57 protein-coding genes and 1 riboswitch (2 of these 58 running past the window's edge) are annotated in these 55,438 nt (G+C 66.7%); of the genes, 31 read left to right on the top strand and 26 right to left on the bottom strand.

Annotated features, from left to right (window positions below):
• Positions 1–949 carry the 3' end of a hypothetical protein gene (locus tag ACED67_RS13170; protein WP_395542112.1) on the top strand. The gene continues 1,508 nt to the left of window position 1, outside the view, so 949 of the gene's 2,457 nt are visible here — the last part of the coding sequence; the start codon falls outside the window, past its left edge; it ends in the stop codon at positions 947–949.
• Between the two features lie 53 nt (positions 950–1,002).
• Here the strand turns inward: ACED67_RS13170 and ACED67_RS13165 are convergent, their stop codons facing one another.
• The 4 genes from ACED67_RS13165 to ACED67_RS13150 all read right to left on the bottom strand — a co-directional run bounded on the left by ACED67_RS13165 (position 1,003) and on the right by ACED67_RS13150 (position 4,914).
• Positions 1,003–1,251: a DUF2842 domain-containing protein gene (locus ACED67_RS13165; protein ID WP_395542111.1), complete on the bottom strand. Its 249-nt coding sequence runs from the start codon at positions 1,249–1,251 to the stop codon at positions 1,003–1,005.
• Between the two features lie 61 nt (positions 1,252–1,312).
• Entirely contained in the window at positions 1,313–2,605 is a 1,293-nt protein-coding gene (locus ACED67_RS13160; protein ID WP_395542110.1) for an adenylosuccinate synthase, read from the bottom strand.
• Between the two features lie 238 nt (positions 2,606–2,843).
• A complete protein-coding gene (locus ACED67_RS13155) occupies positions 2,844–4,223 on the bottom strand; it encodes an L-serine ammonia-lyase (RefSeq protein ID WP_395542109.1) in 1,380 nt (459 codons plus the stop codon).
• A gap of 91 nt (positions 4,224–4,314) precedes the next feature.
• Complete coding sequence (locus tag ACED67_RS13150) at positions 4,315–4,914, bottom strand: glutathione S-transferase family protein (RefSeq protein WP_395542108.1); 600 nt, start codon at positions 4,912–4,914, stop codon at positions 4,315–4,317.
• Positions 4,915–5,357: 443 nt separating this feature from the next.
• Here ACED67_RS13150 and rpiA point away from each other — a divergent pair, with 443 nt between their 5' ends.
• The 8 genes from rpiA to ACED67_RS13110 all read left to right on the top strand — a co-directional run bounded on the left by rpiA (position 5,358) and on the right by ACED67_RS13110 (position 13,491).
• Positions 5,358–6,143: a ribose-5-phosphate isomerase RpiA gene (gene rpiA, locus ACED67_RS13145; RefSeq protein WP_395542107.1), complete on the top strand. Its 786-nt coding sequence runs from the start codon at positions 5,358–5,360 to the stop codon at positions 6,141–6,143.
• Positions 6,144–6,186: 43 nt separating this feature from the next.
• A complete protein-coding gene (locus ACED67_RS13140) occupies positions 6,187–6,510 on the top strand; it encodes a low molecular weight protein tyrosine phosphatase family protein (RefSeq protein WP_395542106.1) in 324 nt (107 codons plus the stop codon).
• Between the two features lie 451 nt (positions 6,511–6,961).
• Complete coding sequence (locus tag ACED67_RS13135; protein WP_395542105.1) at positions 6,962–7,825, top strand: hypothetical protein; 864 nt, start codon at positions 6,962–6,964, stop codon at positions 7,823–7,825.
• Positions 7,826–7,969: 144 nt separating this feature from the next.
• Positions 7,970–9,412 (top strand): FAD-dependent oxidoreductase, encoded by a 1,443-nt coding sequence (locus ACED67_RS13130; RefSeq protein ID WP_395542104.1) that lies wholly within the window; start codon positions 7,970–7,972, stop codon positions 9,410–9,412.
• 76 nt (positions 9,413–9,488) lie between these two features.
• Positions 9,489–10,709: an FtsH protease activity modulator HflK gene (gene hflK / locus ACED67_RS13125; protein WP_395542103.1), complete on the top strand. Its 1,221-nt coding sequence runs from the start codon at positions 9,489–9,491 to the stop codon at positions 10,707–10,709.
• Complete coding sequence (gene hflC / locus ACED67_RS13120; RefSeq protein ID WP_395542183.1) at positions 10,706–11,608, top strand: protease modulator HflC; 903 nt, start codon at positions 10,706–10,708, stop codon at positions 11,606–11,608. The genes hflK and hflC overlap by 4 nt, the downstream gene beginning before the upstream one ends.
• A complete protein-coding gene (locus tag ACED67_RS13115) occupies positions 11,605–11,799 on the top strand; it encodes a DUF2065 domain-containing protein (RefSeq protein ID WP_395542102.1) in 195 nt (64 codons plus the stop codon). Before hflC ends, ACED67_RS13115 begins: the two co-directional genes overlap by 4 nt.
• Before the next feature lie 270 nt (positions 11,800–12,069).
• On the top strand, positions 12,070–13,491 hold the full coding sequence (locus tag ACED67_RS13110) for a DegQ family serine endoprotease (protein ID WP_395542182.1): 1,422 nt from the start codon (positions 12,070–12,072) through the stop codon (positions 13,489–13,491).
• A gap of 53 nt (positions 13,492–13,544) precedes the next feature.
• Here the strand turns inward: ACED67_RS13110 and ACED67_RS13105 are convergent, their stop codons facing one another.
• Both ACED67_RS13105 and ACED67_RS13100 read right to left on the bottom strand, forming a co-directional pair.
• Positions 13,545–14,189 carry an HD domain-containing protein gene (locus ACED67_RS13105; RefSeq protein ID WP_395542101.1) on the bottom strand — a complete coding sequence of 215 codons (645 nt, stop codon included), beginning with the start codon at positions 14,187–14,189 and terminating at the stop codon, positions 13,545–13,547.
• A gap of 4 nt (positions 14,190–14,193) precedes the next feature.
• A complete protein-coding gene (locus ACED67_RS13100) occupies positions 14,194–14,745 on the bottom strand; it encodes a peptidoglycan-binding domain-containing protein (protein WP_395542100.1) in 552 nt (183 codons plus the stop codon).
• 191 nt (positions 14,746–14,936) lie between these two features.
• Here ACED67_RS13100 and ACED67_RS13095 point away from each other — a divergent pair, with 191 nt between their 5' ends.
• The gene (locus ACED67_RS13095; RefSeq protein ID WP_395542099.1) at positions 14,937–15,260 is read left to right on the top strand and encodes a 2Fe-2S iron-sulfur cluster-binding protein; all 324 of its coding nucleotides are present in this window, start codon (positions 14,937–14,939) and stop codon (positions 15,258–15,260) included.
• Here the strand turns inward: ACED67_RS13095 and ACED67_RS13090 are convergent.
• From ACED67_RS13090 to ACED67_RS13075, 4 genes are read right to left on the bottom strand one after another with little or no spacing between them, the layout of a single operon-like run.
• Positions 15,257–15,874, bottom strand: coding sequence for a class I SAM-dependent methyltransferase (locus ACED67_RS13090; protein ID WP_395542098.1), 618 nt, complete (start codon positions 15,872–15,874; stop codon positions 15,257–15,259). The two genes, ACED67_RS13095 and ACED67_RS13090, sit on opposite strands and share 4 nt — an antisense overlap.
• Before the next feature lie 48 nt (positions 15,875–15,922).
• Positions 15,923–16,345 carry a hypothetical protein gene (locus tag ACED67_RS13085; RefSeq protein ID WP_395542097.1) on the bottom strand — a complete coding sequence of 141 codons (423 nt, stop codon included), beginning with the start codon at positions 16,343–16,345 and terminating at the stop codon, positions 15,923–15,925.
• Positions 16,335–16,724, bottom strand: coding sequence for a bleomycin resistance protein (locus tag ACED67_RS13080; RefSeq protein WP_395542096.1), 390 nt, complete (start codon positions 16,722–16,724; stop codon positions 16,335–16,337). The genes ACED67_RS13085 and ACED67_RS13080 overlap by 11 nt, the downstream gene beginning before the upstream one ends.
• 9 nt (positions 16,725–16,733) lie before the next feature.
• On the bottom strand, positions 16,734–17,936 hold the full coding sequence (locus tag ACED67_RS13075) for a pyridoxal phosphate-dependent aminotransferase (RefSeq protein WP_395542095.1): 1,203 nt from the start codon (positions 17,934–17,936) through the stop codon (positions 16,734–16,736).
• Positions 17,937–18,057: 121 nt separating this feature from the next.
• On the opposite strand from ACED67_RS13075, the gene ACED67_RS13070 reads away from it, so the two are divergent.
• The 3 genes from ACED67_RS13070 (at position 18,058) to ACED67_RS13060 (ending at position 19,341) form a co-directional block, all read left to right on the top strand.
• Positions 18,058–18,453 carry a helix-turn-helix domain-containing protein gene (locus ACED67_RS13070; protein WP_395542094.1) on the top strand — a complete coding sequence of 132 codons (396 nt, stop codon included), beginning with the start codon at positions 18,058–18,060 and terminating at the stop codon, positions 18,451–18,453.
• Complete coding sequence (locus ACED67_RS13065) at positions 18,453–18,731, top strand: FAD assembly factor SdhE (RefSeq protein WP_395542181.1); 279 nt, start codon at positions 18,453–18,455, stop codon at positions 18,729–18,731. Before ACED67_RS13070 ends, ACED67_RS13065 begins: the two co-directional genes overlap by 1 nt.
• A 112-nt stretch (positions 18,732–18,843) precedes the next feature.
• Entirely contained in the window at positions 18,844–19,341 is a 498-nt protein-coding gene (locus tag ACED67_RS13060) for a MarR family winged helix-turn-helix transcriptional regulator (protein ID WP_395542093.1), read from the top strand.
• Positions 19,342–19,445: 104 nt separating this feature from the next.
• On the opposite strand, the gene ACED67_RS13055 is transcribed toward ACED67_RS13060, so the two are convergent.
• A complete protein-coding gene (locus ACED67_RS13055) occupies positions 19,446–19,889 on the bottom strand; it encodes a DUF1178 family protein (protein ID WP_395542092.1) in 444 nt (147 codons plus the stop codon).
• Between the two features lie 66 nt (positions 19,890–19,955).
• Positions 19,956–20,450, bottom strand: a complete 495-nt coding sequence (locus tag ACED67_RS13050) for an NUDIX hydrolase (protein WP_395542091.1) — start codon at positions 20,448–20,450, stop codon at positions 19,956–19,958.
• A gap of 162 nt (positions 20,451–20,612) precedes the next feature.
• On the opposite strand from ACED67_RS13050, the gene ACED67_RS13045 reads away from it, so the two are divergent.
• The 5 genes from ACED67_RS13045 to ACED67_RS13025 are packed head-to-tail and all read left to right on the top strand — an operon-like array spanning position 20,613 to position 24,592.
• A complete protein-coding gene (locus tag ACED67_RS13045) occupies positions 20,613–21,128 on the top strand; it encodes a glutathione peroxidase (RefSeq protein WP_395542090.1) in 516 nt (171 codons plus the stop codon).
• Complete coding sequence (locus ACED67_RS13040; RefSeq protein ID WP_395542089.1) at positions 21,125–22,276, top strand: arginase family protein; 1,152 nt, start codon at positions 21,125–21,127, stop codon at positions 22,274–22,276. The genes ACED67_RS13045 and ACED67_RS13040 overlap by 4 nt, the downstream gene beginning before the upstream one ends.
• The gene (gene thpR / locus ACED67_RS13035) at positions 22,273–22,815 is read left to right on the top strand and encodes an RNA 2',3'-cyclic phosphodiesterase (protein WP_395542088.1); all 543 of its coding nucleotides are present in this window, start codon (positions 22,273–22,275) and stop codon (positions 22,813–22,815) included. The genes ACED67_RS13040 and thpR overlap by 4 nt, the downstream gene beginning before the upstream one ends.
• A gap of 48 nt (positions 22,816–22,863) precedes the next feature.
• Entirely contained in the window at positions 22,864–23,904 is a 1,041-nt protein-coding gene (locus ACED67_RS13030) for an N-acetylneuraminate synthase family protein (protein WP_395542087.1), read from the top strand.
• Positions 23,905–23,914: 10 nt separating this feature from the next.
• Positions 23,915–24,592, top strand: coding sequence for a sulfotransferase family 2 domain-containing protein (locus ACED67_RS13025; RefSeq protein WP_395542086.1), 678 nt, complete (start codon positions 23,915–23,917; stop codon positions 24,590–24,592).
• Here the strand turns inward: ACED67_RS13025 and ACED67_RS13020 are convergent.
• On the bottom strand, positions 24,589–25,332 hold the full coding sequence (locus tag ACED67_RS13020) for a hypothetical protein (RefSeq protein ID WP_395542085.1): 744 nt from the start codon (positions 25,330–25,332) through the stop codon (positions 24,589–24,591). The two genes, ACED67_RS13025 and ACED67_RS13020, sit on opposite strands and share 4 nt — an antisense overlap.
• 102 nt (positions 25,333–25,434) lie before the next feature.
• Positions 25,435–27,087, bottom strand: a complete 1,653-nt coding sequence (locus ACED67_RS13015) for a sulfatase-like hydrolase/transferase (RefSeq protein ID WP_395542084.1) — start codon at positions 27,085–27,087, stop codon at positions 25,435–25,437.
• 161 nt (positions 27,088–27,248) lie between these two features.
• Between ACED67_RS13015 and ACED67_RS13010 the strand changes: the two genes are divergently transcribed.
• Genes ACED67_RS13010 through ACED67_RS12995 form a run of 4 tightly spaced genes read left to right on the top strand, consistent with a single transcriptional unit; the run spans position 27,249 to position 32,970 of the window.
• Positions 27,249–29,291 (top strand): acyltransferase family protein, encoded by a 2,043-nt coding sequence (locus ACED67_RS13010; protein WP_395542083.1) that lies wholly within the window; start codon positions 27,249–27,251, stop codon positions 29,289–29,291.
• Between the two features lie 42 nt (positions 29,292–29,333).
• Positions 29,334–30,455 carry a UDP-N-acetylglucosamine 2-epimerase gene (gene neuC / locus ACED67_RS13005; RefSeq protein WP_395542082.1) on the top strand — a complete coding sequence of 374 codons (1,122 nt, stop codon included), beginning with the start codon at positions 29,334–29,336 and terminating at the stop codon, positions 30,453–30,455.
• Entirely contained in the window at positions 30,455–31,693 is a 1,239-nt protein-coding gene (locus ACED67_RS13000; protein ID WP_395542081.1) for a 3-deoxy-D-manno-octulosonic acid transferase, read from the top strand. Before neuC ends, ACED67_RS13000 begins: the two co-directional genes overlap by 1 nt.
• 8 nt (positions 31,694–31,701) lie before the next feature.
• Positions 31,702–32,970 (top strand): 3-deoxy-D-manno-octulosonic acid transferase, encoded by a 1,269-nt coding sequence (locus tag ACED67_RS12995; protein WP_395542080.1) that lies wholly within the window; start codon positions 31,702–31,704, stop codon positions 32,968–32,970.
• Here ACED67_RS12995 and ACED67_RS12990 read toward each other — a convergent pair.
• The 9 genes from ACED67_RS12990 to ACED67_RS12950 form a co-directional block, all read right to left on the bottom strand.
• The gene (locus ACED67_RS12990; RefSeq protein WP_395542079.1) at positions 32,957–33,748 is read right to left on the bottom strand and encodes an SDR family NAD(P)-dependent oxidoreductase; all 792 of its coding nucleotides are present in this window, start codon (positions 33,746–33,748) and stop codon (positions 32,957–32,959) included. The genes ACED67_RS12995 and ACED67_RS12990 overlap by 14 nt on opposite strands.
• Entirely contained in the window at positions 33,741–34,436 is a 696-nt protein-coding gene (locus ACED67_RS12985) for an acylneuraminate cytidylyltransferase family protein (protein ID WP_395542078.1), read from the bottom strand. Before ACED67_RS12985 ends, ACED67_RS12990 begins: the two co-directional genes overlap by 8 nt.
• Positions 34,433–35,368, bottom strand: a complete 936-nt coding sequence (locus ACED67_RS12980; RefSeq protein ID WP_395542077.1) for a Gfo/Idh/MocA family protein — start codon at positions 35,366–35,368, stop codon at positions 34,433–34,435. The genes ACED67_RS12985 and ACED67_RS12980 overlap by 4 nt, the downstream gene beginning before the upstream one ends.
• A gap of 22 nt (positions 35,369–35,390) precedes the next feature.
• On the bottom strand, positions 35,391–36,827 hold the full coding sequence (locus ACED67_RS12975; protein ID WP_395542076.1) for an amidase: 1,437 nt from the start codon (positions 36,825–36,827) through the stop codon (positions 35,391–35,393).
• 110 nt (positions 36,828–36,937) lie between these two features.
• On the bottom strand, positions 36,938–37,963 hold the full coding sequence (locus tag ACED67_RS12970) for an ABC transporter substrate-binding protein (RefSeq protein WP_395542075.1): 1,026 nt from the start codon (positions 37,961–37,963) through the stop codon (positions 36,938–36,940).
• A 43-nt stretch (positions 37,964–38,006) separates the two neighbouring features.
• Positions 38,007–38,813, bottom strand: a complete 807-nt coding sequence (locus ACED67_RS12965; RefSeq protein WP_395542074.1) for an ABC transporter permease — start codon at positions 38,811–38,813, stop codon at positions 38,007–38,009.
• Entirely contained in the window at positions 38,806–39,720 is a 915-nt protein-coding gene (locus ACED67_RS12960; RefSeq protein ID WP_395542073.1) for an ABC transporter permease, read from the bottom strand. Before ACED67_RS12960 ends, ACED67_RS12965 begins: the two co-directional genes overlap by 8 nt.
• Before the next feature lie 2 nt (positions 39,721–39,722).
• Positions 39,723–40,787 carry an ABC transporter ATP-binding protein gene (locus ACED67_RS12955; protein ID WP_395542072.1) on the bottom strand — a complete coding sequence of 355 codons (1,065 nt, stop codon included), beginning with the start codon at positions 40,785–40,787 and terminating at the stop codon, positions 39,723–39,725.
• Positions 40,788–40,886: 99 nt separating this feature from the next.
• The gene (locus tag ACED67_RS12950; RefSeq protein ID WP_395542071.1) at positions 40,887–42,335 is read right to left on the bottom strand and encodes an amidase; all 1,449 of its coding nucleotides are present in this window, start codon (positions 42,333–42,335) and stop codon (positions 40,887–40,889) included.
• Between the two features lie 215 nt (positions 42,336–42,550).
• A riboswitch (cobalamin riboswitch) is annotated at positions 42,551–42,750 on the top strand.
• Positions 42,751–42,870: 120 nt separating this feature from the next.
• On the opposite strand from ACED67_RS12950, the gene ACED67_RS12945 reads away from it, so the two are divergent.
• Genes ACED67_RS12945 through ACED67_RS12920 form a run of 6 tightly spaced genes read left to right on the top strand, consistent with a single transcriptional unit; the run spans position 42,871 to position 48,752 of the window.
• Positions 42,871–44,754, top strand: a complete 1,884-nt coding sequence (locus tag ACED67_RS12945; RefSeq protein WP_395542070.1) for a TonB-dependent receptor plug domain-containing protein — start codon at positions 42,871–42,873, stop codon at positions 44,752–44,754.
• Positions 44,729–45,592, top strand: coding sequence for an ABC transporter substrate-binding protein (locus tag ACED67_RS12940; protein ID WP_395542069.1), 864 nt, complete (start codon positions 44,729–44,731; stop codon positions 45,590–45,592). The genes ACED67_RS12945 and ACED67_RS12940 overlap by 26 nt, the downstream gene beginning before the upstream one ends.
• Positions 45,589–46,569: a FecCD family ABC transporter permease gene (locus tag ACED67_RS12935; protein WP_395542068.1), complete on the top strand. Its 981-nt coding sequence runs from the start codon at positions 45,589–45,591 to the stop codon at positions 46,567–46,569. The genes ACED67_RS12940 and ACED67_RS12935 overlap by 4 nt, the downstream gene beginning before the upstream one ends.
• Entirely contained in the window at positions 46,566–47,309 is a 744-nt protein-coding gene (locus ACED67_RS12930; RefSeq protein ID WP_395542067.1) for an ABC transporter ATP-binding protein, read from the top strand. Before ACED67_RS12935 ends, ACED67_RS12930 begins: the two co-directional genes overlap by 4 nt.
• 10 nt (positions 47,310–47,319) lie before the next feature.
• Positions 47,320–47,973 carry an adenosylcobinamide amidohydrolase gene (locus tag ACED67_RS12925; RefSeq protein WP_395542066.1) on the top strand — a complete coding sequence of 218 codons (654 nt, stop codon included), beginning with the start codon at positions 47,320–47,322 and terminating at the stop codon, positions 47,971–47,973.
• On the top strand, positions 47,970–48,752 hold the full coding sequence (locus ACED67_RS12920; protein WP_395542065.1) for a cobalamin-binding protein: 783 nt from the start codon (positions 47,970–47,972) through the stop codon (positions 48,750–48,752). Before ACED67_RS12925 ends, ACED67_RS12920 begins: the two co-directional genes overlap by 4 nt.
• Here ACED67_RS12920 and ACED67_RS12915 read toward each other — a convergent pair.
• Complete coding sequence (locus tag ACED67_RS12915; protein WP_395542064.1) at positions 48,749–50,476, bottom strand: ATP-binding protein; 1,728 nt, start codon at positions 50,474–50,476, stop codon at positions 48,749–48,751. The two genes, ACED67_RS12920 and ACED67_RS12915, sit on opposite strands and share 4 nt — an antisense overlap.
• Positions 50,477–50,533: 57 nt before the next feature.
• On the bottom strand, positions 50,534–50,863 hold the full coding sequence (locus ACED67_RS12910; RefSeq protein WP_395542063.1) for a DUF6476 family protein: 330 nt from the start codon (positions 50,861–50,863) through the stop codon (positions 50,534–50,536).
• Between ACED67_RS12910 and ACED67_RS12905 the strand changes: the two genes are divergently transcribed.
• Both ACED67_RS12905 and ACED67_RS12900 read left to right on the top strand, forming a co-directional pair.
• Entirely contained in the window at positions 50,862–51,941 is a 1,080-nt protein-coding gene (locus ACED67_RS12905) for an RluA family pseudouridine synthase (RefSeq protein ID WP_395542062.1), read from the top strand. The two genes, ACED67_RS12910 and ACED67_RS12905, sit on opposite strands and share 2 nt — an antisense overlap.
• Before the next feature lie 453 nt (positions 51,942–52,394).
• Positions 52,395–54,443 (top strand): potassium transporter Kup, encoded by a 2,049-nt coding sequence (locus tag ACED67_RS12900; protein WP_395542061.1) that lies wholly within the window; start codon positions 52,395–52,397, stop codon positions 54,441–54,443.
• Positions 54,444–54,471: 28 nt separating this feature from the next.
• On the opposite strand, the gene ACED67_RS12895 is transcribed toward ACED67_RS12900, so the two are convergent.
• A complete protein-coding gene (locus ACED67_RS12895; protein ID WP_395542060.1) occupies positions 54,472–54,942 on the bottom strand; it encodes a CYTH domain-containing protein in 471 nt (156 codons plus the stop codon).
• A 273-nt stretch (positions 54,943–55,215) separates the two neighbouring features.
• Here ACED67_RS12895 and rpoH point away from each other — a divergent pair, with 273 nt between their 5' ends.
• A protein-coding gene (gene rpoH / locus ACED67_RS12890; protein WP_395542059.1) for an RNA polymerase sigma factor RpoH crosses the window boundary here: on the top strand, positions 55,216–55,438 show its start. Its footprint extends 674 nt past the window's final position; only the first 223 of its 897 coding nucleotides appear in the window; the start codon lies at positions 55,216–55,218; its stop codon lies off the right edge, out of view.

Genomic DNA, 55,438 nt, shown 5'->3' with positions numbered 1-55,438 from the left:
TCTGGCCGAGAAGGTCCAGCGTGCCCGCGCCCGGGTGATCAAGATCCGCCGGGCCGATGCCGCCGTTCCGCCGCCCGCCGCCGCGCCTGCCGAAGAAAGCCTGCCCCGGGCCGATGCCGAGGCTGCTTTGGGCGATGTGCTGGGGGCCAGCTCGGACGAGGACGATGTCGACCGCCTGTCGAAACGCGTCGATGATGAAATGGCGGGGCCGGAAAACCAGCGCCGCCTGGCCGCGATCAAGCATCTCAAGGCCGCCGTCGCCGCGACGGTGGCCGAGCGCCGGGCCGGGGTAACGGCGCCGTCGGACGAGGAACGCGCCGATCCCTATCGCGCCGATCTGGCCCGGGTGGTGCGCCCGGTGCGGCCGCGCGCGGCCGAAGGCGGCAGTGCCCTGCCGCGCCCGGCGGCGCCTGCCGCTCCGGCAGCCGCAGAGGCCCGGCCCGCCCCGCTGGTGCTGGTTTCGGCCCAGCGGATCGACCGGCCCTCGGGGCCGGTCATGCCGGTGCGCCCGCGTCGCGTGGGCGGGGGTGTGGCCGCGGCGGCGGCAATGGGCATGACGCTGGTGGAAAACCGCTCCGTGCCGGTGGCCGATGCCGAAGACTGGGACGAGGATGAGGAAGACCGCGCGCCCGATTCGGGCAATATCTTCGCCGAAGCGCGCGATTTCGGTGAATTCGCCGAGGCGCTGGGGGCGACCAGCCTGCCTGCGCTGCTTGAAGCGGCAGCGGCCTATGCGACGCTGGTCGAAAAGCGCGAGCATTTCACCCGCCCGCTGCTGATGCGCCGTCTGGCAAGCGACGAGACCGGCGCCAGGATCAGCCGCGAGGAAGGTCTGCGCAGCTTTGGCACGCTTTTGCGTGAAGGGCGGATCGAGAAGGTCCGCCGCGGACAATATGCGCTGCCCGAGGATTCGGCTCTGCTCGCCGAAGCGCGGCGCATTTCGGGCTGACTGCCATCAGTGCCGGAACAGGGGCGGGGGGCCGGGCGGGACCCCCGCCTTCTTCATTTCGGGTCGATGTCCTGTGGCGCGTCCGGGTCGGGCTGGCCGATGCCGCGGAAGATCCCCCGGAAGGGCAGCGCCCAGAGGAAGCCGAGGCCGATATAGACCGCAAGCTCGGCCAGGATCGGAAGCCGGCCGAAGCGGGCGCCCAGCCAGTTCAGAAGCGTGACCGCGGCCACGACATAGGCGGGCATCCCGACCACGAGAATCAGGAGCGCGAGTTTCTTGCGGGTTTTGTAGGACAGGGCCATCGGGACTCCTCCTGCGCCTGCGGCCGCCGTCGCCGGTATGGTCCGGCGACGGCGCGCAGCGTCAGTCTGCGAAGGGATCGGTGACGAGGATGGTGTCGTCCCGCTCGGGGCTGGTGGACAAAAGCGCCACCGGGCACTGGATCAGTTCCTCGATGCGGCGGACATATTTGATCGCGGCGCCCGGCAGGTCGGCCCAGCTGCGCGCGCCCGCGGTCGACTCGCTCCAGCCTTCCAGCTCTTCATAGACCGGGGTGACGCGGGCCTGAAGATTGGCGGCGGTGGGCAGGTAGTCGAGCTTTTCGCCATCCAGCATATAGCCGGTGCAGATCTTCAGCGTCTTGAACCCGTCGAGCACGTCAAGCTTGGTCAAAGCGATGCCCGAGACGCCCGACGTCGCGCAGGTCTGGCGCACCAGAACCGCGTCGAACCAGCCGCAGCGCCGTTTGCGCCCGGTGACGGTGCCGAATTCATGGCCCCGCGTGCCCAGACGCTCGCCATCCTCATCGAAGAGTTCCGAGGGGAAGGGGCCTTCGCCGACGCGCGTCGTATAGGCCTTGACGATGCCAAGGACGAAATCGATCGCGGTCGGGCCAAGCCCCACGCCGGTCGCGGCCATGCCCGCCAGCGTGTTCGACGAGGTGACATAGGGATAGGTGCCAAAATCGACATCGAGCAACGAGCCCTGCGCCCCTTCGAAGAGGATGCGCTTGCCAGCGCGACGCGCCTCGGTCAGCACTTTCCAGACCGGCTTGGCATAGGGCAGGATCTTCGGCGCGATTTCAAGAAGTTGCGCCTTCAGCGCCTCAGCGTCGACCGGCGGCAGGCCCAGCCCCGCGCGCAAGGCGTTGTGATGGGTCAGGAGACGGCCAATGCGGGTGTCGAGCGTCGGCGCATCGGCAAGATCCGCCACGCGGATCGAGCGGCGGCCGACCTTGTCCTCATAGGCCGGGCCGATGCCGCGCCCGGTGGTGCCGATCTTGGCGACCGAATTCTGGCTTTCGCGTGCCCGGTCCAGCTCGCCATGGATCGGCAGGATCAGGGGCGTGTTCTCGGCGATCAGCAGGGTCTCGGGGGAAACCGCCACGCCCTGCGCCGCCAGCTTGCCGATTTCCGACAGAAGCGCCCAGGGGTCGAGCACCACGCCATTGCCGATGACCGACAGCTTGCCGCCACGCACGATGCCCGAGGGCAGGAGCGAGAGCTTGTAGACCGTGCCGTCGATGACCAGAGTATGGCCCGCATTATGGCCGCCCTGGAAGCGGGCGACGATGTCGGCGCGCTCGGAGAGCCAGTCGACGATCTTGCCTTTTCCCTCATCGCCCCATTGGGCGCCCACGACGACGACATTGGCCATGTTGCGAAGGTCCTTCCTGCGTTCGGAATTGCGGGAACCCTATAGCGGGGTGCGCGGGCGGGGGGAACAGCTATTTCCGTCGCAGGCCGGGGCAAACCTGCGGCGGCATCCTCAGGGCAGGCCTGCGCCTCCGGCGGGGATATTTGAGAAACAGAAGAAGCGGCAATCGCCGTCTTCCGTTTGCAAGTATCCCGGGGTCCGGGGCAGAGCCCCGGGGCCTGGCACGGGCTGTCCCGCCTCAGCAGTTGGGGACGTTGACCGCCAGCCCGCCCAGCGAGGTTTCCTTGTATTTCTCGTGCATGTCATGGCCGGTCTGACGCATGGTCTCGATGCAGGCATCCAGGCTGACAAGGTGCTGGCCGTCGCCGCGCAGCGAAAGCGAGGCGGCCGAGACCGCCTTGATCGCGCCAAGGCCGTTCCTTTCGATGCAGGGCACCTGAACCAGGCCCTTCACCGGGTCGCAGGTCATGCCGAGATGGTGCTCCAGCGCGATTTCGGCGGCGTTTTCAACCTGTTCGGGCGTGCCGCCCAAGACCGCCGCCAGCCCGGCCGCCGCCATGGCCGCGGCGGAGCCGACCTCGGCCTGGCAGCCGCATTCCGCGCCCGAGATCGAGGCATTGTGCTTGGCCAGCCCGCCGATGGCGGCGGCGGTCAGCAGGAATTCGCCCACCCGCGCGGGCGAGGCGCCCGGCACATGGTCAAGCCAGTAGCGGATCACGGCTGGGACGACACCCGCCGCGCCATTGGTGGGCGCGGTGACGACCTGGCCGCCGGCGGCGTTTTCCTCGTTCACCGCCATGGCATAGAGGCTCATCCAGTCATTGATGACATGGGGGGCGACAAGGTTCAGGCCGCGTTCGGCCAAAAGCGCCTCATGGATGCCCTTGGCGCGGCGGCGGACCTTGAGGCCGCCGGGCAGGATGCCCTCTCCCAGCATGCCGCGCGAGATGCAGGCATTCATCACGTCCCAGATGCGGGCCATGCCGCGGTCCAGCTCGGCGGCAGAGCGGAATTTCAGCTCATTGGCGCGTTTCATCGCGGCGATGGACAGGCCCGACTTGCGCGCCATTTCCAGCATCTCGGCCCCGCTTTCGAACGGGTAGGGCACATCGGCGCGGGCCTTGGCCTTGGCCCCGGCCGCCTCGGCCAGTTCGCCCGCAGTCAGAACAAAGCCGCCACCGATCGAGTAGTAGGTTTCTTCAAGGATCACGTCGCCCTGGGCATCGGTCGCGCGCAGGACCATGCCATTGGCATGGCCGGGCAGGGCGGGGCCGTAGTCGAACAGCAGATCCTTGCCGGGATCGAAGCTCAGGGGCGGCAGGCCGGGGACGTCGATGCGGTGCGTCCGGCGGATCGCTTCCAGCGTGGCCTCGGCCTTGGTGGCATCATAGGTTTCGGGCGAGAAGCCGGCGAGGCCAAGGATGGTGGCGCGGTCGGTCGCATGGCCGACGCCGGTGAAGGCCAGCGAGCCATGCAGGCTGGCGCGCAGGCCATGGGCATGGAAGGGCGAGGCGCGCAAAAGATCGAGGAAGCGCGCGGCGGCGACCATGGGGCCCATGGTGTGGCTTGAGGACGGGCCGATGCCGACCTTGAACATGTCGAAGACGGAAAGAAACATTTGTGCGGCCCCGGTTGTCGTGCAGGCGTCAACATGACGCGGCAACAGGCCCGGCGAAAGGCGGAAAGCGACGCTGGCGGCCGCGCAGGCGTCAGGGCGAGGGGCGCGCTGCCTTGGGCGGGCGGGTAAAGGGCGTCGGCCCGAGACCTTCTTCCCGGGCGATCTGCCGCGCCGCAGGCAACACTTCGGCCAAGGCGGCATGGGCGGCGAGATCGGGAAAGGCCTCGAGCCGGAACCAGGGCGGATGGTCGGCGGGATATTGCGCCGCCCAGCGGGTCAGCATCAGCAGATAGGCGGAAAGGGGGCCAAGCGGCGGGAAAAGCTGCGGCGTGCTGCGCATCGCCTCTTCGATCAGCGCCAGGGCGCCCAGAACCCGGGCCGCGGCCAGATTGGCCTGGCCGGCCTCGGCCTCGGGTGCGGCGAAACGCCAGGGGCGGATCATCTGGCGCAGGTCCGGGTGCAAAGTGTTCGAGATGTAGAAAAGCCATTTCAGGAAAGCCGGGCGGAGCGGGGCCTCGGGGCCTGGGCCAAGGCCCTGGCTGTCGGAGAGATAGAGCAGCGCGGCGCCGGTTTCCGAGACCGGCCCCTGCGGCGTTTCCAGCACGGGGATCGTGCCGGTGGGGTTGAGGCTGCGATAGGCCGGGCTGTCCAGACCCGCGCCGGACCGGTCGATCGGAACCAAATCGAGCACAACCTGACCCTGCATTGCGACAAGGCGAAGGATGGTTGCGGCTGTGTCGGGAGAATTGTGCAAGCGAAGCATGGCCTGACCACCGGGGCAGTAACCTGCCTAGACTGCACGAGACGTGGATAGTTGTCACCTAGGCTTACGAATTGAGTCTGGAATACGGCATGCCCATGAAGGAAACAGACTTTTTCATGGCATTTCCAAGGCGCTTTCCTTGACTCATGCTTAACAGTCCATTGCCATAAGCGGAGGAACGGAATCGCCAGTCTGCGGAGTCGCCATGCCCCTCGTCGTTGTCGTCTCACTTTTCGCAGGCTTCCTGATCTTCTTTTGATCATATCGCTGCCTGTGGCGGGGTTCCTCCTTGTGTGGGGGCAATTGCCTCTCGCCCTTGAGGGGGGTTTGCGTTAATTGCCGGGAACCCGACCCCGCAAGGAGCGCCGCCGATGTCCGCCGATCTGAACCCCATCGACAAGGCAAAGTTCGTGGCTGCCAAGCGCGCGGTGGAATTCGTCGAGGACGGGATGAAGCTGGGCCTTGGCACGGGGTCGACCGCCGCCTGGATGGTGCGCTGCCTGGCCGAGCGGATTCGCGAGGAAGGGCTGCGGGTGGTCGGCGTTCCCACCAGCCGCCGCACGGCGGAACTGGCGGCAAGCCTGGGCATCGCGATGCGCAGCCTGGACGAGGTCAAGTGGCTGGACCTGACGATCGACGGCACGGATGAGTTCGACCCCAACCTGAACCTGATCAAGGGTGGCGGCGCGGCCCTGCTGCACGAAAAGATCGTGGCGACGGCGAGCGATCAGATGATCGTCATCGCCGATGCCGCCAAGGAGGTCAGCGCGCTCGGCGCCTTTCCCCTGCCGGTGGAGGTGATTCCCTTTGGCTGGCAGACCACCAAGGCGCTGATCGAGGAGACGCTGGTCTCCATGGACGTTCTGGGCCGCGACGTGACGCTGCGGATGAACGGCGACCGGCCGCTGGTGACGGATGAGGCGAATTACATCCTCGACCTGCACCTGTCGCGCATCGGCAATGCGCGGCAGCTGGCGCTGGTGATGAACCAAATCCCCGGCCTGGTGGAGAACGGACTTTTCATCGACATCTGCGACATTGTGGTGATCGGCCATGCCGATGGCCGGGTGACCCTGCGCGACATCAACACCGGCCGGGTCGAGGACGAGCAGATCCATTTCGCGCCTACCGACAATATCTTCGCGGATATGGAGTGAGGGGGCGAAGCGCGGGCAGGGTCGCGTGCGCGCAGGCTCGGTTTTGACGCATATCCTGTTCATCTGCGGCAAGGCGCGCAAACGAAGCCCGACCGCGGCCGCGGTGGTGGCGGAGCGGCTGGGGCAGCCGACCGATTTCGCGGGGTTGAGTGCCGATGCGGATGAACGTCTCAGCCCTGAGCACCTGGCCTGGGCCGATACGATCGCGGTGATGGAGAAGGCGCAGCTGTCGCGCCTCAAACGCCAGATGGCTGCGCATCTCAAGGGCAAGCGGCTGGTCTGCCTGGATATTCCGGAGGACTACGAATTCATGCAGCCGGAGCTGATCGATCTTGTCGCGGCACGGCTGGGGCGCATCGTCCGCTAGCGGCGGAGGGGGCGGCTCTTCCGGCCGCTCCGACGATGGCAACCTTCCTGAAAGACATACTGATGGCACGCTGCTCTCGCGTTTCCGGCGGGGCGCATTGGACTGTGCTATGGGGCCTTTCGAGAGGGCGCCCCAGCACGTTCGACCCTGATCCTTTCGTCATCAGGGCGCTTGCGTATGGTTGCGGCAGGCGGCGCGCGCGGAACGCCGGCTGGGCCAACTACATGGGCGGCACCGCCGGACTCCGGCTACCAGACCTGTGCCCGTAACCCCTTGTGCGGCATGGGCGACACAGCCGGGACGGCGCGCTGATCGGCTTCCGCCGGGGCAATTGACTTGGTCGCTGCGCCGGAGTTGATCCACACTCAAGGGGTGCGCTTATTTCCGCCGGCGGCCCTGTTCAAAACAGGCTGGAAGTGCCGCGGACGAGCAGTTCGCACAGGAGATGACGATGAAGACCACCTTGGGGCTGGCGCTGCTTGCCCTTGCGGCGCTGCCCTCATTGGCCAGCGCCCAGACGATTGAGGGCGATATTGCCCTGTCTTTCGGCCGCGCGCCGTTCAAAAGCACCGACGATGCCGACGAGCGCATGGCGCAGCAGGCCTATAAGGCGTCGGGCTGGGTCGGCACCACCTTCAATGATTGGCGCGTCTTCGGCGATCTGAACATCTATCGCCGCAGCCTTGATGGCGAGGATTACGAAGACCTCGCCCCGGGCGGAGCGCGCTCGTTCGGCCTGCATTTCGGTCGCAACCTTGGCCCGGCCTATGTCGGCGGCTTTTGGGGCCGCAATCAGTTCCAGGGCGACAATTCGCCCGATTTCAACGGCTATGTCTCGGGCAAGCTTTACGGCTTTGAAGCGCAGTATGACCTTGCCGCCGCAGGCATGGTCCCGGCGCTGTCGGGCCTGTCGGTCTTTGCCCAGGCGGGCCGCGCCGACATGATGGGCGAAGGCACGGACACCGGCTTTGTCGGCGGATTTGCCCGGCTTGGCGTGTCGGCCAGCTTTGACAAGGTCACGGTGACCGTCGACTACGAAAAGGGCCGCTCGGACAATGTCTATGAAGATGAAGGCGACTGGGGCGAATACCAGGGCATGGGATTGGCCGTGGATTACGCGTTCCACGATCGGCTCATCGGCACTTTCGGCTATGAAAAGGTCAAGCTGACGGCGAATACCGAGGACAAGGGCTATGACGAGTATTACTCGCTTGGCATCCGCATCCCGCTGGGCGCCAGCACCGGCAAGCGCAACAACCTGACCACCAGTTATCGCCCCGGCCTTGCTGCAGCCTGGGGCGAGACGCTGGACTGAACCGGCGCGCACCTCTGCCACGATCGTGAAGCCCGGCGCCGGTCGCGCCGGGCTTTTGCATGGCGGCTTGGCGACCCGCTGGGCTTCCGTTGGCCCTTCGCATGGCTTAGGTGTTCTTGCAGCCGGGGCAGCGGAGCGGGATGCATGACTTTCGACCTTGATCTTTTCGTCATCGGCGGCGGCTCGGGCGGGGTGCGGGCGGCGCGGATGGCGGCGGCAAGCGGCGCGCGCGTCGCGCTGGCCGAGGCCAGCCGCATGGGCGGCACCTGCGTGATCCGGGGCTGCGTGCCGAAAAAGCTGATGGTTTTCGCCTCCTCCTTCCGCGAGATGCCGGCCGAGGCGCGGGCCTATGGCTGGGACATCGGCGATGGCGCCTTCGACTGGACGGCCTTCCGCGCCAGGCTTCATGCCGAGCTGGACCGGCTGGAAGGCGTCTATCGCCGTCTGCTGGACGGGTCGGGCGTCACCATCCACGATACATGGGCGCGGCTGGCCGATGCCCATACGGTCGAGCTGGCGGATGGGCGGCGTTTCACCGCCAAGCACATCCTTGTCGCCACAGGCGGGCGGCCCGAACGGCCCGACCTGCCCGGCGCGCATCTGGGTATCGTCTCGGATGACATCTTCCTGATGGACCACCTGCCGCGCTCGATCCTGATCGTCGGCGGCGGGTTCATCGCTTGCGAGATGGCCTGCATCCTGCAGGGCCTGGGCGTCGCGGTGACGCAATTCTACCGCGGCGCGCAAATCCTGCGCGGTTTCGACGATGAGGCGCGGGGGCTGGTGGCCGAGGCAATGAAGGCGCGGGGCGTCAACCTGCATTGCGGCACCAATATCCTTGAGATGGCCCAGGCCGGGGCCGATCACGGCCTGACCGGCGCCGTCACTGGCGGCGGCATGGGGCCGCCCGTGGGCGAAAGCCATGCGCCAGAGGGGCAGAGCGGCGGGCCGATCTGGGTCAAGGCCACGAATGGCACCGAAGCAACCTTCGACGCCGTCCTTTTCGCCACTGGCCGCGCGCCGAACAGCGCGGGGATGGGGCTGGCGGAACTGGGCGTCGAGATCGGTCGCCGTGGCGAAGTGGTGGTCGACTCCTACAGCCAGACCGCCGTGCCCTCGATCTATGCCATCGGCGACGTGACGAACCGGGTGAACCTGACCCCGGTGGCGATCCGGGAAGGCATGGCCTTCTCGCGCACTGTGTTTGACGGCATCCCGACGCCGGTGGATCACGAGCTGATCCCGGCGGCGGTCTTCACCCAGCCGGAATTGGGGACGGTGGGCCTGACCGAAGAGGAGGCGCGCGCGCGCGGGCCGATCGAGGTCTATGCCACCAGCTTCCGCCCGATGCGCAGCGCCTTCGCGGGCGCGCCCGACCGGGTGTTGATGAAGTTGATCGTCTGTCAGCAAAGCCGCAAAGTGCTGGGGTGTCATATCGTCGCGCCCGAAGCGGGCGAGATGATCCAGCTTGCCGCCATCGCGGTGAAGATGGGGGCAACGAAAGAGGATTTCGATCGCACCGTTGCGGTGCATCCGACCATGGCCGAAGAGCTGGTAACCATGCGGTCGCCGGTGCGAAAGGCGTAAGGATCGGCCGGATTTCGCTTGAAATTCGGCGTGGGATGCACAGTTAGGGCGGCAAGGACAGTAAAGGGACAAGTGAATGGCGGGAAGCGGTGGCCCCTGGGGCGGCGGAGGCAGTGGCGGTGGCGGCGGCGATGACGATCGCGGCGGCCCGCGGGGGCAGGGCGATGACGACCGCCGCCCCGGCGGACGGCGTCCGGGCGAGGGCGGCTCGCCCATGCCGGAGATCGACGAGATCATGCGCAAGGGTCAGGAACAGCTGCGCGTCCTGATGGGCGGGCGTGGCCGCAACGGCAACGGTGGTGGCCCGCGCGGGCCGCAACGCGGCGGCCCCAACCCCTTGTTCACCCCACAGGGCATCGCCTTGGGCGTTCTGGCGCTGGTCGCCGCCTGGGCCTTCATGTCCTTCTACACGGTGCGCACCGAAGAACGCTCGGTCGAGCTGTTCCTTGGCGAAGCCGCGGGCGTGGGCCAGCCCGGCCTGAATTTCGCACCCTGGCCCCTGGTCACCTATGAGAAGGTGCAGGTCACGGGCGAGCGGACGACCGAGATCGGCATGAGCGCCACCGTCGATGGCGGGCTGATGCTGACCCGCGACCAGAACATCGTCGATATCGGCTTCCAGGTCGTCTGGAACATCTCGGATCCTGAGAAATACCTGTTCAACCTGGCCGATCCCGAAGTCACGATCAGCGCTGTCAGCGAAAGCGCCATGCGCGACATCATCGCGCGTTCGGAACTGTCGCCCATCCTCAACCGCGACCGCGGCGTCATCGCCTCGGATCTGCGCAAGGCGGTGCAGACCACGCTCGACAGCTACAATGCCGGGATCAATGTCATCCGGGTCAACCTGCAACGCGCGCAGCCTCCGCGCGAGGTGATCGACAGCTTCCGCGAAGTGCAGGCCGCACAGCAGGAACGCGACCGGCTGGAGAAAGAGGCGGATGCCTATGCCAACAAGGCGACGGCGGGCGCACGCGGCGAGGCGGCGCAGCTTCTGGAACAGGCCGAGGCCTATCGCGCCAATGCGGTGAACTCGGCCCAGGGTGAGGCGGCGCGCTTCCTCTCGGTCTATGAGGAATATGTGAAGGCGCCCGAGGTCACCCGGCGGCGGCTTTATCTGGAAACCATGGAGAAAGTTCTGGGCGGCATGAACCTGATGATCCTTGATGGCGTGCAGGGCGGGGCCGAAGGCGGCCAGGGCGTGGTGCCCTTCCTGCCGCTGAACGAGCTGGCCCGTCCGGCGCCGGGCGTTGCGCCCGCCGCAGGGGCCGCAGCCGGGACCGGAGGGACCAACTGATGCGCGCGATCCATATCGTTCCCGTCGTCGTGGTAATTCTGGTCACTGCGTTGTCGTCGGTCTTCATCGTGGATGAGCGCAAGAAGGCGCTGGTCCTGCAATTCGGTGAGGTCACCCAGGTCAAGGAAGAGGCCGGTCTCGGCTTCAAGCTGCCCTTCATCCAGGAGGTCGTCTATTACGAAGACCGCATCCTTGGCCTGCAGACCGCGCCGATCGAAGTGACGCTGCTGTCCGACCGCCGCCTGGTGGTCGATGCTTTCGCGCGCTGGCGCATCACCGATCTCGTGGCCTTCCGTCAATCGGTTGGCACGGGCGGCGAGGATCGGGCGCAGGTGCTTTTGGGCAACATCCTGACGCAGGCTATTCCCGAAGTGCTGGGCCGCACCACGCAGGACAAGGTGCTCAGCCAGGATCGTTTCGCGCTGATGAACCAGATCCTGGAAATCGCCCGGCGCGAGGCGGCGGCGCTGGGGGTTGATGTGATCGACGTGCGCCTGACCCGCACCGATCTGCCCGAGCAGAACCTGGCCGCGACCTTTGCCCGGATGCGGGCGGAACGCGAACGCGAGGCTGCGGACGAAAAGGCCCGCGGTGGCGAGGCGGCGCAGCGTGTGCGCGCGGCGGCGGATCGTACCGTGGTCGAACTGACCTCGGATGCGCGGCGCCAGGCCGATGTGATCCGCGGCGAGGCCGATGCCGAACGCAACCGCCTTCTGGCCGATGCCTTCGGCAAGGACCCCGAGTTCTTCGCCTTCATCCGCTCGCTGACTGCCTATGAGACGGCGCTGCGCAGCGGCCAGACCTCGATGGTGATGACGCCGGACAGCGAGTTCTTCGACTATCTGCGCGGTGACCGGGCAGAGCCTCCGGCTGCCCCGGCTGCCCCGACCGCTCCGTGAGTGTGGTCTTTCTGGCCATCGGCCTTGTGCTTTGTGTCGAGGGGCTGGCGCTTGCGCTGGCCCCTTCGCGCATGGAGGACCTGTTGCGATATCTGGCCGAGATGCCGCCCGAAAGGCGGCGCATGATCGGCCTGGGGGCGCTGGCCCTCGGTGTCGTGCTGGTCTGGGCGGCCAAGACCCTGGGCGACTGAGGTGCGGCGCGGGCCTGCCGGGCGCGTCGCCCCCCGGAACGTTTCCGCGAGGACCAAGGGGACAGAGCGGGGCGGGCAGGCGACACCCCCGCGACTGTGTCAGGAATTCACACGGGCTTGAAAGACCGCGACGGGGTTTGCATTGCGCAAATCCTTGCCGCACTGTTTCTTCAGTACCCGAGCGGGGCCGCGCCTTATGGCCCGCCGCCCGCGCAGATGCGCAACGGAGTAGAGGAGCCACGAGCTGTGTCCGTTCATCCCACTTCCCTTATGACCCGCCTGCGATCGGGCACGCTTCTGGCCATGGCGCTGAGCGCTGGGCTGGCCTTCGCCGCCCCCGTCCCGGTCTTCGCCTTCGGCGCGCCGGAGAGCTTTGCCGACCTCGCCGCCAAGATCAGCCCCTCGGTCGTCAACATCACCACCACCAGCACTGTGGCCGCCTCGACCGGCGGCAATCCGATGGTGCCGCCGGGCAGCCCCTTCGAAGATCTGTTCCCCGACCAGAACGGCCCGCAGGGGCCGCAGCGTTCTGAGGCGCTGGGTTCGGGCTTCGTGATCAGCGAGGACGGCTATATCGTCACCAACAACCACGTGATCGAGGGCGCGGATTCGATCGAGATCGAGTTCTTCTCGGGCAAGAAACTGCCCGCTAAACTGGTTGGCACCGACCCCAAGACCGATATCGCGCTTCTCAAGGTCGAGACCGACGCGCCGCTGCCCTTTGTCCAGTTCGGCGATTCCGATCTGGCGCGGGTCGGTGACTGGGTCGTCGCCATGGGCAACCCGCTCGGCCAGGGCTTCTCGGTTTCCGCCGGGATCGTTTCGGCCCGCAACCGCGAGCTGTCGGGCACCTATGACGATTACCTTCAGACCGACGCCGCCATCAACCGCGGCAATTCGGGCGGTCCCTTGTTCAACATGGACGGGCAGGTGATCGGCGTGAACACCGCGATCCTGTCGCCGAATGGCGGCTCGATCGGCATCGGCTTCTCCATGGCCTCGAATGTCGTGTCGAAGGTTGTCGACCAGCTCAAGCAGTTCGGCGAGACGCGGCGCGGCTGGCTGGGTGTGCGCATCCAGGACGTGACGCCGGATATCGCCGAGTCGATGGGGCTGACCGAGGCCAAGGGTGCGCTTGTCACCGATGTGCCGGATGGCCCGTCGAAGACCGCAGGCATCAAGCCGGGCGACGTGATCACGATGTTCGCGGGCAATGAAGTGACCGATGCCAACAGCCTGACCCGCCGCGTGGCTGACGCCCCGGTTGGCGAGGCGGTGCCGGTCGTGGTGCTGCGCGAGGGCAGGACCGAGACGCTTCAGGTGACGCTTGGCCGCCGCGAGGATGAAGAGGCCAAGGCCTTCCCGGCCGCGACCCCGGCACCGGCGGAACCGCATGAGATGGATATTCTCGGTCTGACACTGGCGCCCCTGACCGACGATCTGCGCGGCAAGCTGGGGCTTGATCAGGGGGCCGAGGGTCTGGTGGTGACCGGTGTCGACCAGGCGAGCGAGGCCTTCACCAAAGGTCTGCGCGAGGGCGATATCATCACCGAGGCGGGCCAGCAGAAAGTGCTGCGCCTCAAGGACTTGCAGGACCGTATCCAGGAGGCCAAGTCGGCAGGCCGGAAGTCTCTGCTGCTGCTGATCCGCCGCGATGGCGACCCGCGCTTCGTGGCGCTCTCGCTGGAATAAGTCCCACCCATGGACGGGATAAGGGCGGTGCCGGGAAACCGGGCCGCCCTTTTCTATTGCGCCTCGCGCAGCAGCCGGGCGCGGAAGGCCTCCATCCATTCCACCCGTTCCTGCGCCATGGCGCGGCCCGCCGCAGTGCGCATGGTCGCTGCGACCGGGAAGAGCTTGACCTCCAGATGGTCCAGCGCGAAGCGGCGGTCATCAAGGCTGCGGTTGCGCGCGAGCGGATCCTCGGGATCGAAAAGCGCGCCACCCATCTGCCCCGCGATCAGGAACATCCGCGCCAGACCGATCGCCCCCAGCGCCTCCAGCCGGTCGGCATCCTGAAGGATTTCCGCCTCGCGCGTTTCAGGGGCGATCGCGGCGGAAAAGCTGTGCGCCTCGATGGCATGGGCGACAGCGGCGATCTTGGCGGCGGGATAGAAGGGCAGGGTCGCCAGAAACTCCGCGGCCACGCGGTCCGACAGGCGCGAGGCGCGGGCGCGGTCGGGGTGGTCCTTGGGCAGGTTCACCGCGTCATGCAGGATCGCCGCGGGGATCAGCACGGTCTCGTCGGCCCCGCCCTCGTCCTGCGCGATGCGCCGCGCATTGGCCAGAACGCGGCGGACATGGCCCAGATCATGCGCGCCATCGGCATTCGCGGCCCAGAGCCGCGCCAGTTCTGCCTCGCAGGCGTCTTGCAGGGCGGCCTTGTTCATGGCGCTACAGATCGTCGCGCGACGTGGCGACAAGGCCCAGGGCGCGGGCTGCGGCCAGCGAAAGCCGGTCGCTGTCCAGCCCGCGTGGGCTTTGATAGCGCCGTATCGCCGCCTGTGTCGGGGAGTCCAGGCTTCCGGTCAGCGGAAGAAGATACAGGCCCCGGGCCTTCAGTGCCCGTTGCAGCGTCGCAATGAACTCGGGCGTCATTTCGGCTGGGCAGGGGCTGCGGAACCAGACCGTGCCCCGGTCCTGCACGATCTGCTGATGGGTCTGCGTGGCGAAGACCGCGGGCGTCACCTTGCCATCGGCCGCCACGCTTTCGGGCTTGACCATCACCTGCTCGGTCACGGTCTCGATCACTGCCGGGCGGATGTCAGACTGCCAGCAGGCCTCCTCGGGCCCCTTGGGCGGGCCTTCGGCGCCGCGCAGGTCGATCAGTTCCGCCGCGAAATCGCCGCGTCCGACTTCGGAGCCTTTCGGGCCGCCCACACAGCCTGCCAGACAGGCAAGCAAAAGCGTCGGCAAAAGCGCGGCGGCTGGTCGGATCGGGGTCATGGCCTGTTTCTGCACGGTCCGGTCCGGGTCTTTCGCCGCGCAGAATAGCCGGGCGCGGCGCAGCGGGAAAGAGGCGCGGGCGCGTGGTGCCGCCGCAGCGTGGCTTTCGGACCACGTGCGCCCCCTCTGGCAAAGCCGCGCGAATTCGCCTAAGTCGATGGTCGCGCGCAAGAAGCAGTCTCGAGGACCCCATGGCACGGATCACCTACGTCGAATTCAACGGCAAGCGGCATGAGGTCGAAGTGCCGAATGGCCTGACCGTGATGGAAGGTGCCCGCGACAATGGCATTCCGGGAATCGAGGCCGATTGCGGCGGCGCCTGCGCCTGCTCGACCTGCCATGTCTATGTCGATCCCGCCTGGGTGGACCGCCTGCCCAAGAAGGACGCGATGGAAGCCGACATGCTGGATTTCGCCTATGAGCCCGATCCCGTGCGGTCGCGCCTGACCTGCCAGCTCAAGGTGACGCCGGCCCTGGAAGGCCTGATCGTCCAGATGCCGGAAAAGCAGATCTAGCTTCGCCGCAACAGGCTGAACTGGAAAAGCTGCTCCGCGCCCGACGGGGTGAGGTGGCGCTGCAAGCGGCTTTCAACCGGATGGAAGCCCGGCCCCAGCGCGGCTGCCAGGGTGTCGGGACTGTAGCGGATGACCGGCAGCCCGCTGCACCGCTCGGGCCCGTCCGACGCGAAGGTGGCGATCACCGCATGTCCGCCCGGCGCCAAAGCCCGGTAAAGTGTCGCGACATAGGCGGCGCGGTCCTCGGGATCAGTCAGGAAATGGAAGGCAGCGCGGTCGTGCCAGATGTCATATCGGCGCGCGGGCTGCCAGTCCGTCACATCGGCGGCGATCCAGACGACCCGCTCGGCCGCAGTTCCCAGTCTGGCCCGGGCGGTCGCCAGCGCGGCGGCGGATATGTCCAGCACCGTGAGGTCGCGCGCCCCCTGTGCCAGCAGATGATCGACCAGCCGCGATGCACCGCCGCCGATATCGATCACCGCTGATCCGGCCGTGAAACCCGCGCGGCGCAGGAGGTCGATCGAGGTCTGCGGAACCGCCTCGTGCCAGCTGACGGTGTCCTCGGCCTTTGTCGTGAAGACCTTGTCCCAATGTTGCGCGCGATCCCCGGTCATTGCGGTGCCATCCTTTTGTCGCGCCCCCGGACCCGGGGCCATGGGCGTCTATTCCGCGGCCTTGGGGGCCTCCGCCTTACCCAGCCTCTCGGCCTTCTTGCGCACCAGGACCGTGCGCAGGTCATGCATCGCCAGCAGAAGCGTATCCGTGACCGCCTCGAGCTGCGCCTCAGAGGCCTTGGCCTGCGCCCATTGCGTCGTCAGGTTCATGTGATCGACCGCGCGCAGGATATCGTCCATGTCACGCCGCTCCAGAAGCGCACGGCGCTCGGCCAGCCAGTCGGCGATCAGCTTCTGCTCGGCCTGCGTCAGCTTCGTCTCGCCATGCGGCTTGATATTGCCGTTCTTCACATTGACGGCGGCGATCTCGATCAGCTCGATCCGGCGCTGGCGGTTCTCGGTATCGACCCGGAACACCGCCGCGCCATTCTCGCGGATGCGGAAGTAATAATCCGGCAACTCACCCGCCATCTGTCACCTCTCCCGCGTCGGCATTGTCGATCACCCGCAGCAACGAGCCGTCGGGGTCGACCAGCGCGAACATGCGCGGCGCGGCCCCGGGCTTGAAAAACCCGGTCAGGCGCGGGATGGCCGTGACATCCTCGGACAGTCCCGCCCGCCGCCAATCGGCCAGCAGCGCGTCGGGATCATCGACCCGGATACAGGCAGAGAACCAGCTCGCCCTTGGCTCCAGCTCGGGATGCGGAAAGAACTCCAGCACCAGCCCGCCGCGTTTCAGGATCATCCAGCCCGCGTCGCGGAACCCTTCACCAAAACCCAGCCGACCATAGAAGGCCGATGTGGCCGCGAAATCGCGGCTGGGCAGGTTGGCGGTGATCCGGTCGGCCATGCGGTCCTTTCAGACAAGCGAGGCGCAGAATCTCTGGATGCGCGAGCAGGCCTCGTGCAGCACCTCGTCCGAGGTAGCGTAGCTGACACGGAAGTTGGGCGAAAGACCGAAGGCCGCGCCGAACACCACCGCCACCCCGGTTTCCTCCAGCAGCGCCGTGGCGAAGACCTCGTCATTGGTGATCACCGTGCCGCCGGGCGTGGCCTTGCCAATGCAGCCCGAGATATCCGGGTAGACATAGAAGGCCCCTTCCGGGCGCGGGCAGCGCAGGCCGGGCGCCTGGTTCAGCATCGACACGACCAGATCGCGGCGGCCCTGGAAAACCTTGCGCCAGTCGCCCAGAAATTCCTGCGGGCCGGTCAGCGCCTCGAGCGCGGCCCATTGGCTGACCGAGGACGGATTCGAGGTCGACTGCGACTGGATCGTCCCCATCGCCTTGATCAGCGCGACGGGGCCCGCCGCATAGCCGATCCGCCAGCCGGTCATCGCATAGGCTTTCGACACGCCGTTGCAGGTCAGCGTGCGGTCATAGAGGCCCGGCTCGATCTGGGCCGGGGTGACGAATTTGAAATCGTCGAAAACCAGATGTTCGTACATGTCATCCGACATCACCCAGACATGCGGGTGGCGCATCAGCACATCGGTCAGCTTGCGCAGTTCGGCCTCGGTATAGCCCGCGCCGGTCGGGTTCGAGGGCGAGTTGAAGATGAACCACTTGGTCTTCGGCGTGAGCGCGGCCTCAAGCTGTTCGGCGGTCAGCTTGAAATCGGTCTCGATTCCCGCGACCACCGGCACGGGCGTGCCGCCCGCCAGAAGGACCATGTCGGGATAGCTGACCCAATAGGGCGCGGGGATGATCACCTCATCGCCCGGGTTCAGCGTCGCCATCAGCGCATTGTACAGGATCTGCTTGCCGCCGGTGCCGACCGACACCTGCTGCGGCGTATAGGTCAGGCCGTTCTCGCGCAGGAACTTGGCGCAGATCGCGGCTTTCAGCTCGGGGATGCCGTCGACCGCCGTGTAGCGGGTCTTGCCCGCGTCGATCGCGCGCTTGGCCGCGTCGCGGATATGTTCGGGCGTGTCGAAATCCGGCTCGCCCGCGCCAAGGCCGATCACGTCCTTGCCTTCGGCCTTCAATTGCTGCGCCTTGGTGGTGACGGCGATCGTGGGCGAGGGTTTCACGCGGGCCAGCGTGTCGGAAAGGAAGGCCATATGCGGGGCTCCGGGGCAGGCGGCCCCGTCAGCCGGGGCCAATTGTTTGCGATTTCCGGTCAAGGGTCTTATGGTCGCCGCCCCGGTCATACAAGCGATATCGAAAAGAAGGAGAGGCAAGATGGCGGAAAGCAGCACCTGGTTCGCGGCGGATGTGGCGACCTTCGGCGACAGGCTCGCCGGCGCACGCGAAACGGCGGGATTGAGCCAGGAAGACCTGGCGCAGCGCCTGGGCGTGCGGCTGACCACCCTGCAAGCCTGGGAGGAAGACCTGGCCGAGCCGCGCGGCAACCGCCTCCAGATGCTGGCGGGCATGCTGAACGTGTCCCTGCGCTGGTTGCTGACGGCAGAGGGCGACGGGCTGGAGGCCCCGGCGGGCGAGGCCACGCCGACGCCCGATGCGGCAGCGGCGGCTCTGGCCGACCTGGCGCGCCTGCAGGGCCGGGCGGTGGCCCTTGCCGCCGAGATCGCCGCGGTCGAACGCCGCCTGCGCCCGCTTCTGCGCGCCGAGGGATGATCATGGCGGCAGAGGACCCTTCGGCCCGGCTGAAACGCATGGCGATGCGAAGCTGGCGGCGCGGCACGAAAGAGATGGACCTCGTGCTTGGCCCCTATGCAGATGCGCATCTTGCCGGTCTGTCGGAAGAGGACCTGGACCTTTACGACCGCCTTCTGGCCGAGAATGACCAGGATCTGATCACCTGGATCATGGGCACAGCCCCCGCCCCGGCCTGGGCCGAGGCGCTGATCTTGCGCATCGCCAGCTTCGCGCGGACGCGTCTGGCCCGGGGCTGATCGGACCGTCGTCAGAGATTTGCGGGGGAATTGAGGACAGATCGGCGCGAGTTTACCGAATGTTTGTGCTTTGTCCCGATTCTTCCCCTGTCTGACACAGGCGGAGCCCGAGATGTCCATCCACCAACCCCTTCTTGATGGATCGCAGAAAGCGTTCCTCTCCTGCTATCTTGACAACCTGTCGCTGGTCGAGCGGCTGCACAGGCTGCTGCTCGACGTGATCAAGGACGAATTCGAACGCCTTGCGATCCTCGAGATCAATTCGGTCCAGGCGCTCTTGCTGTTCAACATCGGCGAGAATGAGGTGACGGCGGGCGAGCTGAAAAGCCGCGGCTATTACCAGGGCTCGAATGTCAGCTACAATCTCAAGAAGCTGGTGGAGCTGGGCTATATGAACCATCAGAGGTCAGAGATCGACCGCCGCTCGGTGCGGGTGCGCCTGACCGACAAAGGCCGCAAGGTGCGCGGACTGTTGAGCGAGCTTTTCGCCCGCCAGGCCGAACAGATCGAGAAACGCGCCCTGGTCGATACGTCCGGCATGGACGAGATCAACACCGCGCTCCGCCGCATGGAACGGTTCTGGACGGAACAGATCCGCTACATCTACTGAGGCTTCCTTCCCCCTGTCTCTGTGATCTGACGGCGCCGCCTTGCGTGCGCGACGCGCAACGCGGCAAGTCTTTCTCTCGGCCCCGCCCGTGCCGTGCCTTAGGGTCAGTTCGCCTTGCTGCGGGGGCGGAAGGGCAGGGGGGCGACCGGCACACCATCCTCGATCAGCTTGCGGGCCTCGTCGGGTTTGGCCTCGCCATAGATCGCCCGTTCCGGCGACTCGCCGTCATGAATCTTGCGCGCTTCTGCCGCGAAATTCATGCCGACATATTCCGAGTTTTCCTCGACCTGGCGGCGCAGCGCGGCCAGTTTCGCCTCGATCTCGCTGGACGGTTCCGAGAGGGAGGGCCGCGCCGCCGCCGCCTTTGCGGCCTCGACCCGCCGCGCGAGGCTGACCGCCGGGGCCATCAGCGCCTTCGCAACCCGGGCCGAGCCGCATTGCGGACAGGACAGCTGACCCGCGCCGTGCAGCGCCTCATAGGCGGCGGCATCGGCGAACCAGCTCTCGAAGCTGTGCTCCTTGTCGCAGGTGAGCGTGTAGCGGATCATCTTTCCGGCCCAGGGCCCCGCCAAATGCGGGGCGATTTCCCTTAGCTAATCATCGCACCGGCCGGGTCAAGACGCAGTTGTGGCGGTCGCGGCCCCGCCCGCTGCGGCATCGCCGGTAAATCCCAGGATCAGGGCGCGCAATTCCGGCTCGACCACGCGGCGCGCGGCCTTGGCCAGACCGAACCATTTGCGGCGGCGCTGGCCGCGCTCGGGGTAGCGATGCGCCAGCCCTTCGACCCGCAGGGCAAAGACCTCGACCTTGCAAAGCCGCGGATCGGCATTTTCGTAGAGTTTCGGGTAATGAAAGGCGCCCAGGCTTGCCTCGGCCACGTCGCCCTGCACCCCGGCCTCTTCCCAGGCCTCCTGCGCGGCCGTCGCAGCGGCGCTGCGATCGGCCATCGGCCAGCCCTTGGGCACGATCCAGCGTCCGGTGTCGCGGCTGGTGATCAGCAGCACCTCGGGCACGCCGCCATGCATCCGCCAGCACAGCGCCGCCACCTGACGATGCGTGCCGATCCCCCCGGTTTCGGGGGATGCCGATATCTTGCCCTGTCTGCTCATCCGTTCAGAACCGCCCGTTCCCCCCTTATGCGCGGAGGGTACCAAATTCCGCATATCGTCACATGGATTCGTTGTAATTCCTAGGCCTAACACCATTATACTGGGAACTATCCGGTCTCTTTCCTGCCCGGTGCAACCCATGGAACATGTCGAAGGCCAGTCATGAACCGCCTCCACCTTGCCGCTCTCCTGGGTTTTGCGCTCGCGCCCCTGCCGGCCCTGGCCGGGTTCAGCTTTGATGCGATTGATGGCGGCAAGATCGATCTTGACGACTGGAAGGGCCATCCGGTGCTGGTGGTGAACACCGCGTCGCTCTGCGGCTTTGCCGGGCAATTCGACGATCTTCAGAAATTGCATGAGGAGCTGGGGCCGAAAGGCGTGCTGATCCTGGCCGTGCCGTCGGATGATTTCAACCAGGAGCTTTCCAGCGATGCCGAGGTCAAGTCCTATTGCGAGATGACCTTCGACCTGACCTTGCCGATGACCACCATCACCCCTGTCACCGGCGCCGCGGCGCATCCCTTCTATGTCTGGGTCAAGGAAGAGGCGGGCTTTGTCCCTGGCTGGAATTTCAACAAGGTGTTGCTGGGGCCGGACGGTGAGATCGAGGCCATCTGGGGGTCCGCCGCCAACCCTTCGGGCGTGATCCGAGAGCGGATCGAGGCCCTGCTGCCGTGAAACACGGTCTGACTCGGGCCGCGCAGGCGCTGGAACCGACCCCGGGGCCGGTCTTCCTGGGATCCGAGATCTATCGCGGTTCGTCCTATGGCGGCACGCATCCCCTGCGGGTGCCCCGAGTCTCGACCGTGATGGATCTCGGTCGCGCTTTGGGTTGGCTGGCATCCGGCAGCTACCGCGCCAGCCCGCGTGCCAAGCCCGCCGCGCTGGCCTTGTGGCATGACCCTGCCTATGTCGCGGCGCTGGAACGGGCCGAGGCGGCGGGCGAAGTGTCCGATGAGACGCGAGTCCGCCATGGCCTTGGCACGCTGTCGAACCCGGTTTTCCCGCAGATGTTCCGCCGCCCCGCCACCGGGGCCGGGGGGGCGATCTGGGCGGCCGAGATGCTGGCTGCCGCCCCGGCGGGCGTGGTCCATGTGCCGGGCGCGGGCACGCATCACGGTTTGCGCGACCGTGCCAACGGCTTTTGCTACCTGAACGACGTCGTTCTTGCGATCGCCGTTCTGCTCCGTGCCGGGCTGACCCGGGTGGCCTATGTCGATCTTGACGCCCATCATTGCGATGGGGTGGAGGCCGCCTTTGCGGGCGATCCCCGTGTGCGCATGATTTCGGTGCATGAGGAAGGCCGCTGGCCCTTTTCCGGTCTTCTGACCGACACGGCAGGCGGCTCGGGCTTCTTTCTGCCCGTGCCGCGCGGCTATAATGACACCGAGGCGCGGGCGGTGCTGCAGGGCTTGATCCTGCCGCGCGTGGCCGAGCATCGGCCCCAGGCTCTGGTGGTGCAATGTGGTGCCGACAGCCTGACCGAGGACCCGCTTTCGCGGCTCTGCCTGTCGACCCATGCCTATTTACAGGCGCTCGCCGCCCTGCGCCCGTTGTCGCCCCGCCTCTTGGTCACCGGCGGAGGTGGCTACAATCCCTGGTCGGTCGGGCGGCTGTGGACCGCGATCTGGGGCCATCTTTCGGGACAGGAACTGCCGGACCGCCTGCCGCCCGGGGCGCGGGCGGTGCTTGCTGCGCTCAGTTGGAATGGTGGCGCACGGCCGCCTCCCGCGCCGGAAATGCTGCACAGTCTTGTCGACGCCCCGCGCGAAGGCCCGGTCCGCCCGGAAATCCGCGACCGTCTTGCCCTGCTGGCCCGGCGATGAGGCGCATTTTCCTGGGCCTTGACCTGCCCGACGACCTGCGCTCTGCCCTGGCGGTGCAGCAATTTCTGCTGCCCCTGCCGAAGAAAGCCCCGGTCGACCAGCTGCATCTGACGCTTCTCTTCGTGGCCGAGGCGCCGGAAGCCGCCCTCGAAGCCGCGCATGAGGCCTGGTCGGCCCTGCGTATCGCGCCGTTTTCCCTTCAGTTGCAGGGCCTTGGCCTCTACGGCGGCGACAGGCCCCGTGTCGCCTGGGCTGGCCTTGCGCCCTCTGAACCGCTGATGCGCGTGCAAGCGAAGGCCGAACAGGCGGCCCGTTGCGCGGGCCTCGACCCCGAACACCGTCGCTTCTCGCCCCATGTCACGCTGGGCCAGTTCCGACCGCCCGGCTTTGCCGAAACCGCCGCGCTGGAACGCGCCATCGCGGGCGGCGCGGGGTTCACCGCAGGTCCCTGGCCGGTCGGCGACATGTGCCTCTGGGAAAGCCATCTCACCCCGCGCGGTGCGCGCCATGATCTGCTGGCCCGCTATCCGTTTTCTTGACAAGCGCGGCGCCCTTGTGCAGCACCTGACCCCAAAGGAGCGCCTCCCATGCCCAATGAGATCACCATCGCCGGCCGCAAGATCGGCCCCGCCCATCCGCCCCTCGTCATCGCCGAGATCGGCATCAACCATGGCGGCGATCTTTCCGTCGCTAAGGAGATGGTGCGGCTGGCCGCCGGCGCGGGCTGCGAGATGGTGAAGCACCAGACCCATATCCTGGAAGACGAGATGACCGACGAGGCCAAGGCGATCTTCCCGCCCAATGCCGATGTCTCGATCTGGCATGTCATGGAGCGCTGTGCCCTGAGCCTTGACGAAGAGGCCGAGCTGAAGCGCTATACCGAAAGCCTGGGAATGATCTGGATTTCCACGCCCTTCTCGCGGGCGGCGGCGGATTATCTCGAAACGCTTGACGTGCCCGCCTACAAGATCGGTTCGGGCGAGGCCGACAACCTGCCGCTGATCCGCCACATCGCCCGCAAGGACAAGCCGGTGATCCTGTCGACGGGGATGCAAACCATTGAAACCATTCGCGCCTCGGTCGAGATTCTTGACAAGGCGGGTGTGCCCTACGCCCTGCTTGAATGCACCAATCTTTACCCCAGCCCGGCGGAAATCGTCAGCCTGCGGGGGGTGACCGAGCTGAAGGATGCCTTCCCCAAGGCCGTTGTCGGCTTTTCCGACCATTCCATCGGCCCGGAGATGGCGCTTGCCTCGGTCGCCCTTGGCGCCTGCATCCTTGAGCGCCACTACACCGACACGCGCTACCGCAAGGGGCCGGACATCATCAACTCGATGGACCCGGCCGAGCTGCGCTTCCTGATCGACCGTTCAAAGGAAATCTGGATCGCGGCGAACAACCCCAAGCAGCGCTCTGCCCCGGAAGAAGACGTCTACCGCTTCGCGCGCGGTTCGGTCGTGGCCGATGCCGACTTGGCCGAGGGCCATGTGATCCGCGAACAGGACATCTGGGCGCGCCGGCCAGGCAGCGGTGAGATCGCGGCCTATGATTTCGACAAGGTGCTGGGCAAGAGGCTGACACGGGCTGTCACGCGGAACACGCAGTTGAAATGGGCGGATCTCGTCTAGGGGGCGGCGGGTGATCCTTTCCACCTCGCACAATTTCATCTTCGTCCATGTGCCCAAGACCGCGGGCACTGCGATGACCGCCGCGCTGGAGTCCCATGCCGTCACCGGAACCCGCACGCCCCTGCGGCGGGCGCTGCGCTGGCTGCCAGTGCGCGAGGCGCCGGACCGAGCGTATTTCCGCAAGCATGAAACGGCGGCGGCGATGCGCGCCAAGCTGGGGCCGCAGGTCTTCGACCGCTTCTTCCGCTTCACCGTGGTGCGCAACCCCTTCGATCACGCCGTGTCGCATTACGAATACCTCAAGGAGTTCCGCAACCCCAGGAAGGCGGCGGAATTCGCGGCGATGAGCTTCGCCGATTACCTGCGCTGGCGCAGCACCGCGCGGGGCCTTTTCGTGCCTTCGTTCTCGGTGCTGCCCGACCAGGCGCATTGGCTGGTGGACGGGGCAGGGCAGCTGCTGGTCAACCGGGTAATGCGCTTCGAGACGCTGGCTGACGACTTCGCGCAGGCGATGGAGGAGGTCGGGCTTCCCGGCATCCGGATGAAGCGGATCAACCCGACCCGCGCCAAGGTCAAGGGCCGCAGCCTTGTCAGCTATTACGATGCCGCAACGGTTGCGATTGTCCGCAGGCTCTATGCCCGCGACTTTGACCTGTTCAGCTATGCGCGCGATCTGCCCGCAGTCTAACGCTCGTATCCGAAGGCATCGAAGATCAGCCTGTCCCGGTCATAAAGTGCGGCCTTCTGTGCCGCGCTCAGCATCTCGGGTGCCGGTTTGCGGTCGGCGCGATGGCCCCCCTTGGTCACCGGCATATGCGCGGCCAGATCCAGTCCCGCGCGGTCGGAAACTTGCGCAAGATCTTCGGCCATGTGTTCATAGCGGACGACGCAATCGGGGCGGCGATGGCGGTCGAACAGATAGGGCATATTGGGCGAGGGCAGGGCAATTCCGGCATCTATGACTTGCGACAGCGGGACGTCGAGCCCGCGCAGCTTCTTCTGATGCCAGGCCCAAGAGACGATCTGTTCATAGGGATGGCGCACGATCGTCACCAGCCAGGCCCCATCGAGCATGGCACGCGCGCCGCGCTTGCGCAGCGCCCGCGGCGTGATGTGATTGTAGAACCGCGCCGCAGCTTTCGAGTAAAGCTTGCCCTCGCCGCCCGGCAGATGGCGCGCGGGAATGGTGCCTGTGTCGCGATAGGCTGCGAAATCCTTAAGATAGCGCCGTTCACGCGGTTTCAGCCAGGCCCAGTTCTGGGGAAGATGCCCGCCGATTTCGGCGCGCTTCAGTTCATCCTCGGGCAAGAGAGGGGTGACGATGTCTTCCGGGTCGCCCACGGCGCAGGACAGTGCGATGTCGAGCGAGGTGGACGCGGTCTTGTGCGTCTTGATGAACAGCAGGTTCTGCCGTCTGAGATAGATCATGTCCGCCCTGAAACCGGACCAGGCGGGCACCGACGCGCCCGGCAGGAACCGGTTGATCACAGGATTTGTCGGATACGCGCCCCGGAAGGCAGTTCGATAAGGTCACATGTCGGTCCAGACCAAACGTCGCAGGTCGGGATTTCCGAACAGCGCGCGGTTCACGATATCGTGACCGAGCCGTTCGGAGAGGGTGGGCCCGGGGGAAAGCAGGGACCGTCCAAGGTTTCCTGCCCCATCTTTCAGCTTGAAGCCCAAGGATTCAACGATTGTCGGATAGATGTCCGGCATGATCGCCGGGCGGTCGCTGCGCACGCCGTCGATCTGCCCGGCCCCGTTCAGCACCACGAAATAGTTGCGCCGGTCCTCGCCCAGCCTGTTCAGCTCGGACGCCATCGTGTTCGGCATGGCAAGGTGGTCGCTCATCAAGACGACGACCGTGTTGTCGGCCAAGCCCCGCTCCGCCAGATCCGACAGGAATTTTTCGATCAGCTTGCCGGTGCAATAGATGGTCGCGGGCATCAGGCTGTCGGCGCGGCGGGGCTTGACCGGCGGGGTATACTCGCAGCCGGGATCAAGATAGCCGCCCGGCCCATGGGTCGCGGCGGTGAACAGCATCAACGCAAAGGGCGCATCGCGCGCGGCCAGCCGATCCAGTTCTTGCAGGCCGACATCGAACAGCACCGTATCCGGCACGCCCCAGGTGTTCGTTCCCTCGACATTGGCGAATTCCGGTTCGGTCTTAAGTCCGCGCACCGTGCCGATGCCATGGTCCTTGAGGAAGTTGCCGATGGCGAAAATCTCGGTGTCCGAGCCGTTCACATAGGCGCTTTCATAGCCCTGCGCCGACAGCAGGTCGCCCAGACAGGTCACGCCGGGCAGGAAGCGGCTGATGCCATGCTGCGTCAGACCTTTGGAGCTGGCGAAGGTCTTCGGATCGGTCAAGCCGCGCGGCAGAAGCGGAATGCCGCATTGGCTCGCCACCAGCCCGGCCGCGCTGTAATGGGTGCCATGGATCTGGGCAAGGTTGCGGGCCGAGAAGCCGCGATCCTCAAGCGCAGCCAGAGGGCCGAATGCATCTGCCGAAGCCGGAATGTCGCGATAGCTGCGCTCGAGCGACTCCAGATAGATGATCACCAGATTGCGCTTGGTGGCGGGCATGGCGACGATCTCGGGCGCCACGAGATCCTTGCCGCTGACCATCTTCAGCGCCGGGTCGGGGAAGATCAGCCGATAGAGCGCCGCCGAGGGCTGGCTGGTCACGATGGCGAATAGGGCAAGCGCGCCCATGGCCGGCACGAAAGCGGGCATCCGCCGCATCAGCCACCAGCCCGATCCCGCCAGCAAGAGCGTCGTCAGCGCGGTTTCGGCCAGCGGCCCGGCGAAATCCTTCACCGCCACATCGACGATGTCGCTGGCGCGGTTGTCGGCCATCGACATCATGACCGTCTCGAAATCGACATAGCCGAAATTGGTGGCAAGGAAGGTGAAGGGCACGACCAGCACCAGCGCCACCAGACCCAGGATCGCGACCACGCGGGTCATCCTGTCGGGCGCGCGGCGCACCAGCGGCAGCACCAGCGCCAATGCGGTCGCCGCCAGCACACAAGTGGTAAGGATGGCGGTCTGCGGCGCGACGGTGAAATTCAAAAGCCGGGTCGGCAATTCAAAGCGCGCGATGGCGTGCTGGATCAGACCCGCGCCGAAAAGCAGCATCGCAACAGCCCGCAGCAGGCGCAGCGCCGCCGATATCAGCATGAACTCTTCCCCTCCGCTCGCGGCAAGACGCATTTCATCTGCACCCGGGCCTGTCAAGTTTTGCCTTGGGCCGCCGCGTGGCCCCACGCGGCCGACCGAACCCTTGTCCGTCCCGCGCCAAGCCTTTATCACCGCGCCACAAGCTGCGGCGCGGGCGGGACATGCAGGCATCAGACGGCACGACGCGCTATCGACCGGATATCGACGGGTTGCGGGCCATCGCGGTCCTGTCCGTCATCTTCTATCATCTCTCGCTGCCCGGCGCGGGGTCGGGCTATGCCGGGGTAGATGTCTTCTTCGTCATCTCGGGCTTTCTGATCGGCGGCATCGTTCTGCGCGAACGGGCCGAGGGCACATTCACCTATCGCCGCTTCTACGCCCGCCGCATCCGCCGCATCCTGCCCGCGCTTTTTGCCGTCATCTTGTGCATCCTGCCCTTTGCCTGGGCACAGATGACGCCACATGACCTGCGCTATTTCGGCGGCGCGGTCGCGGCCACGCTCGCCTTCCTGTCGAATGTCTGGTTCTACAGCCGCATCGACTACTTCAACCCCGAAGCCGCCCTTGACCCGCTTCTGCATACCTGGAGCCTCGGGGTCGAGGAGCAGTTCTACCTGTTGTTTCCGCCACTTGTGGCGCTGGCCGCGCGTTTCGGTCGCCGCGCCCTGCTTCCGCTCCTGGCTCTGCTGGGCTTGGCCAGCCTTGCCGTCGCGCTGAAAACCTCCGAGGCGCAGCCGACCCTTGCCTTCTATCTTCTGCACACAAGGTTCTGGGAGCTGATGGCAGGTGTCCTTGCCGCCGCCTTCCTGCCGCATGCCCGCAAGATCACCTCCACGGCATCTGCCGTCCTCGCCCTCTTAGGGCTGGGCCTCGTCTTGATCGGCGTCAGCCTTCTACCAGTACCGCTGGGCTGGCCCGGCCCCACCACGCTTGTGCCGGTTGCGGGCGCAGTTCTGCTGGTCCTGTTCGGGGCCGTCGGTCCGGCAGGACGCCTGCTTTCCAGTCGGCCCTTCCGTGCGGTCGGGCTGATCTCCTATTCCGCCTATCTGATCCACCATCCGATCATCAGCCTTCTGGTGATCTCGGGACGCCCGGTCCAGAGCCTGACCGCCAAGCTGGCGGTGGTGGTCGCGACCCTGCTGCTTGCCGGATTGTGCTGGGCGTTGGTCGAACAGCCCTTCCGCCGCCCCGGCCCGCTTTCTATCTCCCGCCGCCGCGTGCTGGACGCCGCTTTCGTCGCGCTCCTTGCCTTCGCTATCGGCGGCCATGTCACCAAGGGTTATCCCCAACGGCTGCCACCCCAGGCTCGGGCCGTGCTGGCCTATGGCGAAAGCCGTTCGCCCACCCATGACAAATGCGTGCGGGGCCGCGCCGAAGTGGAGGGTATGAACCCCGGCGAGGCCTGCCTGCACAACCCCAACGCCAAGGGGCCGCAGATCGTGATCTGGGGCGACAGCCATGTCGCCGCCGCAGCCTATCAGATCGCGCAGGCATTGCCTCAGTACCCCCTGCGCGAATTCTCGACCGGGGGCTGCCCTGCCATTCCTGGAATGAAGAACATCGACCAGCTGACCCAGGCTCCGGTCGCGGCCGCGGCGGGCTGCGCGGCCTTTGACCAGATCGTCAAGGACTGGATCATCGCGCAGAAAGAGGTGAAACTCGTCATCCTCTACGCCTATTGGGCCAATTACGTGGAGCGCGAGCCCTTCGATACCCGCGCGGGCTATGTGCTGCCCGATGTGCAGTATGCTGTGCCGGTTGAAAACGACGGCTCCATCCCCGAGACGCAGCGGCAGACCTATCTGCAACGGCAATTCGCCGGGCTGGTGCGGGATCTGGAAGCGGCCGGCAAAGAGGTGCTGATCGTCTATCCGCTGCCGATCGGCGCCTGGCATGTGCCGCAATATGTGGCGCGCCAGATGTGGAAGGAAGGGCGTTCGGTCGACCGCCTGACCTATCCCGCCGCCGCCTTCCGAGACCAGACCGCGAACAGCCGCGCCGTGCTGGATGCCGCGCCCTCGGGTCCGATGACCCATAGGCTGGATGTCAGCGACCGGCTTTGCGGCCCCGAGGTCTGCACCCTCTATGCCGATGGTGTGGCCTATTTCTTCGACACCAACCACCTGTCGCAGGCGGGTGTCGCGCTGATCGCCCCCGAAATCGCAGCGGCGGTCCGCGCCATTCTTGCGCCGGTCGCGCCGTGACAGGCCCGTGACATTTCCGCCCCCTGTGCTAAGGGCAGGACCATGACCCGCCAGATCCTTTTCCTCACCGGCACCCGCGCCGATTTCGGCAAGCTGGAACCCCTCGCCGCCGCCGCCCGCGATGCCGGGCATGACGTGGCCTTCTTCGTCACCGGGATGCATATGCTGGACCGCTATGGCCTGACCAAGCTCGAGGTCGCCCGGATGCCCGGCGTCGAGGTGCATGATTTCGTCAACCAGCGCCCCGGCGACCCGCAGGACATCGTGCTGGCCAAGACGGTCATGGGCTTTTCCGATTATGTGACCGAACACCGCCCCGATCTGGTGGTGATCCATGGCGACCGGATCGAGGCGCTGGCGGGCGCGCTTGTCTCTGCCACCAATTACATCCGCTCGGCCCATGTCGAGGGTGGCGAGGTCTCGGGCACGATCGACGAGGTCTTCCGCCACTGCAATACCAAGCTCTGCACCCATCATTTCGTCTCCTCCGAAGGGGCGAAGAAACGGGTCATGGCGCTGGGCGAGCCGGGCGACAGCATCCATGTCATCGGCTCGCCCGAGCTGGATTTCCACGCCAAGCCCTCGGGCGTTACGCTGGAAGAGGTGAAGGCGCGCTACGCCATCCCGTTTGACGATTTCGGCATCGCCGTCTTCCATCCGGTCACGTCGGAACAGGCCACCATGGGCGCGCAGGCCCGGGCGCTTTTCGCGGCGCTTGAGGCTTCGGGTCGGAATTTCGTCGTCATCGCGCCGAACAATGATCCGGGGTCCGAGGCGATCTTCGCCGTGCTTGACGCCTTGCCGAAGGCGCGCTTCCGCGTGCTGCCCTCGATGCGCTTCGCGCATTTTTCCGAATTGATGAAATCCGCTGCCGTCATGGTCGGCAATTCCAGCGCCGGGGTGCGCGAGGCGCCCTTCCTGGGCCTGCCGTCCCTGGACATCGGCACCCGCCAGGCCAACCGCTCTGACGCGGGGTCGGTGACGGCCTGCGAGGCCTTCGATACCCCGACCATCGCCGCCTTCCTTTCGCAGATGTGGGGCCAAAGGCACCCACGCGATGCAGGCTTCGGCCAGGGCCTGGCCGCCGACCGCTTCGCGGAAGTTCTCGCCGATCCCGCCTTCTGGGGCCGGTCGCTGCAAAAAGCCTTCGCGGACGGCGGCTGATGGGCTGGCAGCTTGCGGCCTATCGCGCGGCGACCCGGGCAATGACCCCGCTGGCCGCGGCGCTCCTCCGCCGCCGGCTGGCGCGCGGCAAGGAAGACCCCGCTCGCTGGCGCGAGAAACTGGGCGAAGCCTCCGCCCCGCGTCCCGAAAGCCGCCTCGTCTGGCTTCACGCCGTTGGTCTGGGCGAAGTCCTGGCCCTGCGCGGGCTGATCGCCGAGATGTCCCGCCAATCCCCCGCCCTCCATTTCCTCATCACCTCTTCCGCCCGGTCATCGGCCCAGGTGCTGGCGGCGAACCTGCCGCCCCGCACCATCCACCAGTTCCTCCCCATCGACGCCCCGCGCTATCTCCGCCGCTTTCTGGCGCATTGGCGCCCCGACCTGTCGATCTGGGCCGAGCAGGATCTCTGGCCCAATGCCGTCACCCTGACCGATGCGGCTGGCATCCCGCTCGCCCTCGTCAACGCCCGCATGAATGCGCAGGCCTTCGCCCGGCGGCAAAAGGCGCGGGGACTTTACGCCGATCTTCTGTCGCGCTTCCGGCTGGTTGCGGCGCAAGATGCGGACACGGCCCGCCATCTTGCCGCTTTGGGCGCCCCAGCGCCGCAAGTCACAGGCTCATTCAAGGCCGCCGCGCCGCCTCTGGCCGTGGATCACGCTGCCCTCACGTCCCTTCAGCCGTTCCTTGCCACCCGTTCGCCCTGGCTTCTCGCCTCCTCCCACCCCGAGGATGAGGCGGTGGCTCTGGCCGCCGCGCAGCGCATCTTCGCGGAAGACCCGTCCGCGCTTCTGATCGTCATCCCGCGCGATCCGCCCCGTGGCGCCGAAATCGCCGCCGCCGCCCGTGCCCTGGGCCTAGCTACGACACTTCAATCGGCAAGCGAGGCGCCAACCGCCGCAGTGCATGTCGCCGATGCCTTCGGCACGCTCGGCCTGTGGTATCGGCTCTGCCCCGTCAGCTTGATCGGCGGCACGTTCGGCCCCACCCAGGGCCACAATCCCTGGGAAGCCGCCGCCCTTGGCTCCGCCATCCTGCACGGTCCGCAAGCGGCGAATTTCGCCAGCGATTTCGCCGTGCTGGATGGGGCAGGGGCCGCGCGGCCGGTCACGACCGAGACCCTGGCCGAAGCCCTGGCGCAAAAGCACGCGCCCATGGCCGCCCGCGCCAAAGCCCTGTCCGATGCCGCGCAGGGCAGCCTCGCCCCCCTCGCGCGCGACTTGCTGGGGCTGATGGCATGAGGCTCTTTTTGGCCCTTTGGTCCCTGCTCTGGGCGCTTTGCCTGCCCGCGATCCTCATCTACCTGCGCCGCCGTGGCCGCAAGGATGCGCTCTATGCCCGGCATCTGGCGGAACGCTTCGGCCGCTATGCCGATCCTCTGCCCGGCGCGGTCTGGGTCCATGCCGTCTCGCTTGGCGAACTCCGCTCCGCCGTTCCCCTGATCCGCGCGCTTCTCGACCGGGGCGAAACCGTCGTCACCACCCATTTCACCCCCGCCGGGCGGCGCGAGGCCGAGCGTGTCTTTGCATCGGAAAGATCGCAGAACCGTTTGCGCGCCGTCTGGGTGCCTCTGGAATTTTCCTTCACTTACAAGCGCTTCTTTCGTGATTTTCAACCGCGCTTGGGCTTGGTGATGGAGATCGAGATCTGGCCCCGCATGGTCTTTGCCGCCCGCGACGCAGGTGTGCCGCTCTATATGTGCAATGCCCAATACCCGACCAAGAGCATCGCCCGCGACGCCCGCTTCCCCCTGCGTCCTGCCGTGATGCGCGGCTTCACGGGCGCTTTGGTGAAATCGCAGCTCCAGGCCGATCGTTTCGCCGCTGTCGGGATGCAAAACATCCAGGTCACCGGCGAATTACGCTTTGACCAGCCGATCCCGCCCGCGCTCGTCGCCGCCGCCCCCGCCGCGCGGCAGGCCCTTGCCGGTCGGCGGCCCACGCTCTGTTTCGCCTCGGCGGTCGAAGGCGAGGACGATCTCTATCTTGACGCCATCAAGACCCGCCTCGCCGCTCCGGACCGCCCCTTCGTGATCTATGTCCCGCGCAAGCCCGAACGCTTCGACGAGGTTGCGCAGCTGATCGGCGCGCACGGCATCGCCTTTGCGCGCCGGTCGCAGAGCCTCGCCGAAGACCTGTCTCTGCGCGAAACCCCGGCGGTGGATCTTTTGCTCGGCGACAGCCTGGGCGAGATGTATTTCTACCTCGCCATGGCCGACCGCGTGGTGACCGGCGGCGGCTTCACCCAGCATGGCGCCCATAATATCATCGAGCCGCTGGCTCTGGGCCGTCTGGTCATCGTCGGCCCGGAAATCCACACGATCGAATATCCCGCGTCCGAAGCCATCGCCGCAGGCGTCTGCTTCCATGCCCAGACCCCAACCGACCTTGCGCGCGCCTTAGACCCGCAAGGCTGGTCCGGCCCGAAACCCGAACAGATCCAGGCCTTTCTCGCCGATCATTCCGGGGCAACGGCAAAGACCTTGGCCGCCATTGCGCCGCTGCTCACCAGGCGCTGAACCCGCCATCCACATTGACCAGCTGCCCGGTCATATAGCCCGAGGCCGCCGAGGCCAGGAAAAGCATCGCATCGGCGATCTCGTCGGGCTTCGCCATGCGGTTCAGCATGATCAGCTCGCCGACGCGGCGCTGGAACTCGTCCGAATGGTTGTTGAACACCGCGCCCGGCGCGATCGTGTTGACCGTCGCCCCGCGCGGCGCCCAATAGCCCGCCAGCCAGACCGTCAGCCCGTGGATGCCTGCCTTGGTCACGCCATAGGCCGAGAAATTCTTGAATGGCATGCCCTCGTAGATCGGGTGATGCGCCCCGTTCAGCGCATACATCGAGGCCACGTTGATCAGCGTGCAGGGCCATTTCCCCACGATGTCGCGGTCCATCTGGCGTGCAACCATGAAGGGGCCGGTCAGGTTGGTGCGCAGGGTCTTTTCCCAATCTGACACTGTCAAGTCGCAGAAGTCGGGGAAACCCTTGCCGGCGCCCATCAAAAGCTCTCCGGTGATCGCCGCGTTGTTCAACACGACATTCGGCTCCCAGCCATCCTTCAGGATGCGCTGGAAGATGCCTTCCACCTGCGCCTCATCGGCCACGTCCAGCTCATAGAAGCGGAAGGCTTCATTGGCTCCATGCGCCTCGAGCAATGCCTCGGCCCGCTTGCCCGGCAGGTCCGACGCGATCACCCGCGCGCCTTCCGCCAGCATCCGCCGGACATAGGTGCTGCCCAGGACGCCTCCAGATCCGGTGATGAAAGCCGTGCGACCCTTCAGAGATTCAGCCATTTGTGGCCTCCTTCAGCAGAAATTCGACCAGCCGGAAATCGAAGGGGCTGTCGATGTCGACGCAACGCTCGGGCGGCATCAGAAAGGGGATCACGCGCCCCTCCCACAGACCCTTCGAGCGCCGCAGATAGTCCGGCGCGACCACATAGGTCGAGGCCGCGTGTTCATAGACCACCGGCGCCCGCTGCCGCGCCACCACCCCGCCAGGCAGGGGCTTCGACACATGCAGCGCGCCCGAGGCATCCGGCTCGACAAGGTTGAAATATGGGTTCTTCCGCGCTTCGCAGCAGCTCATCACCAGGTCAGGATGTTCGCTTTTGTAAAGCTGCAAGGCCCCGGTGATGTCTTCCGGCAGGCGCAGCGGCGAGGTGCAGTCCAAGTCCAGAAAGGCCTCGACCTCGCCACACAGGGGTTCCGAGACCTCCAGCGCGTGCTGCCAGACCCCGAATTTCCCCGCCGTATCCGTCGCCAGATGCGCGGGCCGCAGGCCGATATTCAGCGCGCCTTTGGCCACCGCATGATCGTAGATTTCCTCGTCATCGGTCGAGACCACGACCGCATCCACCATCGGATGCGCGAACAACTGGTCCAGCGACCAGTCGATCAGCGGCTTGCCGCAGATCATGCGGAAATTCTTGCGCGGCACGCCCTTGCTGCCCTTGCGCGCCCCGATATGGCCCAGGATCATGGGATCTCCTTCGTGATCTCACCGACAAAGCGCCGCGCGGCCCAGGCCTTTGCCACCAGCCGGGCCGAATCCATCACCCGGTCCAGCCGCGGCAGCAACGGGGTCTCCGACGGCGCGCGCCCGGCCGCCAAGGCCAGAAAGTCGCGCATCGCGTCGAGGAACATCGCGTTTCTCTCCAGCGGCAGGTCCAGCATCCGGCCACCCGCCGCATCCGTCACCCGATAGGCCTGCGCGGCAAAGTCGAAATCATGCATCCGCTCCGCTCCACGCAGATGGGCGCGGCGATGCAGGCCGGGGGTCAGGTAATCCATCGACACATCGCCCACCAGCGCCCCGCGCCGCAGCGAGATACGGCTGGCGAAATCTACCCCCGGAAAGGCCGGATGACCGAGCGCTTCAACGCCCGTCAACTCCAGTCCCGGAAACAGGCAGGCCGCCATATCCAGCTCATGGCAGAGGTCCAGCAACACCCCGCCACCTTGCCCGCGCGCCGCGTAGCTTTCGGAAAACCTCCAGTTGGCCCGCCATTGCGTGACGTCATGGCCGATCGTCAGCGCGAATTGGAACAGGTCGGACAGGTCCGCCTCGGCCAGCGCCCTGAGCGCCGGATGATAGCGCATCATGTAGCCCAGCATGGACCGCCCGGCCACCGGCGCGGCGACAAGGTTGATTTCTTCAACCTCCTCGGGCGAAAAGGCCAGCGGCTTCTCGATATAGAGGGGCAGGCCGCGCGCCGCCGCCGCCGCGATCAGCGGCAGGCGGATGTCTGTCGCGGTCGCGATCACCACCGCCTCGGCCTCGGCCATGGCTGCCTCGGCCCCGGCAAGGCCGGCTTCGCGCCAGGACAGCAGCTTCGGCACCGCCCCCAGCGCGGCCAGATTTTCGGAATGACGCCGCCCGATCGACCCCGAGCCGATGACCAGAACCCGCATGGTCCCCCCTTTTGCGCCAGCCCTAACGCGAAAGCGCCTCGGCCACCAGAGGCGGGCGCTTCTGCGGCCAGCCCGTCGCGCGATGATAGGCCTGTCCGATCGCCAGCACCCCGGCATCGTCACCCGACCGGCCGATGATCTGCATCCCCGAGGGCAGGCCCTGCGGCCCGAAACCCAAAGGCACAGACAAGGCTGGCAGGCCGATCAGGCTGGCCGGGATCACCACTTCCATCCAGCGGTGATAGGTGTCCATCTGCCGCCCGGCGATCTCTTTCGGCCAGTCCCAGTCTGCCGGGAAGGGCCAGACCTGCGCGGTGGGCAGCACCAGCGCATCGAAGCGGGTGAGCAGTCGCGCCGCATGGGCGTACCAGCGGCTGCGGATCACGCTCGCCTCATAGACCGCCTGGGCCGACAGCCCGAGGCCCTGCTCGATCTCCCAGATCGTTTCGGGTTTGGTCACGGCGCGTTTCGCCGGATCGTCATACAGCGCCTTCTTGCCCCCCGCTGACAGCATCGCCCGCAGGGTCACCCAGGAGGACCACAGCTTTTCGGCGGCGAAGGGCGGCGCCAGAGGTTCCACCACCGCGCCCAGATCCTCCAGCACCTTCAACCCGCCCGCGCAGGCCTCCAGAATGCCCGGCTCCATTGCATAGGCGCCGCCCCAATCTGCCAGCCAGCCGATCCGCAGCCCCTTCACGCCCCGCTCCAGCCCCGACAGCAGATCGGGCACCGCGCGCGGAAAGGGCACTTCCGGGTTCTCCCCGGCCTGAACCAGCAGGAACCGCGCCAGGTCCTCGACCGTGCGCGCCATCGGCCCCTCGGTCGCCAGCGTCGCCAGATGGGTGTCGCCCTCGGCATCGCTTGGCACCAGACCCCAGGTCGGGCGCAAGCCATAGACATTGCAGAACCCCGCCGGGTTGCGCAAAGACCCCATCATGTCGGAACCATCCGCCACCCAGGCCATCCGGCAGGCCAGGGCCGCCGCCGCCCCGCCCGAAGATCCGCCCGCGCTGCGCGACAGGTCATAGGGGTTGCGCGTGACGCCGAAGACAGGGTTGTAGCTGTGCGAGCCCTGGCCCCATTCCGGCACATTGGTCTTGGCGGTGAAGACCGCTCCCGCCGCCCGCATCCGCGCCGCCAGAAGATCGTCCTTCGCGGGCACATGGTCGGCATAGACCGGCGAACCCCAGGTGGTGCGCAGCCCCGCCGTCGCCTGCAAATCCTTCACGGGCAGCGGAATGCCATGCAGCCAGCCCGTCGGCGGTACATCGTCCAGCGCCCGGGCCTCGGCCATCGCCGCGTCCGGGTCACGACAGGAAACCAGCGCATTCACCGGTCCGTTCACGGCGCGAACCTGCGCCAGATGCGCCGCCATAACTTCGGAAGGCGCCACCTGCCGCACATGGATCGCCCGAGAAAGCTCGGTCGCGCTCAGGTCCAGAAGCTCTGCTGACGTCATCTTCGGAAATTATCCTCTGGGGGCCGGGTGGGCAACGCGCCCCCGGGGGCTGACACAGATGCAAAGACCGGGGCCCCTGAAGACCCCGGCCCAGCCTCGGAACCCTAAGCTTACTTCTGCAGCTCGGTCCAGATCGCGGTCATGTATTCCTGCGCCTTCGGGCTGCAGGTCGGGATGAAGTGCCCGGCAGCCTTGAATTCTTCCGGCACCACGATTTCGGGCGCGGTCTTCATGTCTTCCGGCATGAAGGCTTCAGACCCGGCGATGCCATTGGCATAGCGCGCGAAAGAGCTGATCATCGCGGCATTTTCCGGCTCGGCGATGAAGTTCAGGAACTTGTAGGCTTCCTCGACATGCTGCGCGTCCTTCAGAAGCGCGACCGAGTCCATCCACACCGGATAGCCTTCCTTCGGATAGCCGTATTTCACCGTCGGATTGGCCAGCCGCGCCCGCATGGTCGAGCCGTTCCAGTTCAGGCTCGCCGCCCAGTCATTGTTCGACAGCTTCTCGGTGGCGCCGTAATCCATCGACAGCCAGTCGGGCTTGGCGGCCAGCAGCGCGTCGCGCGCCTTCTTCAGCACTTCGGGATCTTCCGAACAGCTGGTGCCGCCGGCCCACATCACGGCCATGTTCACGACGTCGTTCATTTCCGGCACGACGTTGATCTTGCCCTTCAGCTCGTCCGGCACGTTCAGGAAGATGTCCGAGGTGTTGATGTCGCCGGAATAGACCGCGGTATTGACCGCGATGCCGGTCGTGCCCCACTGCCACGGAATCGTATAGGCGCGGCCCGGATCCCATTCGACATCCATCCATTCGGGGGCAATGTTCTTGTGGTTCGGAATCTTGGACAGGTCCAGCGGGACGATCAGCCCCTTCTCGACGAAGATCCGCACATATTGATGCGTCGGCACAACCAGGTCGAAACCATGGCCGCCGGCTTCGATCTTGGCCAGGGCCGCGTCGTTGCTGTCATAATCGGTCACCGTGACGGTGATGCCGGTCTCCTTCTTGAACTTCTCCAGAAGCTCGGGGCTGGTGTAATTGCCCCAGTTGAACAGTTGCAGCTCGCCTTCGGCTGCGGCCATGCAGGCCGAAGCCAGCAGGATCGCGGTTGCGCCAAGCAGTTTCTTCATGGATCGTCTCCCGGTTGGTGGTCTTGTCGTTCTCAGAAACGCTTCAGTCATTCTTCTTGCGCGTCAGCAGGAAGAAGGCGGTCAGCAGGGCCACGGTCACCAGAAGAAGCATCGAGGAGACCGCATTGATTTCGGGCGTCAATTGGCGACGAAGCTGGCCCAGCATATAGGTCGGCAGCGTGTCCTGCCCGCCCGCCTTCACGAACTCGGTGATGACGACGTCGTCCAGCGAGATGACGAAGGCAAGCATGGCCCCGGCCGCGATGCCCGGTGCCAGAAGGGGCAGGGTGACACGACGGAAGGTTTGCCAGGGTGTCGCGTAAAGATCGGCCGCGGCCGTCTCCAGCGCCAGGTCCATCCCCTCCAGCCGCGCGCGGATCGGCAGATAGGCAAAGGGGATGCAGAAGGCGCTGTGCGCCAGGATCACATAGCCGATGCCCTGGATGCCGGTCGCCTGCTTGATGATGCCGAACAGGATCAGAAGCGCGACCGCCGTCACGATCTCGGGCACCATCAGCGGCTGGTTGATCATCACATAGATGAAGGTCTGGCCCTTGAACGCGGCCCGCCGCGTCGTGCCCAGCGCCGCCATCGTGGCGACCGAGGTCGAGATCGCCGCGGCGAAGACCGCGATGATCAGGCTGCGCAGCGTGGCGTCCTTGATCTGCTGATTGCCCCAGGCTTTGACATACCAGTCCAGCGAAAAGCCGCCCCAGACCGCGACCGACTGGCTGGCATTGAAGCTGTAGGCGACCAGCGTGAAGATCGGCAGATAGAGTGCGATAAAGACGACCGCCGCCGTCGTCGCGAAACCGGGAAGGCGCGCGACCTCAAAGCCCCTGTTAGCCATGACGCGCCCCTCCACCCCGACCCGCATAGCGGACATAGATCAACAAAGCGGCCGTCACGACGATCAGCAGCAGCATCGACAGCGCCGCGCCCAGGGGCCAGTTGCGACCCTGGCCGAATTGCAGCTCGATGAAATTGCCGATCATCATCTGCTTGCCGCCGCCCAGAACGCGCGGTGTCACATAGGCGCCCAGGCTGGGCACGAAGACCAGGATCGAGCCGGCAATGATCCCCGGCTTGACGATCGGCAGGATCACCCGGCGCAAGACCTGCACGCGGCTGGCATAAAGGTCGTATCCCGCTTCAAGAAGCCGCATGTCGAAACGGTCGATGGCGGCGAAAAGCGGCAGCACCATCAGCGGCAGATAGACATAGGTCATGCCGACGAAGATGGCGAAGGGGCCGTAGAGCATGTCCAGCGGCGTCTCGATGACATGCAGCTTCAGAAGGACCGTGTTCACCAGCCCTTCTTTCCGCAGCACCTCGTTGATCGCATAGGTGCGGATCAGCAGGTTGGTCCAGAAGGGAATGGTGATCAGGAACAGCCAGAAGGCCCGGCGTTCCGGCGACCGCGTGGCGATGAACCAGGCGGTCGGGAAGCCGACGATGAAGGTGAACAGCGTGGTCAGGAAGGACAGCGACACCGAGCGCCAGAAGATCGTCAGATGCGCATCGGCCAATTGCCAGGTGTCGTCGAAGATGTCCTTCGTCCACAGGATGCCGACCCAGCCCCCGGTCGAGAAGGTCCATTCCACATTGCCGTATTTGCCGGGGGTGAGGAAGGAATAGATCGCCACGATGATCAGCGGCCCAGCGGCGGCGCAGAACAGCAAGACCAGGGCGGGGGTCGAGAGCAGCCAGCCATTCCTGGCCGAGCGTCTGATGACCCTGTCTTCGGCGGGGCTCATCGTCAGTCCTCCACCTTCTGCACGGCGCCATCGGCGAAGCGCAGGCCGACCGTCTGGCCCACGGCATAGCCCGCCTCGCCCGTCGCCGGGCTTTGCAGCCGCGCCACCACTTCGGTTCCGTCCGCCAGCGCCAGATGGCAATGCGTGTCCGTGCCGAAATAGACCAGGTCCTTGACCGTCGCGTCCAGCCCGCCCTCCTCGGGCTTGCCCAGGCGCACCTGCTCGGGCCGCACCGTCACCGTGGCCGCGCCATCGGCGCGCAGCCCCGGCACCGGAATCCGCGCCCCGCCCGCCAGGCGCAGCGCGTCATCCTCGGCCCGCCCGGTCAGGAAATTCGTCTCGCCGATGAAGCTCGCGACAAAACGGTTCTTCGGTCTTGTGTAGATTTCCTTCGCCGTGCCCACCTGTTGCAGCTTGCCGTTCGACATCACGCCGATCCGGTCCGACATGGTCAGGGCTTCTTCTTGGTCATGGGTCACGAAGACGAAGGTGATCCCGGTCTCGATCTGCAACCGCTTCAGCTCGACCTGCATCTCCTTGCGCAGCTTCAGGTCCAGCGCGCTCAGCGGCTCGTCCAGAAGCAGAACCTTGGGCTGCGGCGCCAGGGCGCGCGCCAGCGCCACCCGCTGTTGCTGGCCGCCCGACAACTGGCTGGTCTTGCGCCCGGCCATCGTTTCCAGCTTCACCAGGGCCAGCATCCGCTCGGTCGTGGCCTTCACCTCCGAGGCCGGCTTGCCCAGCATCTCAAGGCCGAAGGCGATGTTCTGCGCCACCGTCAGATGCGGGAAAAGCGCATAGGATTGGAACACGGTGTTCACCGGCCGCTTGTTCGGCGGCAGCGTGGTGATGTCGGCGCCATCCAGCAGGATCGTGCCATCGGTCGGCATCTCGAAACCCGCGATCAACCGCAGAAGGGTGGTCTTGCCGCAGCCCGAGGGCCCCAGGAGGGTGAAGAACTCGCCGCGCAGGATCTCGACCGACACGTCGTCCAGCGCCCGCACCGCCGCTGTGCCCTGGCCAAAGGCCTTGATCACATGCTGCGCCAAAATGATGGCTTCTGCCGCCAATACCGATCTCCCCCTGTGTGAGCCCCGGTCAAAGCTGGGGCATTATTTTGATCATATTGTGCGTCACGACGATGGCTTGTCTAGCCCTTCCTTTCGGCTTTATCCGGCAATCGGGGCGCGTTTCGCGGCCCAGGGGGCCGCGCGCTCGATTTCCGCGCATAGCGAGATCAGCATTTCATCGGACCCAAAAGGCGCGGCCAGATGCACGCCGATCGGCAATCCGCCGTCCGACCAGCCCAGCGGCAGGCTTGCGGCAGGTTGCCCGCTGGCGTTGAAGACCGCGCAGAAGGGCGAATAGGCGAAGATGCCCTGCGGCCCGGTGCGGAAGGCGACGTAATCCTCGGTCTCATGGCTGAACCGGCCCACCTTGGCGGGCGGCTCGGCCAGCGTGGCCGACAGAAGCACGTCATAGCCGGGGCCGGACTCGGGGTCGAAGAACCGCGCCATCTCGCGGCCGAAGGCATGGATCTTGCCCACGGCTTCCAGATAGCGGGTCGGATGCAGCGTCTCGGCATGGGCGCAGGCGCCCCGGCTGACGCCCTCGACCAGATCGTCGGTCATCGCGCGACCGTCCAGCGCATGGCGGATGCCCAGGGCGGTGCCCACGGCGACAATATCGGTCCAGGCCCGCATCATGCCCGGCACATCGGTGCGGGGCAGGGCAGGGGTGACCTCATGGCCCAGAGCTTGCAGCAGCTTTGCCGTTTCCAGAACCGCTGCGCGGACCTGCGGATCAATCGCCTGGCCCGTGAAGGTCGTGTCGCACAGCGCCACCCGCAGCCGCTTGGGCGGGCGGCTGATCGCGGCGGCATGGCCTTGCGCCAAAGGCGGCGCCCAATAGGGCGCGCCAGGATCGGCCCCGGCGCAGGCATCCAGCATCACCGCCGTGTCCCGCACGCTGCGCGTCAGGAAGCCGTCGATCGCCATTCCTGCCCAGCCCTCGCCGGCATAGGGCCCATCGGGCAGCCGCGCCCGCGTCGGCTTGAACCCGAAGAGGCCGCAGCTCGACGCCGGTATCCGCACCGATCCGCCGCCATCTGAGCCATGGGCGAAACTCACGATCCCCGCAGCGACCGCCGCACCGGCGCCGCCGGAAGATCCGCCCGACGTGTGATCGGTGTTCCACGGGTTGCGGGTCGGCCCGCCATAGACGGCGCTTTCGGTTGCCGCTCCGATGCCGCCTTCCGGGCTGGTCGTGCGGCCAAAGGTCACGACCCCGGTCGCCTTCATCCGGCTGAAGATCGCGGAATCGCCCGGATAGACCGTATTGGCATGCAGGCGCGAGCCGTTGTGGCTGGGAAAGTCTTTCGCCTCGGCACCCAGGTCTTTCAGCAGGAAGGGTACGCCCCGGAACGGTCCCGGCGGCAGGCCTGCCTTGATCGCCTCGCGCGCGACGCCTTCCTGCACCAGAACGACGGCGTTGATCGCCGGATTGCGCGCCTCAACCGCGGCCAGGGCGGCATCCAGCAGCTCGTCCGGGCTGACCTCGCCCCGTGCCACCAGCCCCGCCAGCTCGGTCGCGTCCCGCGCCCCAAGGTCTCCAATCATCTGCGACTCTCCTTTTCCTTGCGGCCATGCTGGCCGGGCGGGACGGCCGGGTCCACCCCCGAAACGGCGGTTTGGGCGGGCGGAACGGCGGGCTGGGGCGGAAGACCTTTGGAAGACGTTCGGAAGACCTTTGGAAGACGTCGGAAAAACCCTGCGATGCGGCGGTTTCAGACTCTGTCGCGACCGCGTCGCGCTTGACTCCGCCCCTGCCGGGATTAAGGAGAGAAGGCCTTCGGTTCCGGGGTCAACGCCCCGGATGAAAAGGGAACGCGGTGCGGGTGTCATACCCAATTCCGCGGCTGCCCCCGCAACTGTAGGCGGCGAGCAAAGGTGCGACAGGCCACTGGGAAACCGGGAAGGCGCGCCCGAGCGATGACCCGCAAGCCAGGAGACCTGCCAGGGTGATCACCCTTTCCGCAGCGCGGGGCGCGCGACGGAGGGCGGGCATCCGCCAGTGGTGACGACCAGGGTCGCGGGGGCTTTCCCCGCGGCGGATCGCATCAACGGCGGCCCCGGCCGCAGCAAGGGAACGACCATGCAAACCCTCCCGCGCCTCGCGCTTCTCGCCGCGCTTACCTGCGGCACTTCTCTCGCTCCGGCCCTGCCCGCCGCGGCGCAAGATGATGATATCATTGATCTTGGTGAAATCGTTGTCTCGGCCCTGCGCACCGCCGTCGAACGGTTGCGCACCGGCGTTTCCGTCTCGGTTCTCGGGCCGGAGGATCTGGCCAAGGATCACGACGCCACCGTCGCCACCACGCTTGCCAAGCTGCCTGGGGTCGCCGTCACCCAGTCCGGCCCCTTCGGCTCGACCACCAATCTGCGGATCCGCGGCGCCGATGGCCGCTACCTCGCGGTCTTCGTCGACGGCATCAAAGTGTCGGACCCTTCGGGCACCAATGTGACCTTCGATTTCGGCAGCCTGATGAGCGCCGATATCAGCCGGATCGAGGTGCTGCGCGGCTCGCAATCGGCGCTCTGGGGCGGCTCGGCCGTGGGCGGCGTGATCAACATCACCACCACAAAGGCGCTGGAAGAAGGCTTTCACCAAACGATCTCTGCCGAAGCCGGCAGCTTCGGCACCGCCCGTCTCAGCTATGGCCTGACCCAGAAGGATGACCGCCTGGACCTGGCCTTCAACGCCACCCAATTCCACACCGACGGCTTCTCCTCCTTCGCCGGCGGGACCGAACGGGACGGCGCCGACGCCACCCGCCTGTCCTTCTCGGCGCGCTACAAGGTTTCCGACACTCTGGCCCTGGGCGCCGCGGCCTTCGTGCAGCGCACCGAACAGGATTACGACGGTTACACGCCGCTGTTCGTTCTGGGCGATCTTGTTGGATATACTCAGGAAAAGACCGAAATCGGCGCGCGGGCCTTTGCCGAGCTGACCCTGGGCAATACAAGCCACAGCTTCGAAGTCAGCGCTCTGGATGTCGATCGCAGCTATGACGAGGCTGGCGACAGGTCCAGCTTCGGCGGCAAGCGGCTGAGCTTTGGCTGGCAGGGCACGACCGAGGTCTCCCCGGCCCTTACGCTGGTCTACGGTGCCGACTGGTCCAAGGAGACGGCCGATTACACCAATCTGCCCGGCGGGCAGGCCGACACCACGATCTACGGTGCCTTCGCACAGGCCGTCTGGGCGCCTTCGGAAACCTTCGACCTTTCCGCAACCGTCCGCATGGACCATTCCGGCGGCTTCGGCGATTTCCCCACCGGCCGCATTGCTGCCGCCTGGCGGCCCGCGACCGGCACCACACTGCGGGCTGCCTGGGCCACCGGCTTCCGCGCGCCGTCGATCGACGAACGCTTCGGCGACTATCCGGGCTTCTTCCCCTTTGTCGGCAACCCCGACCTCGAGCCCGAGGAAAGCGAAAGCTGGGAACTAGGGATCGAGCAGGAATTTGCAGGTGGGGCAAGCCTTTCGGCCACGCTTTACCGCCTCGATGTCGACAACCTGATCACCTATGAATTCGGCTTCCCCTCGACGCTGGTGAACCTGCCCGGCGTGTCGACCCGCCAGGGCGTGGAACTGGCGGGCAGCCTGCCCCTGTCGAATGCGGTCACGCTGGGCCTGGCCTATACCTATACCGATGGTCGGCGCCCCGATGGCCAGCGTCTCGTGCAGGTGCCCTATCACAACCTTGCCCTGTCGCTGGACGCCACACTGTCCGACAAGCTGTCGGGCGGCTTGACGCTCCTGCATGTCGCCGGGCGTCGCGACAATGACGCCAATACTTTTTCGGCCAAGGACATGCCGGATTACACCGTGCTGAATGCGCGCATGGATTATGGCCTGAACGACAAGACCGCGCTTTACCTCAAGGTCGAGAACCTTCTGGACGAGGAATATCAGATGGTTGACGGCTATGCCGCCTCGGGCCGGGCCTTCTATGTCGGCCTTGAAGCCCGGTTCTGACCGCCCGGTGCGGGCAGGGGCGGTCCGGCGTCTTTCGGCGCTGGCCGCCCTTCTGCTGGCCGCTTCGCCCGCGCCGGCCGAGACGGCGCCTGCCCGCGTCGTGTCGATGAACCTCTGCACCGACCAGCTGGCCATGCTGCTTGCGGCCCCCGGCCAACTGGTCTCGGTCAGCCATCTCGCCTCGGACCCGCTGTCGTCTTCGATGGTGGCCGAGGCAGCGGCCTATCCGGCCAATCGGGGCGGGGCCGAGCAGATTTTCCTCATGCATCCTGACCTTGTCCTGGCGGGCACCTATACCTCGCTCGCCTCGGTCAACCTGCTGCGCGATCTGGGCGTGACGGTGGTGCAGGTGCCGCCCGTCACGGCACTGGCCGAGATTCCGGGCCAGATCCGCACCATCGGCGCCGCCCTGGGCCGCGAGGCCGAGGCCGAGGCGCTGGTGGCCGAGTTCCAGGCCGGGCTGGCCGCACTTGCCACCGATCTGCCGCCGCGCCGGGCCGCGCTTTACTATCCGAATGGCTACACCGTGGGCGAGGGCACGCTGGCCGATGACGTGCTGCGTCATGCGGGCTTCGACAATATCGGCGCGCAGGCGGGGCTGACCGGCGGCGGCACGCTGCCACTGGAGCGGCTGGTCATGGCCGCGCCCGAGATGATCGTCACCTCGACCAAATATCCCGGTGCTTCGCGCTCCGAGGATATTCTCGACCATCCCGCGCTGGTCGACCTGCGCGCGGCGGCGGGGATCGCAACCTCGGATGCTGACTGGGTCTGCGGCACGCCGCATATCTTGCGGGCGCTGGCGGGAATGCGTGCCGCGCGCGAGGCGCTGCCATGAAGTTTTTTCTGCCCTTGTCGCTGCTGGTCGCGCTGCTGTTTGCCGCTTCGCTGCTGATTGGCCCGGCGGGGCTGGGCCTGGGTGAAAGCCTGCGCGCGCTTCTGCGCGGCGAGGGCGGGCCGGTCGTGCTGGTGATGCAGGAAATCCGCCTGCCGCGCGCGATCCTGGGGCTTCTGTGCGGTGCCGCGCTGGGTCTTTCCGGGGCGGCGATGCAGGGCTATCTGCGCAATCCGCTGGCCGAGCCGGGGTTGATCGGCGTCTCCTCCAGCGCCGCCTTGGGCGCGGTTCTGGCGCTGCAATCCGGCCTGGCCGCCCGTTTCGCGCTGGCCCTGCCGCTGTCGGCGCTGACGGGCGCCGCGGCGGCGGTGCTTTTGATCCTGCTTCTCGCCGGGCCGCGCGGCGGGGCGCTGGCGCTGATCCTTGCCGGGATCGCGCTGTCGGCCCTGGCGGCAGCGCTGACCTCGCTTGTCCTGTCGCTCTCGCCCAATCCCTTTGCGGGAATGGAGATCGTCTATTGGATGATGGGGTCTCTGGCCGACCGCTCGATGACCCATGTCTGGCTTGCCGCGCCATTCATGGCGGCGGGCATGGCGGCGCTGCTGACGCTGGGTCGGGGGCTGGACGCGCTGACGCTGGGCGAGGATGCCGCGCGCAGCCTGGGCGTGAACCTGTCACGGCTGCGGTTGGTTCTTGTGCTGGGCACGGCGGCTTCGGTGGGGGCTGCGGTGGCGGTGGCGGGCAGTGTCGGCTTCATCGGCCTTGTCGTGCCGCATCTGCTGCGGCCTTTCGCCGGGGCGCGGCCTTCGGTCCTGTTGCCCGCCTCGGCTTTGGGCGGCGCGGCGATGCTCTTGGCCGCCGATATCGCCACCCGTCTGATCGCGCCCGATGCCGATCTGAAACTGGGCGTGTTGACCGCCCTGATCGGCGCACCGTTCTTCCTGCATCTGATCTGGCGGCTGCGGAGGGTCGAAGCATGAGCCTTCTGTCCCTCACCGGCCTGACCGTTCTGCGCGGCTCATGTCCGGTCGTGGATCGCGTCAGCCTGACCATCGCGCCGGGGGAATGCGTCGGCTTGCTTGGCCCGAACGGCGCGGGCAAAACCAGCCTGTTGCGGGGCGCGCTTGGCCTCTTGCCTCATCAAGGCGCCTCGTCGCTGAGCGTGCTTGCCCCCGCGGCCCGCGCCCGCGCCGCCGCCTTTCTGCCGCAGGGTCGCGAGATTGCCTGGCCGGTCAGCGTGGAAACCCTGGTCGCGCTGGGCCGCAGCGCGCATGGCGCGGCGGACCCCGACCATCCGGCGGTGACGCGCGCGCTGGAACGGATGGGGCTGGCAGGCTTCCGCAACCGCCGCGCCACCGAATTGTCGGGGGGAGAGCAGGCGCGCGCCCTGATCGCCCGTGTTCTGGCGCAGGAAACCCCGTTGCTTCTGGCCGACGAGCCGGTGGCCGGGCTTGATCCCGAGGCCCAGATCCGCACCATGCAGGTCTTTGCGGATCTGGCGGCGGAAGGCCGGGGGGTGCTGGTGTCCTTGCATGATCTCGGGCTTGCCGCGCGGCATTGCACCAGGCTTGTGCTGATCCATCGCGGCCAGTTGGTCGCCGATGGCACGCCGCGCGAGGTTCTGACCGAGGCGCGGCTGGCCGATGTCTTTGGCATTCGCGGCTATCATGCCGAAACGCCGGACGGGCCGGTGTTTCAGCCCCTGGGCGTGGTGCGGTGAGGGCGCGCCCGTGATCACGCTTGTGCTGGACCGGCCCTGGCTGGTGGCGCGTCTGCCGCAGCAGATGCGCGTCCTGTCCCATGCGCCGCAGGGGGCGGGCTATGTGGCCACCGATTGCATTGTCTGGCGCGAGGTGCGCAACGCCGAACTGACGCAGGATTTCGACGTGGAAAGCTGGTTCGCCGGGCAGATGCGGCACTTTCCCGGCGCGGTGGGCATGATGACCTCGCGCGATATCGGTCTGCACGTCCGAGACGCGGCCGAGGTCGAGGGGATAGGCGCCGAAACCGTGGTGACGCTGGGCCTGTCCAATGCCGAGGCGGTGGGCACGCGCCTGCTCTGGCACAGCGCCGATTACGGCACGATCAACCTTCTGGTCGCCACCGATGCCGCCCTGACCGAAGCGGCCCAGCTTGAGGCCTTGACCATCGCCGTTCAGGCCCGCACCGCGGCGGTCATGGATCTGGACCTGCCTTTGGCGACGGGTCGCGCCACTGGCACGGGCACGGATTGCGTGGCTCTGGCCTGCCTGCCGGGGGCAGGGCGCTATGCCGGGTTGCACACCGCCACGGGAGAGGCGATTGGCGCGGCCACGCGCCGGGCCGTGTCGCGCGCGGCGCAGGAGTGGCGGCGCTGGCGCGATGCCAAACGGGCGGGCGGATGAGCGGCGCGCAACGCATCGTCTGCCTGACCGAAGAGACGGTCGAGACGCTCTATCTTCTGGGCCAGTCGCATCGCATCGTCGGAGTCACCGGCTATGCCGTCCGCCCGCCGCAGGTGCGGCGCGAAAAGCCGCGCGTAGGGGGTTTCACCTCGGCCGATGCCAAGAAGATCGTCGCGCTGGAGCCCGATCTGGTTCTGTGTTTCTCGGATCTTCAGGCCTCGATCGCCGCCGAGCTGGTTACGGCGGGGATCGAGGTTCATGTCTTCAATCAGCGCGATGTCGCGGGCATCCTGCAGATGATCCGAACGCTCGGGGCGCTGACCGGCTGTGCAGGCACGGCAGAAGCTATGGCGCAGGGCCATGAGGCGCGGCTGGCCGCCCTTGCCGCCACGCCCCGCGCCGCAAGGCCAAGGGTCTGGTTCGAGGAATGGGACGATCCCTTGATCTCGGGCATCGGCTGGGTCTCGGAGCTGATCGGCATCGCGGGGGGCGAGGACATCTTTGCCGAACGCGCCCGCGCCGCCGCTGCCGGCGACCGTATCGTGACGCCGGATCAGGTTCTGGAGCGCGCGCCCGAGGTCATCCTGGCAAGCTGGTGCGGCAAGAAGCTCGTCCCTGCGCGCATCGCCGCGCGGACAGGCTGGGCCGATCTTCCCGCCATCCGCGCCGGCCGGGTGCATGAGATCAAGGCGCCGCTGATCCTTTCCCCTGGTCCCGCCGCGCTGACCGAGGGTCTGGCGGCCATCCATCGGGCGCTCTGGGATGCGCCACCGCCCTAAGCGGCGGGGAGGTGGCGGGCCAGTTCGGCCAGAAGCTGTTCGGGGTCGATCGGCTTGACCAAAACCCCGTCCATCTGCGGCAGATCGGCCACTGTGGCATCGGCGGTCATGGCCACGACCGGGACGCGGGCATTGCGCCCGCCCATGGCGCGGATCGCGGCCAAAGTTTCCACACCGTCCATGCCGGGCATGTTCAGATCCAGAAGCACAAGATCGACGGTATCCTCGTCCAGAACCTCCAGCGCCATCGGCCCGTTCTCTGCTTCCAGCACGCGGGCCTGGCTGGGCCGCAGATGCATGGCCGCGACCAGCCGGTTGGTGGCGATGTCATCCACGACCAGTACCGTGCGCCCGCGCAAGTCGCCCGCGCGGGGTGTCCCCGGTAGGGCTAGAGCGTCGCTTCCGTCGACAAGCCCGGTGGGCAGCCAGAGCCGGAAACGCGCCCCGGCCTCGCCCGCGGGCGTTGGCACCAGCGTCACATCGCCGCCCATCTGCCGCGCAAGGGCGCGGCAGATCGTCAGGCCCAGACCGGAGCCCTGCGCCCCGGCGCGGCCGCGCCGGAAGGGTTCAAACACCAGTTCGGCTTCGGCCTCGGTGATGCCCGGCCCGCTATCCGCCACCTCGACCGCAAATCCCGGGCTGTCGGGCGTCAGGCTGACCCGCACCGACCCGCCGCCGCCATGTTTCAGCGCGTTGGCCAAGAGGTTCGCCAGGCATTGCCGAAAGCGTTGCGGGTCAAGCCGGACCAGCGGCGGAAGCCCGTCGGCGATGGTCAGCATCAGGGCCGAGCGCTGCCGCGCCGCATTTTGCCGGAACAGCGCGACCGCCGCCGAAAGTTCGGCTTGCGGATCAACCGGCCGCGCGCGCAAGCCGAGCCGGCCATCGGCGATGGCCGACATGTCCGTCGCATCGTCAAGGATCGTCGCGAGGTCGCGTGCAGCCCCCACAAGATGCGCCAGCTTGTCGCGCTGCTGAGAGTCCGTGGCCTCGGCCCAGGCGGCATGCCCCATGCCAAGCACTGCGTTCAGCGGGGTGCGCATCTCATGGCTCAGAACGGCGAGAAACCGGCTTTTGGCCGCATCGGCGCGGATCGCCCGCGCTTCCTGCGCGCGCATGGCGCGGTGCAGGCGGTTGTTCGACAGCATGGCGATGAACGTATAGGCCAGGCCGCAAAAGGCTGCCACTGCGGCCAGGGCAAGGCCCAGCGGATTTTCCTGGCCGATCCAGTACAGTGTGTTGAAGACAATCACGGCCAGCGCCACCGCCGCCAGCCCGCACAACCCGGTCGGCAGGTGGATTGAGCGCACGGCAGAAAGGTGCAGCAAGGCGCTCATGATCATGCCGACGGCCAGCGCCTTGGAATAGGGCGCGTCATGCATCCAGACCAGGCCCGCCGCCGAAGCGAAGGCAAGCTCAGCCGTCGCCACCAGTGCCAGCTGCAACCAATAGGGTCCAAGATCCAGCGCCTTCTGCTGTGGCCCGTCGGCAAGCTTGGCAGCGCCGCTCAGTCCGGCGAGGGACAGCCGATGACTGGCGGTTTCGGCGCAGATATTGACCACGGCCAGAACGGCCACCAGCCCCGGGGGCAGATAGATCAGGCAAAGAGCGAAAGCCATGAAGGTCAGGCCGATCCGCTCGGGAAATTCGCGGCCCAGAATTTCGGCCTGCCAGAGGATCTCCGCCGCCTCGTCGCCCGGCTCCGGTTCGGGTAGTTTGAGGTCCAAGGCGGGGTTCTCCCAAGGCAGGGGCAGGAATCAGTTGGCCGTCCCTGCCGCCTGCGGTCAACCCCCTGCCGCATCCCCCACGACAGCTCCGGCATCTACATCCTGACGCAAGCTGCCATCGCTGCCATAGATCAGGATGCGGCCGGAGGTCGTCACCACCGCCGTCCAGCCCTGGCCGAAAGTCACGGCGCTGGCCGTCTCGCCCGCCGGCAGTGCGATCGTTTCGGGCAGTCGGGGCAGGGGCGCCATCGCGCCCGGCATTCGGGTGACAAGCAGCCAGACCACGGTTATGACACCGCCGATCATTGACAGCGTCAGAAGAAGGACCAGCGCCTTCAGCACGCGCAGCGAGGGGGGCAGCGTCTCCCCGTCAGGAGCATCGGCCATGGGCGAGCCTTTCGATGACGATCTGCCGGCCGAAGGATCGGCCCGGGCGCTTGAAGTGGTTCTCGGCGCGGATGCGCCTGCCCGCCTTGATAAGGCGCTTGCCGAGGCGGTGCCAGAGGAAGCGGCGCTGTCGCGGTCGCGCCTGGCCCGGATGATCGCGGAAGGCGCGGTCAGCCGGGGCGGGGTGGCGGTGCTGGACCCCAAGACCAGGGTCGGGCCGGGCGAGGTCTGGACCCTGCGGCTGGACGCACCGGTCGTGACTGAATTGCAGGCCGAGGCGATTCCGCTGGCAGTGGTCTATGAGGATGACGAGCTGATCGTGATCGACAAGCCTGCGGGCATGGTCGTGCATCCCGCCCCGGGCAGCCCATCGGGAACCTTGGTCAATGCGCTGATGCATCATTGCGGCGACAGCCTGTCGGGGATCGGCGGCGAGAAGCGGCCGGGCATCGTCCACCGCATTGACAAGGAGACCTCGGGTCTTCTGGTCGCGGCGAAAAGCGACCGGGCGCATCACGGGCTGGCGGCGCAGTTCGAGGCGCATTCGGTCAAGCGGCATTATCTCGCACTGGTCCATGGCGTTCCCGCCTCGTCCGATCCGCGGCTGCGCGGCTTGCAGGGCCTGGGCTTCGAGACCGGCGGCGTCATCCGCATCGCCACCAATCTGGCTCGCCACCGCACAGACCGGCAGCGCCAGGCAGTGTGCTGGCCGCCCGAGGGTCGCCATGCCGTGACGCGGGCGCGGGTGACCGAAGGCTTCGCCGGGCAGGCGGCGCTGGTCGATTGCTGGCTGGAAACCGGGCGCACCCATCAGATCCGCGTCCACATGGCCTATGCAGGCCACGCGCTTCTGGGCGATCCGGTCTATGGCAGCGGGCGGCGGAAACTGTCGGACAAGGTGCTGGGGGCAGAGGCGGCGGCGCTGGGCAATGGCTTTGCGCGCCAGGCCCTTCATGCGGCGACGCTGGGATTCGTCCATCCCGTCAGCGGCGTGGAGATGGATTTCGCCTCTCCCTTGCCGCCCGATCTCGCGGGGCTTCTGGCCGCGTTGCAAGGCGCGACCATGGGCGGGGCCTGATCGCGGCAACCGCGCCTGCGACACTTCGTCCGCCCGCCAAGGCCGTGGGGCGCTAGGAAAGGAAGAGTTTGCCGAAGAAGTGATGATCAGACGGTCCTGCAACTCGGTTGCGGGCTGTCGCCGGGGTCTCTGGCGCGCATTCTTACCTCGGTCAAGACTGCGGTGAGAGGGGGACAGGCCTGCCTGCTGCCTTCGCAGCCGCAGCATCTTGCCGCTCGCGCCCGAAGCGCGTAAAATTGATTCCAGTCAGCGGCCTGCCGCCGCATCTGACGCTGGAGATGCACCGCCCCCCGGCCAAAGGGGGTTCACCGGCACGATCCCCCCGGCCCCTGCCGGAAGCACCGCCTGCCAGCGGAGCGGGATCCTCGCAAGACCTGATCCACGTCGCGCGCGACAGGATCGGTCGGCGGTGCCACTCTCTGACCACCCTCTCTGCTCACATGGTGACAGTCCGTGACCCATGATTCCGAGGCGACCGGTTCCGACCCGACCCCGGCCCCCAAAACTGTCGGCACGCCGCCGAAGACGATTCCGCCCGGCCTGGGCCTGACGCGGGCCTTGCCCCATCCTGATGACGAGGCGGCGCTGGATATTGCCGACTATCTGCGCTCGGAACAGGAAGGCGCCGCCGATATCCATCAGGGCGACGCGACCCGTCAGGGTCTGGCCGCGCTGACGCTGGGGGCGATCGGCGTGGTCTATGGCGATATCGGCACCTCGCCGATCTACGCCTTCCGCGAGGCGATGCGCGCGACCGGCGTGGCCGAGCCGGGCCCGGCCGAAGTGCTGGGCATCCTGTCGCTTTTGATCTGGTCGCTGATCCTGATCGTCACGGTCAAATATGTCTTCGTCCTGCTGCGCTTCGACAACCGAGGCGAGGGTGGGATCCTGGCGCTTTATACGCTGGCGCGGCTGGCGATCGGCCGGCGCTCTCTGCCGCTTCTGGCATTGGCCATCGCGGGGGCCGCGCTGTTCGCGGGCGATGCCGCGATCACGCCCGCGATCTCGGTCCTGTCTGCGGTCGAGGGCATGGGCCTCGTGCTGCCGTCGCTGGAGAGCTATGTCATTCCCGTGACCCTGGCGATTCTGGTCGGCCTGTTTGCCATCCAGCGCAGCGGCACGGCAAAGGTCGCGCTTCTTTTCGGGCCGATCACCGCCGTCTGGTTCCTGGTCCTTGCGGGAATGGGCATCTGGCACATGTGGGAGACCCCCTGGGTGATCTCGGCCTTCTCGCCGGTCTGGGGCATCAAGTTCCTGCTGCACCATACCGAGGTTGCCTTCATCGTGCTTGGGGCGGTCTTTCTGGCCGTAACCGGGGGCGAGGCGCTTTATGCCGATCTGGGCCATTTCGGCCGTCGCCCGATCAAGATCGCCTGGTTCGGCCTCGTGCTGCCCTCGTTGGTGGTGAATTATCTGGGGCAGGGCGCGCTGGTCCTGGCCCATCCGGGTGCGGCGGGCGATTCCTTCTTTGCCATGGCCCCGTCCGGCTTCCTGCCCATCCTTGTGCTTCTTGCCACCATGGCCACGGTGATCGCCAGCCAGGCGGTGATCTCGGGGGCCTTCTCGATGGCGCGGGGGGCGATGCAACTGGGCTTCCTGCCCCGGCTGCGCATCCGCCACACGGCCGAGGGGCAAAGCGGCCAGATCTATCTGCCCGCGGTCAACTGGCTCTTGCTCGGGGGCGTGCTGTGGCTGGTGCTGGCCTTCGAAAGCTCGACCGCGCTTGCCTCGGCCTATGGCATTGCGGTCACCGGGACCATGGTGCTGACGACGGTGCTTGGCGTTGTCTTCCTGGTGCGTTCTGGGCGGCTCTCGCTGGTGGCTGCTTTGGCCCTGGCCGCACCCATCGCCGTGGTCGAATGGGTCTTTCTTGCCTCGAACCTGACCAAGATCGGCGATGGCGGCTATGTGCCGGTCATGGCCGCGATGGTGGTGGGCCTGGCCATGGGCTGCTGGTGGCGCGGGGTGCAACTGGTCAATGCTCGCGTCCACAAGCTGGCGGTGCCGATGGACACATTCGTCCGGGCCATGGCCAAATCCTCGGCCCATGTCATTCCGGGCACCGCCTTTTTCCTGACCGGCGATCCCGATGTCGTGCCTTCGGCGCTGCTGCACAACCTCAAGCACAACCGCGTCCTGCATGAACAGACCGTCTTCCTGACGGTCGAGACCCTGCGCGTGCCCTATGCCACCGCCGAGGAACGCGCGAGCCTGGACCATCTGGGCGGGCGCTTCTCGCGCCTGACCCTGCGCTTCGGGTTCATGGAGACGCCGAATGTCAGCCGAAGCATGGGCCATGCCCGCCAGGTCGGGCTGAAATTCGACGTGATGGCATCGACCTTCTTCCTGGGCCGACGCCGCGCGGTGGCGACGGGGCGTGGTTTCGAGCTGCTGCTGGACAAGATCTATGTCGCTCTGACACGGTTTTCGGCAGATCCGACCGATTTCTACCACCTGCCGCGCGACCGCGTGGTGGAACTGGGCGAACGGGTGGCGATCTGAGGCAGGCCCGGGGGCAGACCCCGGTCGTTTAGGCCACGGCCATATGTGCGCGGATCAGGCTGATCTTGCGCCATTCCTCGCGGCCGGTGACCTCTTCGCCCAGCCAGTCGGGGCGGTCGAAGGCCTGGTCGATCGAGGCCAGTTCGATCTCGGCCACCTCGATCCCCGCCAGCGCGCCGTGATAGCAGTCGATCTCCCAGGTCACCTTGCCCAGCGGCACATAGTGGCGGGTCTTCTCGATCACCACGCCAGCGCAATGGTTGGCCAGAAGGCTGCGCGCATCCGTCAGCGGGATCGGGTATTCGAACTCGTCCCGGGCCAGCCCGCGACGGGCGCCCTTGACCGTCAGCGTCGCCTGGCCGTCAGCGATGCGGACGCGCACTTTGCGGCCATCCGATGCAGCGGCGATCAGACCGTCGGTCAAATGGGCGGAGTGGCTGACATTGCTGCGCCAAGCTTCGGAACGGAGCAGGAATTTGCGTTCGATTTCCAAGGGCATGGCAGGACGACGTCAGATCTCATCCGGGGCGGGCGCGCCGCGGGGCAAGGCGGAACCCAAGACGCGCGGGCACGTTATGCCAGCAAGTCGCGGATTTGGCGAGAGGCGACTGACATTGCCGTGAATCGCCTGACATAAACGCAGCGTCCCGACGGAACCGCACCTATCTTGCGTTCATACACTTGTCCCGACCTGCTTGAATCACCGGGACAGGATGCATAATTTTGCTTGTTCCCGGGGGCTGATGGCACCGGGACAGAACAGGGGGCAGAGATGAGCACCTACGCGAACCTTCCGGCGCCAAGTCCCGAACAGGGCTTGAACCGCTACATGCAGGAAATCCGCAAATTCCCGCTTCTGGAACCGGAAGAGGAATATATGTTGGCCAAGCGCTGGGCGGACCACCAGGATTCCAACGCGGCGCATAAACTGGTCACCAGCCACCTGCGCCTCGCCGCCAAGATCGCCATGGGCTATCGTGGCTACGGCCTGCCGC

It is taken from the genome of Neotabrizicola paludis, assembly GCF_044142105.1.
In the GTDB taxonomy this organism is placed as follows: Bacteria; Pseudomonadota; Alphaproteobacteria; order Rhodobacterales; family Rhodobacteraceae; genus Pseudogemmobacter.
The sequence above is the reverse complement of the archived record's forward strand: the minus strand, read 5'-3'. Positions and strand labels throughout refer to the sequence as shown.

Bases quoted from the DNA above. Each gene is read 5' to 3' on its own strand.
- ACED67_RS13165 (WP_395542111.1), bottom strand. From the start codon at position 1,251: ATGGCCCTGTCCTACAAAACCCGCAAGAAACTCGCGCTCCTGATTCTC.
- ACED67_RS13160 (WP_395542110.1), bottom strand. From the start codon at position 2,605: ATGGCCAATGTCGTCGTCGTGGGCGCCCAATGGGGCGATGAGGGAAAA.
- ACED67_RS13155 (WP_395542109.1), bottom strand. From the start codon at position 4,223: ATGTTTCTTTCCGTCTTCGACATGTTCAAGGTCGGCATCGGCCCGTCC.
- rpiA (WP_395542107.1), top strand. From the start codon at position 5,358: ATGTCCGCCGATCTGAACCCCATCGACAAGGCAAAGTTCGTGGCTGCC.
- ACED67_RS13135 (WP_395542105.1), top strand. From the start codon at position 6,962: ATGAAGACCACCTTGGGGCTGGCGCTGCTTGCCCTTGCGGCGCTGCCC.
- ACED67_RS13130 (WP_395542104.1), top strand. From the start codon at position 7,970: ATGACTTTCGACCTTGATCTTTTCGTCATCGGCGGCGGCTCGGGCGGG.
- hflK (WP_395542103.1), top strand. From the start codon at position 9,489: ATGGCGGGAAGCGGTGGCCCCTGGGGCGGCGGAGGCAGTGGCGGTGGC.
- ACED67_RS13110 (WP_395542182.1), top strand. From the start codon at position 12,070: ATGACCCGCCTGCGATCGGGCACGCTTCTGGCCATGGCGCTGAGCGCT.
- ACED67_RS13105 (WP_395542101.1), bottom strand. From the start codon at position 14,189: ATGAACAAGGCCGCCCTGCAAGACGCCTGCGAGGCAGAACTGGCGCGG.
- ACED67_RS13100 (WP_395542100.1), bottom strand. From the start codon at position 14,745: ATGACCCCGATCCGACCAGCCGCCGCGCTTTTGCCGACGCTTTTGCTT.
- ACED67_RS13095 (WP_395542099.1), top strand. From the start codon at position 14,937: ATGGCACGGATCACCTACGTCGAATTCAACGGCAAGCGGCATGAGGTC.
- ACED67_RS13090 (WP_395542098.1), bottom strand. From the start codon at position 15,874: ATGACCGGGGATCGCGCGCAACATTGGGACAAGGTCTTCACGACAAAG.
- ACED67_RS13085 (WP_395542097.1), bottom strand. From the start codon at position 16,345: ATGGCGGGTGAGTTGCCGGATTATTACTTCCGCATCCGCGAGAATGGC.
- ACED67_RS13080 (WP_395542096.1), bottom strand. From the start codon at position 16,724: ATGGCCGACCGGATCACCGCCAACCTGCCCAGCCGCGATTTCGCGGCC.
- ACED67_RS13075 (WP_395542095.1), bottom strand. From the start codon at position 17,936: ATGGCCTTCCTTTCCGACACGCTGGCCCGCGTGAAACCCTCGCCCACG.
- ACED67_RS13070 (WP_395542094.1), top strand. From the start codon at position 18,058: ATGGCGGAAAGCAGCACCTGGTTCGCGGCGGATGTGGCGACCTTCGGC.
- ACED67_RS13060 (WP_395542093.1), top strand. From the start codon at position 18,844: ATGTCCATCCACCAACCCCTTCTTGATGGATCGCAGAAAGCGTTCCTC.
- ACED67_RS13055 (WP_395542092.1), bottom strand. From the start codon at position 19,889: ATGATCCGCTACACGCTCACCTGCGACAAGGAGCACAGCTTCGAGAGC.
- ACED67_RS13050 (WP_395542091.1), bottom strand. From the start codon at position 20,450: ATGAGCAGACAGGGCAAGATATCGGCATCCCCCGAAACCGGGGGGATC.
- ACED67_RS13045 (WP_395542090.1), top strand. From the start codon at position 20,613: ATGAACCGCCTCCACCTTGCCGCTCTCCTGGGTTTTGCGCTCGCGCCC.
- thpR (WP_395542088.1), top strand. From the start codon at position 22,273: ATGAGGCGCATTTTCCTGGGCCTTGACCTGCCCGACGACCTGCGCTCT.
- ACED67_RS13030 (WP_395542087.1), top strand. From the start codon at position 22,864: ATGCCCAATGAGATCACCATCGCCGGCCGCAAGATCGGCCCCGCCCAT.
- ACED67_RS13020 (WP_395542085.1), bottom strand. From the start codon at position 25,332: ATGATCTATCTCAGACGGCAGAACCTGCTGTTCATCAAGACGCACAAG.
- ACED67_RS13015 (WP_395542084.1), bottom strand. From the start codon at position 27,087: ATGCTGATATCGGCGGCGCTGCGCCTGCTGCGGGCTGTTGCGATGCTG.
- ACED67_RS13010 (WP_395542083.1), top strand. From the start codon at position 27,249: ATGCAGGCATCAGACGGCACGACGCGCTATCGACCGGATATCGACGGG.
- neuC (WP_395542082.1), top strand. From the start codon at position 29,334: ATGACCCGCCAGATCCTTTTCCTCACCGGCACCCGCGCCGATTTCGGC.
- ACED67_RS13000 (WP_395542081.1), top strand. From the start codon at position 30,455: ATGGGCTGGCAGCTTGCGGCCTATCGCGCGGCGACCCGGGCAATGACC.
- ACED67_RS12990 (WP_395542079.1), bottom strand. From the start codon at position 33,748: ATGGCTGAATCTCTGAAGGGTCGCACGGCTTTCATCACCGGATCTGGA.
- ACED67_RS12985 (WP_395542078.1), bottom strand. From the start codon at position 34,436: ATGATCCTGGGCCATATCGGGGCGCGCAAGGGCAGCAAGGGCGTGCCG.
- ACED67_RS12980 (WP_395542077.1), bottom strand. From the start codon at position 35,368: ATGCGGGTTCTGGTCATCGGCTCGGGGTCGATCGGGCGGCGTCATTCC.
- ACED67_RS12975 (WP_395542076.1), bottom strand. From the start codon at position 36,827: ATGACGTCAGCAGAGCTTCTGGACCTGAGCGCGACCGAGCTTTCTCGG.
- ACED67_RS12970 (WP_395542075.1), bottom strand. From the start codon at position 37,963: ATGAAGAAACTGCTTGGCGCAACCGCGATCCTGCTGGCTTCGGCCTGC.
- ACED67_RS12965 (WP_395542074.1), bottom strand. From the start codon at position 38,813: ATGGCTAACAGGGGCTTTGAGGTCGCGCGCCTTCCCGGTTTCGCGACG.
- ACED67_RS12960 (WP_395542073.1), bottom strand. From the start codon at position 39,720: ATGAGCCCCGCCGAAGACAGGGTCATCAGACGCTCGGCCAGGAATGGC.
- ACED67_RS12950 (WP_395542071.1), bottom strand. From the start codon at position 42,335: ATGATTGGAGACCTTGGGGCGCGGGACGCGACCGAGCTGGCGGGGCTG.
- ACED67_RS12945 (WP_395542070.1), top strand. From the start codon at position 42,871: ATGCAAACCCTCCCGCGCCTCGCGCTTCTCGCCGCGCTTACCTGCGGC.
- ACED67_RS12940 (WP_395542069.1), top strand. From the start codon at position 44,729: ATGTCGGCCTTGAAGCCCGGTTCTGACCGCCCGGTGCGGGCAGGGGCG.
- ACED67_RS12935 (WP_395542068.1), top strand. From the start codon at position 45,589: ATGAAGTTTTTTCTGCCCTTGTCGCTGCTGGTCGCGCTGCTGTTTGCC.
- ACED67_RS12930 (WP_395542067.1), top strand. From the start codon at position 46,566: ATGAGCCTTCTGTCCCTCACCGGCCTGACCGTTCTGCGCGGCTCATGT.
- ACED67_RS12920 (WP_395542065.1), top strand. From the start codon at position 47,970: ATGAGCGGCGCGCAACGCATCGTCTGCCTGACCGAAGAGACGGTCGAG.
- ACED67_RS12905 (WP_395542062.1), top strand. From the start codon at position 50,862: ATGGGCGAGCCTTTCGATGACGATCTGCCGGCCGAAGGATCGGCCCGG.
- ACED67_RS12910 (WP_395542063.1), bottom strand. From the start codon at position 50,863: ATGGCCGATGCTCCTGACGGGGAGACGCTGCCCCCCTCGCTGCGCGTG.
- ACED67_RS12895 (WP_395542060.1), bottom strand. From the start codon at position 54,942: ATGCCCTTGGAAATCGAACGCAAATTCCTGCTCCGTTCCGAAGCTTGG.